The 47,600-nt window shown below is 69.2% G+C and carries 41 protein-coding genes (1 of these 41 running past the window's edge); 20 read left to right on the forward strand and 21 right to left on the reverse strand.

Translation table 11 applies throughout. The features are described 5' to 3' along the window. The 7 genes from ACZ6YV_RS29040 to thiC form a co-directional block, all read right to left on the reverse strand. Positions 1-182, reverse strand: the 5' end (the start) of a protein-coding gene (locus ACZ6YV_RS29040) for a DUF2567 domain-containing protein (RefSeq protein WP_465512616.1). 424 nt of this gene lie to the left of the window's left edge; the window shows 182 of its 606 coding nt (coding positions 1-182); its start codon is at positions 180-182; its stop codon lies off the left edge, out of view. A 148-nt stretch (positions 183-330) separates the two neighbouring features. Continuing rightward, positions 331-534, reverse strand: coding sequence for a biotin synthase auxiliary protein BsaP (gene bsaP / locus ACZ6YV_RS29045; RefSeq protein ID WP_465512617.1), 204 nt, complete (start codon positions 532-534; stop codon positions 331-333). Further along, positions 521-1,537, reverse strand: a complete 1,017-nt coding sequence (gene bioB / locus ACZ6YV_RS29050) for a biotin synthase BioB (protein ID WP_465512618.1) — start codon at positions 1,535-1,537, stop codon at positions 521-523. Before bioB ends, bsaP begins: the two co-directional genes overlap by 14 nt. Before the next feature lie 84 nt (positions 1,538-1,621). After that, positions 1,622-2,344, reverse strand: coding sequence for a dethiobiotin synthase (bioD, locus tag ACZ6YV_RS29055; RefSeq protein WP_465512619.1), 723 nt, complete (start codon positions 2,342-2,344; stop codon positions 1,622-1,624). Between the two features lie 163 nt (positions 2,345-2,507). Next, positions 2,508-4,706: a SulP family inorganic anion transporter gene (locus ACZ6YV_RS29060; protein ID WP_465512620.1), complete on the reverse strand. Its 2,199-nt coding sequence runs from the start codon at positions 4,704-4,706 to the stop codon at positions 2,508-2,510. Positions 4,707-5,294: 588 nt separating this feature from the next. After that, a complete protein-coding gene (gene thiD / locus ACZ6YV_RS29065; RefSeq protein WP_465512621.1) occupies positions 5,295-6,110 on the reverse strand; it encodes a bifunctional hydroxymethylpyrimidine kinase/phosphomethylpyrimidine kinase in 816 nt (271 codons plus the stop codon). Next, on the reverse strand, positions 6,107-7,750 hold the full coding sequence (thiC, locus tag ACZ6YV_RS29070; protein ID WP_378244281.1) for a phosphomethylpyrimidine synthase ThiC: 1,644 nt from the start codon (positions 7,748-7,750) through the stop codon (positions 6,107-6,109). Before thiC ends, thiD begins: the two co-directional genes overlap by 4 nt. A 287-nt stretch (positions 7,751-8,037) precedes the next feature. On the opposite strand from thiC, the gene ACZ6YV_RS29075 reads away from it, so the two are divergent. Next, positions 8,038-10,221, forward strand: a complete 2,184-nt coding sequence (locus ACZ6YV_RS29075) for a glycoside hydrolase family 15 protein (RefSeq protein ID WP_465512622.1) — start codon at positions 8,038-8,040, stop codon at positions 10,219-10,221. Between the two features lie 73 nt (positions 10,222-10,294). Here the strand turns inward: ACZ6YV_RS29075 and ACZ6YV_RS29080 are convergent, their stop codons facing one another. Further along, the gene (locus ACZ6YV_RS29080; RefSeq protein ID WP_465512623.1) at positions 10,295-10,867 is read right to left on the reverse strand and encodes a peptide deformylase; all 573 of its coding nucleotides are present in this window, start codon (positions 10,865-10,867) and stop codon (positions 10,295-10,297) included. A 157-nt stretch (positions 10,868-11,024) separates the two neighbouring features. Between ACZ6YV_RS29080 and ACZ6YV_RS29085 the strand changes: the two genes are divergently transcribed. Both ACZ6YV_RS29085 and ACZ6YV_RS29090 read left to right on the forward strand, forming a co-directional pair. Further along, entirely contained in the window at positions 11,025-11,336 is a 312-nt protein-coding gene (locus ACZ6YV_RS29085) for a DUF3263 domain-containing protein (protein ID WP_005160574.1), read from the forward strand. After that, positions 11,333-11,971 (forward strand): LytR C-terminal domain-containing protein, encoded by a 639-nt coding sequence (locus tag ACZ6YV_RS29090; RefSeq protein WP_465512624.1) that lies wholly within the window; start codon positions 11,333-11,335, stop codon positions 11,969-11,971. The genes ACZ6YV_RS29085 and ACZ6YV_RS29090 overlap by 4 nt, the downstream gene beginning before the upstream one ends. 55 nt (positions 11,972-12,026) lie before the next feature. Here ACZ6YV_RS29090 and ACZ6YV_RS29095 read toward each other — a convergent pair whose 3' ends face one another. Both ACZ6YV_RS29095 and ACZ6YV_RS29100 read right to left on the reverse strand, forming a co-directional pair. Then, complete coding sequence (locus ACZ6YV_RS29095; RefSeq protein ID WP_465512625.1) at positions 12,027-14,306, reverse strand: AAA family ATPase; 2,280 nt, start codon at positions 14,304-14,306, stop codon at positions 12,027-12,029. A gap of 13 nt (positions 14,307-14,319) precedes the next feature. After that, a complete protein-coding gene (locus tag ACZ6YV_RS29100) occupies positions 14,320-14,934 on the reverse strand; it encodes a nitroreductase family protein (protein WP_465512626.1) in 615 nt (204 codons plus the stop codon). 81 nt (positions 14,935-15,015) lie between these two features. On the opposite strand from ACZ6YV_RS29100, the gene ACZ6YV_RS29105 reads away from it, so the two are divergent. Continuing rightward, entirely contained in the window at positions 15,016-15,657 is a 642-nt protein-coding gene (locus ACZ6YV_RS29105) for a TetR/AcrR family transcriptional regulator (RefSeq protein WP_465512627.1), read from the forward strand. 368 nt (positions 15,658-16,025) lie between these two features. Here ACZ6YV_RS29105 and pssA read toward each other — a convergent pair whose 3' ends face one another. From pssA to ACZ6YV_RS29120, 3 genes are all read right to left on the reverse strand, one after another. Further along, on the reverse strand, positions 16,026-16,997 hold the full coding sequence (pssA, locus tag ACZ6YV_RS29110) for a CDP-diacylglycerol--serine O-phosphatidyltransferase (RefSeq protein ID WP_465512628.1): 972 nt from the start codon (positions 16,995-16,997) through the stop codon (positions 16,026-16,028). Between the two features lie 3 nt (positions 16,998-17,000). Further along, positions 17,001-17,729, reverse strand: coding sequence for a phosphatidylserine decarboxylase (locus tag ACZ6YV_RS29115; protein WP_184896367.1), 729 nt, complete (start codon positions 17,727-17,729; stop codon positions 17,001-17,003). A 476-nt stretch (positions 17,730-18,205) separates the two neighbouring features. After that, on the reverse strand, positions 18,206-18,496 hold the full coding sequence (locus ACZ6YV_RS29120; RefSeq protein ID WP_465512629.1) for a GlsB/YeaQ/YmgE family stress response membrane protein: 291 nt from the start codon (positions 18,494-18,496) through the stop codon (positions 18,206-18,208). 80 nt (positions 18,497-18,576) lie between these two features. On the opposite strand from ACZ6YV_RS29120, the gene ACZ6YV_RS29125 reads away from it, so the two are divergent. Both ACZ6YV_RS29125 and ACZ6YV_RS29130 read left to right on the forward strand, forming a co-directional pair. After that, the gene (locus ACZ6YV_RS29125; protein ID WP_378244299.1) at positions 18,577-19,140 is read left to right on the forward strand and encodes an ArsR/SmtB family transcription factor; all 564 of its coding nucleotides are present in this window, start codon (positions 18,577-18,579) and stop codon (positions 19,138-19,140) included. Next, on the forward strand, positions 19,137-20,381 hold the full coding sequence (locus tag ACZ6YV_RS29130) for an MFS transporter (protein WP_465512630.1): 1,245 nt from the start codon (positions 19,137-19,139) through the stop codon (positions 20,379-20,381). Before ACZ6YV_RS29125 ends, ACZ6YV_RS29130 begins: the two co-directional genes overlap by 4 nt. A gap of 32 nt (positions 20,382-20,413) precedes the next feature. On the opposite strand, the gene moeA is transcribed toward ACZ6YV_RS29130, so the two are convergent. Continuing rightward, complete coding sequence (gene moeA, locus ACZ6YV_RS29135; RefSeq protein ID WP_465512631.1) at positions 20,414-21,607, reverse strand: molybdopterin molybdotransferase MoeA; 1,194 nt, start codon at positions 21,605-21,607, stop codon at positions 20,414-20,416. 75 nt (positions 21,608-21,682) lie between these two features. On the opposite strand from moeA, the gene ACZ6YV_RS29140 reads away from it, so the two are divergent. The 5 genes from ACZ6YV_RS29140 to groL all read left to right on the forward strand — a co-directional run bounded on the left by ACZ6YV_RS29140 (position 21,683) and on the right by groL (position 26,800). Next, a complete protein-coding gene (locus ACZ6YV_RS29140) occupies positions 21,683-22,360 on the forward strand; it encodes a TIGR00266 family protein (protein WP_465512632.1) in 678 nt (225 codons plus the stop codon). A gap of 4 nt (positions 22,361-22,364) precedes the next feature. Further along, entirely contained in the window at positions 22,365-22,988 is a 624-nt protein-coding gene (locus tag ACZ6YV_RS29145) for an AIM24 family protein (RefSeq protein ID WP_465512633.1), read from the forward strand. 114 nt (positions 22,989-23,102) lie between these two features. Beyond that, entirely contained in the window at positions 23,103-23,309 is a 207-nt protein-coding gene (locus tag ACZ6YV_RS29150; RefSeq protein WP_005164266.1) for a cold-shock protein, read from the forward strand. Positions 23,310-23,365: 56 nt separating this feature from the next. After that, entirely contained in the window at positions 23,366-24,817 is a 1,452-nt protein-coding gene (locus ACZ6YV_RS29155; RefSeq protein ID WP_465512634.1) for a serine/threonine-protein kinase, read from the forward strand. A 354-nt stretch (positions 24,818-25,171) separates the two neighbouring features. Beyond that, positions 25,172-26,800, forward strand: coding sequence for a chaperonin GroEL (gene groL, locus ACZ6YV_RS29160; protein ID WP_125782140.1), 1,629 nt, complete (start codon positions 25,172-25,174; stop codon positions 26,798-26,800). Between the two features lie 400 nt (positions 26,801-27,200). Here groL and ACZ6YV_RS29165 read toward each other — a convergent pair whose 3' ends face one another. Further along, positions 27,201-28,892, reverse strand: coding sequence for a hypothetical protein (locus ACZ6YV_RS29165; protein WP_465512635.1), 1,692 nt, complete (start codon positions 28,890-28,892; stop codon positions 27,201-27,203). Between the two features lie 237 nt (positions 28,893-29,129). Next, entirely contained in the window at positions 29,130-29,354 is a 225-nt protein-coding gene (locus ACZ6YV_RS29170) for a PspC domain-containing protein (protein WP_378244313.1), read from the reverse strand. 116 nt (positions 29,355-29,470) lie between these two features. Here ACZ6YV_RS29170 and ACZ6YV_RS29175 point away from each other — a divergent pair, with 116 nt between their 5' ends. The 4 genes from ACZ6YV_RS29175 to ACZ6YV_RS29190 all read left to right on the forward strand — a co-directional run bounded on the left by ACZ6YV_RS29175 (position 29,471) and on the right by ACZ6YV_RS29190 (position 32,901). After that, a complete protein-coding gene (locus ACZ6YV_RS29175) occupies positions 29,471-30,253 on the forward strand; it encodes a nucleotidyltransferase domain-containing protein (RefSeq protein ID WP_465512636.1) in 783 nt (260 codons plus the stop codon). Next, positions 30,253-31,047, forward strand: coding sequence for a transporter substrate-binding domain-containing protein (locus tag ACZ6YV_RS29180; RefSeq protein WP_465512637.1), 795 nt, complete (start codon positions 30,253-30,255; stop codon positions 31,045-31,047). Before ACZ6YV_RS29175 ends, ACZ6YV_RS29180 begins: the two co-directional genes overlap by 1 nt. A 77-nt stretch (positions 31,048-31,124) precedes the next feature. Further along, complete coding sequence (locus ACZ6YV_RS29185) at positions 31,125-31,835, forward strand: hypothetical protein (RefSeq protein ID WP_465512638.1); 711 nt, start codon at positions 31,125-31,127, stop codon at positions 31,833-31,835. Between the two features lie 157 nt (positions 31,836-31,992). Further along, the gene (locus tag ACZ6YV_RS29190) at positions 31,993-32,901 is read left to right on the forward strand and encodes a M23 family metallopeptidase (protein WP_465512639.1); all 909 of its coding nucleotides are present in this window, start codon (positions 31,993-31,995) and stop codon (positions 32,899-32,901) included. A 59-nt stretch (positions 32,902-32,960) separates the two neighbouring features. On the opposite strand, the gene ACZ6YV_RS29195 is transcribed toward ACZ6YV_RS29190, so the two are convergent. After that, a complete protein-coding gene (locus ACZ6YV_RS29195) occupies positions 32,961-33,905 on the reverse strand; it encodes an o-succinylbenzoate synthase (protein WP_465512640.1) in 945 nt (314 codons plus the stop codon). A gap of 57 nt (positions 33,906-33,962) precedes the next feature. Here ACZ6YV_RS29195 and ACZ6YV_RS29200 point away from each other — a divergent pair, with 57 nt between their 5' ends. Continuing rightward, positions 33,963-36,776, forward strand: coding sequence for an AfsR/SARP family transcriptional regulator (locus ACZ6YV_RS29200; protein ID WP_465512641.1), 2,814 nt, complete (start codon positions 33,963-33,965; stop codon positions 36,774-36,776). 121 nt (positions 36,777-36,897) lie between these two features. Here the strand turns inward: ACZ6YV_RS29200 and ACZ6YV_RS29205 are convergent, their stop codons facing one another. The 3 genes from ACZ6YV_RS29205 to ACZ6YV_RS29215 all read right to left on the reverse strand — a co-directional run bounded on the left by ACZ6YV_RS29205 (position 36,898) and on the right by ACZ6YV_RS29215 (position 40,417). Further along, complete coding sequence (locus ACZ6YV_RS29205) at positions 36,898-37,713, reverse strand: DUF72 domain-containing protein (RefSeq protein WP_465512642.1); 816 nt, start codon at positions 37,711-37,713, stop codon at positions 36,898-36,900. Between the two features lie 49 nt (positions 37,714-37,762). Then, on the reverse strand, positions 37,763-38,518 hold the full coding sequence (locus ACZ6YV_RS29210) for a DUF4253 domain-containing protein (RefSeq protein ID WP_465512643.1): 756 nt from the start codon (positions 38,516-38,518) through the stop codon (positions 37,763-37,765). Between the two features lie 252 nt (positions 38,519-38,770). Continuing rightward, positions 38,771-40,417: a DNA repair helicase XPB gene (locus ACZ6YV_RS29215; protein WP_465512644.1), complete on the reverse strand. Its 1,647-nt coding sequence runs from the start codon at positions 40,415-40,417 to the stop codon at positions 38,771-38,773. Positions 40,418-40,503: 86 nt separating this feature from the next. Here ACZ6YV_RS29215 and ACZ6YV_RS29220 point away from each other — a divergent pair, with 86 nt between their 5' ends. Continuing rightward, positions 40,504-41,139 (forward strand): LppU/SCO3897 family protein, encoded by a 636-nt coding sequence (locus ACZ6YV_RS29220; protein WP_465512645.1) that lies wholly within the window; start codon positions 40,504-40,506, stop codon positions 41,137-41,139. On the opposite strand, the gene ACZ6YV_RS29225 is transcribed toward ACZ6YV_RS29220, so the two are convergent. After that, positions 41,136-42,095 carry an ABC transporter substrate-binding protein gene (locus ACZ6YV_RS29225; RefSeq protein WP_465512646.1) on the reverse strand — a complete coding sequence of 320 codons (960 nt, stop codon included), beginning with the start codon at positions 42,093-42,095 and terminating at the stop codon, positions 41,136-41,138. The two genes, ACZ6YV_RS29220 and ACZ6YV_RS29225, sit on opposite strands and share 4 nt — an antisense overlap. 191 nt (positions 42,096-42,286) lie before the next feature. On the opposite strand from ACZ6YV_RS29225, the gene ACZ6YV_RS29230 reads away from it, so the two are divergent. The 3 genes from ACZ6YV_RS29230 (at position 42,287) to mdlC (ending at position 47,353) form a co-directional block, all read left to right on the forward strand. Continuing rightward, positions 42,287-44,995 carry a sensor histidine kinase gene (locus ACZ6YV_RS29230; RefSeq protein WP_465512647.1) on the forward strand — a complete coding sequence of 903 codons (2,709 nt, stop codon included), beginning with the start codon at positions 42,287-42,289 and terminating at the stop codon, positions 44,993-44,995. Positions 44,996-45,011: 16 nt separating this feature from the next. Beyond that, positions 45,012-45,686 carry a copper homeostasis protein CutC gene (locus tag ACZ6YV_RS29235; RefSeq protein WP_465512648.1) on the forward strand — a complete coding sequence of 225 codons (675 nt, stop codon included), beginning with the start codon at positions 45,012-45,014 and terminating at the stop codon, positions 45,684-45,686. An 83-nt stretch (positions 45,687-45,769) separates the two neighbouring features. Further along, entirely contained in the window at positions 45,770-47,353 is a 1,584-nt protein-coding gene (gene mdlC, locus ACZ6YV_RS29240) for a benzoylformate decarboxylase (RefSeq protein WP_465512649.1), read from the forward strand. Positions 47,354-47,600: the final 247 nt, after the last annotated feature.

The raw sequence follows: 47,600 nt of genomic DNA on the forward strand, positions 1-47,600 counted from the left end.
CACAGCCAAGCCAGCGGGAAACCGAGCAGGCCGGCCGTGGACAGGACGCTGACCGCCGGCAGCAGGTCGGCCTTGACGACGACCTTGGGATACGGGCGCCTCGGCTTCGGCAGCACGGGCACCGACCAGGGGTCGGGCACGCTGGAAGACAGGTGTGCCGGCTTGCCCGACGTCTCGCCCAACCCGGACTCCTCACTCACGCTGCTTGTGCAGAGCGTAACGAATGACGGCCCCAGCGCACGCAACCCGGCACGCGTCTCCCGCGTTTCGTCCTCTGAATGCGGTAGTTGCCCGCGCAAGGACCGCATTCAGAGGACGAAAAGCGGCAAATCAGCCGACGAGTTCGCCGTGACGGCTGCATCGGGCCGTCCAGCCCACCGGGGTGATCTGGACGACCATCCGCCGCGCGCAGAACGTGCAGTAGCGCGGCGGTTCGAGTGCCGTTCTCGGGTTGTGGCAGGCAGGATGTTCCGCGCCACCGTCGGCCGTCTGTCCACAGTGGACGCAGAACGCCGGTCGGTCAGAGGACGTCACTGATCGCCTTCACCGGCATCTTCAGCTCGTCGAGCATCTCCAGGTCCGCGGTGGCCGGGCGGCCGAGGTTGGTCAGGTAGTTGCCGACGATGATCGCGTTGATGCCGCCGAGCATGCCCTGTTTGGTGCCCAGGTCGCCGAAGGTCAGCTCACGGCCGCCGGAGAAGCGGAGCAGCGGACGGGGCATCGCCAGCCGGAACGCGGCCACGGTGCGCAGCGCGTCCTTGCCCTCGACGATCTCGTAGCCCTCGTACGGCGTCCCCGGCTGCGGGATGAGGAAGTTCATCGTGCACTCGTCCGGGTTCAGCTCGGCGAGCTGCGCGGCGAACTCGGCGCGCTGTTCGACGCTCTCCCCCATGCCGATGATGCCGCCACAGCAGACCTCCATGCCCGCCTCGCGGATCATGCGCAGGGTCTCCCAGCGCTCTTCCCACGTGTGCGTGGTGACGACGTTCGTGAAGTGCGAACGCGCGGTCTCCAGGTTGTGGTTGTAGCGGTGCACGCCCATCTCGACGAGCTCGTCGACCTGTTCCTGGGTGAGCATGCCGAGCGAGCAGGCGATCTGGATGTCGTTGCCGTCCTCGCGGATGGCCTTGATCCCCTCGCGGACCTGCGAGAGCAGCCGCTTGTCGGGGCCGCGGACGGCGGCGACGATGCAGAACTCGGTCGCGCCGGTCTCGGCGGTCTGCCGGGCGGCCTTGACCAGGCCGGGGATGTCCAGCCACGCCGATCGCACCGGCGTCGGGAACCGGCCGGACTGCGAGCAGAAGTGGCAGTCCTCGGGGCAGCCGCCGGTCTTGAGGCTGATGATGCCTTCGACCTCGACCTCGGGGCCGCACCAGCGCATCCGGACCTCGTGGGCCAGCGCGAGCAGGTCGGTCAGGTGGTCGTCGCCGAGCCGCAGGACTTCGAGGATCTGCTCTTCGCCGAGCCCGACACCACGCTCGAGGACCTGGTCACGCGCCACGGCGAGGATGTCGACTGTCTCCGGGGCTGTGGTCACGGGGCGGCTCCTGTTCGGGGTGGGGCGGTGAAGCGAAGGCACATCATCGTGCACGACCGGGCGCCTCGGCCACAGCGACGCAGATCACTTCTGGGCCGACGCGCGGCCGACGAAGCATTCCGGGTCGAACTCCCCGCCGAACCACGGCGAGAGACCCGCCCTGGCCTTGGCGGCGAACTCCTCGGGCTCGGCGTCCCCGAGGCCGGCGGGCAGCACGCCCAGCAGTGGCGCACCGGCCGCGACCGGCAGGTCCTGCAGGTTCGACACCGACGCCAGGTCCGGGTCTTCCGGCCACGAGCCGATGATGACCCCGGCGACGGTGAGCCCGCGTTTGGTCGCGACCTCGGCTGTCAGGGCTGTCGCGTTGAGCGTGCCCAGCCCGGCCTCGGCCACGACGATGACCAGCGCGCCGAGCGACCAGGCGACGTCGGCGAGCGAAGCGCCGTCGGCGTCGAACCGGACCAGCAGACCGCCCGCGCCCTCGATGAGCGTGAGGTCGTGCTCGCCGTTGAGGTCGCTCGCGGCCGCGGCGATCTCGCTCGGAGGCAGCGTCGGCAGGCCCGAAAGCCTGGACGCCGCCTCCGGTGACAGGGGATCCGGGTATCTCCGCAGTTCACGAGTGGTGACGGGACCGGCGAGCCGGAGGACGTCGGCGAGATCACCCGGCTCGTCCGGGCCGACCCCGGTCTGCGCCGGTTTCAGCACGGCGACGCGTTGGCCCTGCCCGGCGGCCAGCGCGGCGATGGCGGCGGTGGTGATCGTCTTGCCGACACCTGTACCGGTACCGGTTATGACCAGCATGCTCACGTGGGTTGAATCTAGTCTGCGGGGCGCAGCCCCTCCGTTGAGGGTGGTGGCGGGGCGGGGTCCGGGCTAGTGGGTCGGACTGGAAGAGGGCTGAAGGGGACCATCCCCGCATGCGATCGGGTGAAGGACGCTTTGGCCCCATCGCATGCGGGTAAGGCGTCCTTCAGCCCCCGGACGCGGTCACGGCACCGACCGGAGTGAACGCCGGGCTCTCGTCGTCCGACAGGTAGACCTGCGCCGCTCCGACGTCGAAGTACATCCCGGTCAGGTGCAGCTCGCCGCGCGCCTCCGCCTCGGCGATCAGCGGGTAGTGGCGCAGGTGCTCCAGCTGCTGCAGCACGTTCTGCAGTGCCAGCCGGTTGACCTCGGCGTCCGGGCGTTCGCCGTCGAGGTCAACCGAGACCGCGCGCTTGGCGCTCGGCTCGGCGTGCTTCAGCCAGGAGGCCAGCATCGGCGCGCCGTCGGGGGCGCCGGTGGCCAGCGCCTGCATCGCGCCGCAGCCGGAGTGCCCGCAGACCACGATCTCGCGCACCTTGAGCACGCCGACGGCGAATTCGACGGTGGCGCCCATCGACGGGTCGGCCCGGCGGGCGGGCACCAGGTTCCCGATGTTGCGGACGGTGAACAGGTCGCCGGGACCGCTGGTGGTGATCATGTTCGGCACGATCCGCGCGTCACCGCAGGTGATGAACAGCGTGTGCGGCGACTGCCCGCCCGCCAGCTTGCTGAGCGCGGGCTGCATGAGCGCGGCCGTGCGCCGCTGGAACTCGGTCGCCCCGCGCAGCGTCGGCCCACCGCGCTGACCGGGCACTTCGACGTCCTTGACCTGCCAGTCGGACCACGGCGCGAGGAACCTCGGCACCGACCGCATCGCGTCCGTCCTGGTCAGGGTCGGGTCGCCGGACTTGCCGTTGGCGAACCACGGGTGCCCGACCTCGTCGACGGTCACCTCACCGCCGGTGCGTTCGTGCCCCTGCTGCCAGTTCGAAAGGCTCTCGAAGGCGGCGTGGTCGAGGTAGTCGACGACCAGCTCCAAGGTCACCTTCGCGCCGTCAGGCACTGTCGCGAGCACGCGGCTGAGCCTCGGCACCGAAAGGAACGTCAGGACACCTTCGACCACGACGCGCCATTCGTCGCCGTCGCGTTCGGCGTGGATCCCGGACCACACCGTGCGCCGCAGCATCAGCAGTACCGAAAGCGCGATACCGAGCAGGACACCCGTGAGCAGGTCGAAGACGACGACACCGGCGAGCGTCACCAGGTACAACCCCAGGTCGCCGTGTTTGAGGACCTGCTTCATGTGCCCGGGGTTCACGAGTTTCGCGCCGACGTGGACGAGCAGACCGGCCAGCGCGGCGAGCGGGATGTTCTGGATCAGCCCGGCGAACGCGGCGACGAACACCAGGATCCAGATCCCGTGCAGGATCGCCGAACCGCGGGTGCGGGCGCCGGCGGCGACGTTGGTCGAGCTGCGGACGATCACGCCGGTGACCGGAAGGCCGCCCAGCGCGCCGGAGGCCATGTTCGCGGTGCCCTGCCCGATCAGCTCGCGGTCGAGGTTCGACCGCGGTCCGGTGTGCATCTTGTCGACAGCGACGGCCGACAGCAGGCTTTCCACACTGGCGATCAGGGCGATGGTGATGACCGCGACGGCGAACGCGCCCCAGCCGGCGTCCGGGAACTCAGGTGCGAAGCGGATGTTGAGCAGGTCACCCGGCAGGTTGACGCGGGGCAAAGTCATCCCGGCGGCGACGGACAGCACGGTCACCAGGCCGATCGCGGCGAGCGGGCCGGGCACCTTGCGGACGGCCTTGGGCAGCCGCGGCCACAGCAGCAGGATGCCGATGGTGAGCACACCGATCAGCGCGGCGGTGTCGTGGTGGCCGACGATCTGCGCGGGCAGTTCGGCGATGTTCTTGAGCGCGGAACTCTGCGCCGTTCCACCCAGCACGACGTGGAGCTGGCCGAGGACGATCGTGACCCCGATACCGGCGAGCATGCCGTGCACGATGGCGGGCGAGATCGCGAGCGCCGCGCGGGCGATGCGGCTCAGCCCGAGCAGGATCTGGAGCCCGCCCGCCGCGACGGTGATCGCACAGGTGGTCGCCCAGCCGAAGGTCGCGATCGTCTCGGCCATGATCACCGTCAGTCCGGCGGCCGGGCCGCTGACCTGAAGCGGGGAGCCGCCGAGGGCCCCGGCGACCACACCTCCCACCACGGCCGCGATCAGCCCCGCGACGATCGGCGCCCCTGACGCGAGAGCGATCCCGAGTGAAAGCGGGACGGCGACGAGGAACACCACCAACGAGGCGGGCAGGTCGTGACGAAGCACGGCAAGAGGTTTCTTCGTGGACACCAACATGATCACCAGGAAACTGGTGATTTGTCCGCTATGCACCACCTGATCGAGTGAACATCGTCCCTCAGGCGGGTGGCGTGGCCCACTTTCGGGCTGTTTCGTTGCCTGGAGATGGCGTTGATGTTGCGAAAAGCTTTGCGGGGTCCCAAATCCTGGGAAGTACTGATCGGCCGCCCGGTCAAGTGGATCTACGCTTCAACGCCGCTTTGGCTGTTAGGTCAGGGCCTTCGGGATCGCCACGTTCGCCCCACACGCACCAGCAGTCACAGCGGCCGTGCGTGAAGGACCCCTTCACGCGGCTCAGCCGAGGAAACTCGACCTCCACACCTCCCAAGTACGTGAAGGCCCCCTTCACAGCGCCAGGCGCAATGAAGGGGGCCTTCACGTACATCAGGCACTCAAAGCGGCGGTAACGCCTCGGTCCAGTCCTCGTGAGTGGCAAGTGGGGTTAGAACGACACTTGCCACTCACGACCCCCCCCCCCCCCCCCCCCCCCCCCCCCCCCCCCCCCCCCCCCCAACCCCCCCCCCCCCCCCCCCCCCCCCCCCCCCCGACCCACGCCCCAGACAGAACGCATTTATGATAAATGCGTCACTTCAGGCGCCAGAAGGGCGAAACCGGCCCCACCCCGGCCCCCAGCGGGTACGACTCCGCCACGCACCGCTCGATGAACCGCTTCCCCTCGGCGACCGCCGTCGGCACGTCGGCCCCCTTCGCCAGCGAAGACGTGATCGCCGAAGCCATCGTGTCCCCGCCGCCGTGCGTGTTCCGCGTGTCGAACCGCGGCCCGCTCAGCTCCACCCAAGAAGTGCCGTCGGACAACAGATCGACGCAGTCTTGAGCGGCGTCGAGATGCCCGCCCTTCACCAGCACCCACGCCGAACCGAACTCCAGCAGCGCTTCCGCCGCCTCCCGCTGGGTCGCGGGCCCGGTCACCTCGACGCCGGTCAGCAGTCGTACCTCGTCGAGGTTCGGCGTGATCAGCGTGGCGCGCGGGAACAACTCGGTGCGGATCGCCTCCAGCGCCTCCTCGCGCAGCAACGCGTGCCCGGTCATCGAAGCGGCCACGGGATCCACGACGAACGGAGTGCCCGACGAGCGTCCTATGTGGACTTCATCGAGCGTCTTCGCGACGGCGTTGATGATCTCGGCCGTCGCGAGCATCCCGGTCTTCGCCGCGTCGACGCCCATGTCCCCGGCGACGGCCTTGATCTGGCCGGTGACGACGTCGACCGGGACCTCGCTGAAACCCTGCACGCCCAGCGAGTTCTGCACGGTGACCGCGGTGAGCGCGACCAGCCCGTGCACCCCGTTGGCGAAGAAGGTCCGCAGGTCGGCCTGGATGCCCGCACCACCACCGGAATCCGATCCGGCGATGGTGAGGGCCGTCCTGGGTTTGTCCGTCACTGATTGACCACCGGCAGGTAGACCTTGTTGCCCTGCTCGGCGAACTCCTCCGACTTCTCCGACATGCCCGCTTCGATCGCCTCCACAGTGGACAGTCCGTGTTCCTCGGCGTACTTGCGGACGTCCTGGGTGATGCGCATCGAGCAGAACTTCGGCCCGCACATCGAGCAGAAGTGCGCCGTCTTCGCCGGTTCCGCGGGCAGGGTCTCGTCGTGGTACGCGCGGGCGGTGTCCGGGTCCAGCGACAGGTTGAACTGGTCGTTCCAGCGGAATTCGAAGCGGGCCTTGGAAAGCTCGTCGTCCCAGTCCTGCGCGTACTGGTGCCCCTTGGCGAGGTCGGCGGAGTGCGCGGCGATCTTGTAGGTGATGACGCCGGTCTTGACGTCGTCGCGGTTCGGCAGGCCGAGGTGCTCCTTCGGCGTGACGTAGCAGAGCATCGCCGTGCCGTACCAGCCGATCTGTGCCGCGCCGATGGCCGAGGTGATGTGGTCGTACGCCGGCGCGATGTCGGTCGCGAGCGGGCCGAGGGTGTAGAACGGCGCCTCGCCGGTCAGCTTCTCCTCGAGTTCGACGTTTTCCTTGATCTTGTGCATCGGCACGTGGCCGGGGCCCTCGATCATCACCTGGACGTCGTGCTCGCGGGCGATGTGCGTGAGCTCGCCGAGGGTCTCCAGTTCGGCGAACTGCGCGCGGTCGTTCGCGTCGGCGATCGAGCCGGGGCGCAGGCCGTCGCCGAGGGAGAACGTGACGTCGTACTCGCGCAGGATCTCGCAGAGTTCGGCGAAATTGGTGTACAGGAACGATTCCTTGTGGTGCGCGAGGCACCACGCCGCCATGATCGAGCCGCCTCGCGAGACGATGCCGGTGACCCGGCGCGCGGTCAGCGGGATGTAGCGCAGCAGCACCCCGGCGTGCACGGTGACATAGTCGACACCCTGCTCGCACTGTTCGATGATGGTGTCGCGGTAGACCTCCCACGACAGCTTTTCCGGTTCCCCGTTGACCTTTTCCAGCGCCTGGTAGATCGGCACGGTGCCGACCGGGACCGGCGAGTTGCGCACGATCCACTCGCGCGTCTCGTGGATCCGCTTGCCGGTGGAGAGGTCCATGATCGTGTCGGCGCCCCAGCGGGTGGCCCACACCATCTTGTCGACCTCTTCCTCCACAGAGGACCAGACGGCCGAGTTGCCCATGTTCGCGTTGATCTTCACCAGGAACTTCTTGCCGATGATCATCGGCTCGGTCTCCGGGTGCTTGCGGTTGGCCGGGATCACCGCGCGACCGCGCGCGACCTCGTCCCGCACGAATTCCGGCGAGCAGCGCTCGCGTGCCGCGACGTACTCCATCTCGCGGGTGATGACGCCCTGTTTGGCCCAGCCGAGCTGGGTGTTGTGCTCACGACCGTCGGCCCAGCCGGCGCGCAGCCGGTGCAGTCCACTGTGGACATCGATCTGCGCGTCGTCGTCGGTGTACGGGCCGGAAGTGTCGTAAACGTCGAAATGCTCGCCGTTCGAAAGATCGATCCGCCGGACGGGGACCCGGAGACCGGATTCCGTCTGGTGGTAGACCTTCCGCGAACCGGTGATCGGTCCGGTGGTGACGGTCGGCGTGATGGCAGACTCGTTCTCAAGAGTCGTCAACGACGTTCACTCCCTACGCCGGCATTACCCGGTCAGGTTCATGCGGTCGGCGGCGCCGGGTCCCCTAGAAAGACTCCAGCCGCCCTCTCAGCCCGCCATGGTGCGAGCTCCCGCGGTTGTTTGGTTGTGCCCTGACCATGCCACGCCGGGGCCGTCTCAATCAACCCGCCCTCGGGTGGTGACTTGTCGACAGCGTTGGTGGTTCACCGGTTCGGGTCCTGTGCTCGCGGGGGATTCACGACAGAATCCCGGAGGTTCTGCACCGTTACAGAAGTCTGGGGTGGGATATGCGCAAACTCATGCTTCCGGCGTTGGCGGGCGTGCTGATCGCGGGGTTGGTCCCGGCGGCCGCCGTGGCACAGGGTGGTGAAGTGCAGGGCGGTGAGGCGCCCGGTGCGCCCGGCGCCCATCCGAGCTGGCTCCCGGCGAACAAGACCGGCTTCGGCACCGCCCGCGAACGGGCGAGCAACGTCTGGTTCACCCTCCAAGGCGGCCGGATGTCCGAGGTCTACTACCCGGATCTGTCGACGCCGAGCGTCCGCGCGCTCGACCTGGTCGTCACCGACGGGAAGAGCTTCGCGGCCGTCGACTCCTCGGCCAAGGCACAGCAGGTGCGCCGCACCGACGGCCTCACCTACGAACAGACCATCACCGACGACCAGCACCGCTGGAAACTCCGCAAGACCTACGTCACCGACCCAGCGCGCACGAGCGTGCTGATCGACGTCGACTTCGTTTCGCTGACCGGCCGTCCGTACCAGGTGTACGCGGTCGCGGATCCCGACCTCACCAACGAGGGCTCTGACGACTCCGCCCGCACGAGCGGCACGAGCGCGGTGTCGTCCGACGCGAAGACCGCGGCCGCGCTGACCGCGGAACCGGCGTTCTCACGTACTTCCGTGGGCTACGCGGGTTCCTCCGACGGCATCACCCAGCTGACGAAATCGTTCACCCTCAAGGACTACGCGACCGCGGCCAAGGGCAACGTGCGGCTCACCGGGCAGACGTCCGCCGACGGTGTCCGCTCGCGGGACTTCACGCTTTCGCTCGGCATGGGCGCGAAGGACGCCGACGCGCTCACGAACGCGAAAGCCTCGCTGCGACGCGGATTCGCCGACGCCGCCCGTGCGTACGACCGCGGCTGGAAGCAGTACCTCCGCCAGGTGAAGGACGTGCCGTCTTCGCTCAAGACCAAGCAGGAGCGGGACCTCTACCAGGCGTCCGTGCTCATGCTCGCGGCGAGCGAGGACAAGATCCACCAGGGAGCGCTCATCGCGTCGCCGAGCATGCCGTGGCGGTTCGGGAACAACGACCCGGAATGGTCGCCGTCGGGCACGTATCACCTGGTCTGGCCGCGTGACCTCTACCAGATCGCGACAGGCCTGCTCGCCGCCGGCGATCGCGACGCCGCCAACCGGTCGGTCGACTACATGTTCGGCACCCAGCAGCTGCCGGACGGGCACCTGCCGCAGAACAGCCACGTCGACGGCACGCCGTACTGGACGTCCATCCAGCTCGACGAGACCGCGCTGCCGATCGTGCTCGCGCAGCAACTCGGCCGCACCGACGCCAAGACCTGGCAGGGCGTGCGCAAGGCGGCGGAATTCCTGGTGTCCTACAAGGCGGACAACGGGCACGCGTCGCCGTACAGCCAGCAGGAGCGCTGGGAGGAACAGGATGGCTACTCGCCTTCGACGATCGCCGCGGTGATCGCCGGGCTGGTCTGCGCGGCGGATCTCGCCAAGGCGAACGGCGCCGCCGCCGACGCGAAGCGCTACCTCGACACCGCCGACGCGTTCAAGGCGAAACTCACCCGGTGGACGGTGACCACGAACGGTCCGCTGTCGAAGGATCCGTACTTCGTCCGGCTGACCAAGGACGGCGACGCGGACAAAGGCACGAAGTACAACCTCGGCAATTCCAGCGTGACCACGGACCAGCGTGCCGTGACCGACGCCGGTTTCCTCGAACTGGTGCGGCTGGGCATCTACCGGGCCGACGATCCGGTGATCCGCAACAGCATCGCGGTCACCGACGCCGACATCGCGTTCACCACCCCGACGGGGCAGTTCTGGCACCGGTACACGAAAGACGGGTACGGCGAGAAGGCCGACGGCTCACCGTGGGACTACACGTTCCCGGCCGAAAGCCGGACCACTTTCGGGCGACTGTGGCCGCTGCTCGCGGGTGAACGCGGCGAATACGACCTCGCCGCCGGTGACCGGGGTACGGCCGCGAAGCGGCTTCGCGACCTAGGCCGCGTCAGCAGCTCCGGGGACACCATGCCGGAGCAGGTCTGGGACGAGAATGCGCCTTCGGGGCAGACGGGCTTCCCGGCGGGCACTCCGACGGCCTCCGCGACGCCGCTGGCGTGGACGCACGCCCAGTACTTGCGGCTCGCGTGGGCGGTGCAGGCAGGGAAGGTGATCGAGCAGCCTCGGGTCGTGCGCTGCCACTTCCTGGGCTGCTGACCCTCGCGTGACATGAAGGCCCGTTACTCGCAAAATTTGCGAGTAACGGGCCTTTCATAGCGTGCTGGAGGGGTCAGTCGTCGGCGGCCTCGGGCTGCGCCTCCGGCAGCCACGAGTTGCCCGGAACGCCCCACTGGTTCGCCTTGAGCATCTTCTTCGCCGCGCGTGCGTGGCGCCCGACCAGCCGGTCGAGGTAGATGAAGCCGTCCAGGTGGTCGGTCTCGTGCTGCAGGCAGCGCGCGAGGTAACCGGTGCCTTCGACCTCGATCGGATTACCGTCGACGTCGAAGCCGGTGACCTTCGCCCACGAAGCGCGCCCTGTCGGGTACGACTCGCCGGGAGCCGAAAGACAGCCTTCCCAGTCGTCGTCCGGGTCCGGCATCGTCTCCGGGATCTCCGAGGTCTCGAGCTTCGGGTTCACCACGACGCCCTTGTGGCGAGTGCCCTCGTCGTCGGGGCAGTCGTAGACGAACACGCGCTGGTCGAGGCCGATCTGGTTGGCCGCGAGGCCGACCCCTTCGGCGGCGTACATGGTCTCGAACATGTCGTCGACGAGGGTGCGCAGCTTGTCGTCGAACTCGGTGATCTCCCGAGTCGGGTTGTGCAGCACGGGCTCGCCGGCGATCACGATGGGATGGACGGTCACGCGCGCAGTTTAGTCGGACCCTTCTGGTAGACCCTTACCCATGACGCGCCGACGCCGATACCGAGGCCGGGCGCAGGATCCGTGGTCTAATGGCGCCGCGGAATGACAAGCCTGTGGTTTCACGCCGCCGAGCACTGACCTGATTGCGAGGAGTCGGATGGACGCCGCGGAGTCGATGGCCGAGCCCGACCAGCCGTCCCCGTCGGAGACCGTGAACGGCCTCAGCGAGCGCGAGCTCGACATGCTCGCGTTCGAACGTCAGTGGTGGAAGTACGCCGGCGCGAAAGAACAGGCCATCCGTGAACGCTTCTCGATGTCGTCGACACGCTACTACCAGTTGCTGAACCGGCTGCTCGAGAAGACCGAAGCCATGCAGGCCGACCCGATGCTGGTGAAGCGCCTGCGCAAGACGCGAGCGGCCCGGCAGCGCAATCGCGCGGCCCGGCGACTGGGGATCGATCTCTCATGAGTCTGTTTTCGGGTCTGTCCCGGCCGATGAAGGCCGCCGGACTGGCCTTGGTCGGTGTCGCCGTGATCGCCGCCGTGATCGGCGGGATCACCCTGACCAGTGGCGGCGGTGACTCGGACACGGCGACGCCGCCCGGCACGACGCCCACGACCTCGGACGGCGCGACCCCGCCGTCGTCAGAGCCGCCGGGCACGCCTCCGGCCAGCTCACCGCCCGCCTCGTCGGCGCCGCCGTCGAGCGCGCCCGCGAGCTCCGCACCGCCCGGGAGCCAGCCGGGTCAGCCCGGCCAGCCCGGTCCGGGGCAGCCCGGTGGAGACCAGCAGGCATCGCACAAGTGGGTGATGGTGCGCGTCTTCAACAACAGCACGATCCAGGGCCTCGCCGAGCAGGCCGCGAAGGATTTCCGCGCCTCCGGCTGGAATGTCTCCGAGGTCAAGGGCTATCCGGGCAGGCTCCCCGAGACGGTGGCGTACTACCGGCCAGGCACCGACGAGGAAGCGGCCGCGAAGGCGCTCGCACTGGAGTTCGGGTTCCGCGCCGAGCCGAGGTTCAAGGAGATCGAGAACATCGGCCCCGGTGTGATCGTCATCCTCACCAAGGACTACAAGGCCAACGACAAAGACGGCGGCTCCTAGCCAGTACGTGAAAGGGGGCCTGCTTCCTCGCGAGGAAGCAGGCCCTTTCACGTATTCAGGCCTGGTTCTGCGCGTACGCCTCCAGTGCCGCGAGCTGGGCCGGGTCGAGCGACGGCCGCACAGTCTCCGCAGCCTTCGTCAGGTGCGTGGCGGTGACCTCCTTGGCCTCCAGCGACTCACGCATCGCGGTCAGCGCGGCCTCCCGGATCAGCGCCGCGCAGTCCGCCGCCGAGTAACCGTCCAAAGTGGCCGCATACGCCGCGAGGTCCACATCGGACGCGAGCGGCGTGTTCTTGGCGCTGGCGGCCAGGATCGCCTCACGCGCGTGCGCGTCCGGCGGCGGGACGTAGACGCGGCGCTCCAGCCGTCCCGGCCGCAGCAGGGCCGGGTCGACCAGTTCCGGCCGGTTCGTCGCACCGAGCACGACGACCTCGCGCATCGGCTCGACACCGTCCAGTTCGGTCAGCAGGGCCGCGACGACCCTGTCCGACACGCCGGAGTCCGAGGACTGGCCGCGGCGCGGGGCGAGCGCGTCGATCTCGTCGAGGAAGATCAGCGACGGCGCGGCCTCGGCGGCGCGGCGGAACAGTTCCCGCACCGCGCGCTCGGACTCGCCGACCCATTTGTCCATCAGCTCGGCGCCCTTGACCGCGAAGACGTTCAGCGCGCCGGTGCCGGCGAGCGCGCGGACCAGGAAGGTCTTGCCGCCGCCGGGCGGCCCGTACAGCAGCACGCCGCGCGGCGGATCGACGCCGAGGCGGGCGAACGAGTCCGGGTAGCGCAGCGGCCACAGCACCGCCTCGGTGAGCGACTGCTTGACGTCGGTCATGTTGCCGACGTCGTCGAGGGTGAGCCCACCGGTGGCCAGATTGTCCGAAGTGGACATCGAGATGGGGCGGACGGTGGTCAGCGCGTCGAGCAGGTCCTGCTGGGAGATCCGCGGCTCGTCGGCCTCACGCTGCCGCAACGCGGCGCGGAGGGCAGCGTCACGGCGGAGCGCGATGAGGTCGGCGGCCACGAAGCCGGGGGTGCGCTCGGCGATCGGGCCGACGTCGACGCCGGACTCCAGCGGGGCTTCGCGCAGGAGCACACGCAGCAGCTCCGTGCGGGTCTTCGCGTCCGGGAGCGGCAGGCCGAGCTCGCGGTCGAGCAGGTCGGCGGCGCGCAGCCGGGGATCGGCCGACTCGGCCCGCCCGGTGGTGGCGATGATGGCGAAACCCTTGTTGCGCAAGGCCTTGCGCAGGTCATCGAGGACGACCGTCGCGAGCGGCGGCGGCTGGGACGCGGGCAGCAGCGCGTCGATGTCGGTGATCAGCAGGACGGCGGGGCCTTCGTCGCGGGTGGCGTTCTCGATGGCCTCCCGCAGCCGCGCGGCGGCCACGTTCGGGTCGAGGACGGCGATGTTCGGTGCCGCGAGCGACACCACGCGCACCTTCTCGGCCTGCGCAACGGCGCGGACCAGCGTTGCCTTCCCGACGCCCTCCGGCCCGGACAGCAGGACCCCGAGATGCGCCGACGTCCCGAGTTTGGCCAGCAGCTCCGGGCGGTGGAAGGCCAGGTCGAACCATTCGGCGAGCTTGCGCGCGGCCGATTCGGAGCCGGCGAGATCCGACAGCGGAGGCACGGATTCCTCGGCGACCTCGTCGATCTGCTCGTCTTCGACGATCTCGGCGTCGATGAAATCCTCGTGCGGGGTGGCGGGCGTGCTGCGGACCAGTGTCGTCCCGGCACGGGCCGGAGCGGCGGCGGGCTCGGCCTCGCCGGTGCGGGCGCCGTCACGCCAGCTGACCACAGTGGACGGTCCGACGGCGACCGGTCCCGACGGCTCGGTGGCGGTGACCGTGAGCAACTCGTTCGTCCACGTCATGCCGATGGCGCGGGAAAGCTGGCCGCGGACAGCGGGGACGTCGGAGCCCGGCGCGGGCGCGAGATCCTGGGGGAGCAGGGAAACCGCGTCTCCGACGGTCAGCACCTTGCCGATCAGGGCGAGCCGAAGGGTGTGCGGGGAGAGCGACACGCTCGCCATCCGCGAACCCGACACGGTGACCGTCTTCGCCGCCGACACCTCTGCCGGTGCGACGACCACCTCCGAGCCCTCGGTCACGCCGAGGTTCGACATCGTGACGTCGTCGAGGAGGATCACGCCGGGGATCCCCGCCGCGTCGGACGGGGCGGCCAGCGCCGAGCTGACCCGCGCGCCGGTGACGCGAACCGCGTCCCAGGCCATCAAGCCGAGCGCGTCGAGGACTTCGGGGTGCAGCCGGACGACGCCGCGGCGGGAGTCCAAGGCGGACGGGGTGTGCCGGACGGTCAGCGTGATCTGGGGTGCGCTCACCCCGCCACCCTATCTACGCGGACCGGTCCCAGCGGTCGAAGGACAGGATCTCCCGGGCGGGTCGCCGGGCGGCGGGGGAGAAGTCGCGCTGGGTCGTGTACGCGACGGCGAGCAGGCTGATCTGCGCGACGTCGCCGGGGATCCCGAGCAGTTCGGCGACCTCGGCCTCGCGTGCGGGCAGGTGGTACGCGCACATCGAGCTGCCGAGCCCCTTCGACCGCAGCGCGAGCTGGAAGCTCCAGATCCCCGGGTACACCGAGCCGTAGTAGCCGTTCTGGACGACGGGGTCCGACGGCGGGCGGCCGATCATGCAGGGGATCGCGAGGGCCGGGACGCGCGCGAGGTTGTCGACGAGGTGGCGGGCCGACCGCATGACGGCTTCGGTAGTCAGGTGGCCGTACTTCGCCATGGTCGGGATCGCCTCGGCGCGGACGATCTCCGCGATCTCCGTGCGCAACTCCGGGTCGCGGACGATCACCCAGCGCTGGGCGTCGAGCAGCATGCCCGCGGCCGGCGCCTGCTGCGCGACGCGGACGCAGTCTTCGAGCAGCCCTTCTTCGACCGGCCGGTCGAGGTCGAGCTTGCGGCGGACAGAGCGGGTGGTGGTGAGCAGGGTTTCGGTGTCCATGACATCCCTCCAGGTGACTTACGACGTAAGCATACGATGTAAGTACTTACGGCGTAAGGGGGTGCCGGTAAAGTGGGACACATGGCGCTGAGCAGGGAGAAGGTGCTCGACGCCGCTTTGCGGCTGGCGGGCGAGCACGGACTGGCCGGACTTTCGATGCGGAAGCTGGCCGCAGACGTCGGCGTGGAGGCGATGTCGCTCTACAACCACGTCGCGAACAAGGGCGACCTGCTCGACGGGCTGACCGCGCGGGTCTTCGAGAGCGTGCCGCTGCCCGAGCCCGGGCCTTGGGACGAGCGGCTCCGGGCGCTCACCCATGGCCTGTACACGGCCTTTTCGCGGCATCCGGTGGTGGTGCGGGCGCTGGCGACCGACGCGGCGAACCCACGTTCGGCGGGTGCGCTGAAGTTCATCGACGCGATGTTCGCGGCGCTGCTGGACGCCGGACTGGACGAGCGCGGTGCCGCGCGGGGTTACCGATCGCTGATCGGGCTGGTGTTCGGCGCCGTGCTGACCGAGACGGTGGGGCTTTCCGGCGTTCCGGACCCTTCGGATCTGGAGCGGGCCGAACCGGTGGTGGCGTGGTTCCAGCGGTCGGTGACGGCGGACGGGCTGCCTTCGCTGCACCGGGCGCTGCCGTCACTGCTGGACGGCGACTGCTTGGCGGACTTCGAATTCCAGCTGGACTTGGTGATCGGCGGCCTGCGCGCTTCGGTGCGCTGAGCCCTCCCGGCTCGGGGCGTCTTGCTCCGGATGTCATGAAAGGGTCGTTCAGGACATTTTTCGTCCTGAACGACCCTTTCATGACACTTCACGCCAGGCGCCCGGTCCGTGCCCCGGCGGATGTCGCGAAAGCCACTTTCGGGACACCTGACGTCCCGAAAGTGGCTTTCGCGACGCTCGAAGCCGACACCTGGGCGAGCGGTTACCCCCAGGTTGTCCACAGGGGCACCCGCTTGTGGACAACTCTCGTCCGTCGCCCCCATTTCGCCAGTCCCCGTCAGGGGGTGCCGATACGCTGGGCGCGGGGCCGTCCCCCAGGGATGGGTGGGGGGCTGGGAGTGGGGGTTCAACCGTGATTCAGGCGCAGATCAGCGCTTTCGGAGGCCGATCCGCCGCCACGAGCGGCGCCGCGGGCCCCGGCTGCCGTCCCGGTCCTTGTCGTTGGTGAGGGTGCGCGGCGCGCGCGCGACGTGCTGTTCGCCCCGTTGTAGCCGGACACGCTGGGCGGCACCGGCCACCACGCGTCGCAGCGGCGGGCGCAGGCCCAGCCGTCGGCGGCTCGAAGAGCGCCGGATCGCGCGCCGTTCGCGAGGCGGCGCCATCCATGCCTCCGGGTGACCGGCCAGCCAGCGTTGCCGGTACATCGAGTACGGGATGTGCGCCAGGTACAGCACCAGCGCGATCGCCAGCGCCATCAGCGGGAACTGGATGATCGCGGCGGCCAGCAGGCCCACCCCGACCAGCAGTGGCGCGATAGCCTTCGCCGGCGCCTTCACAGTCTTCAGCGAAAGCGTCGGGATCCTGCTGATCAGCAGCGCGGCGACGGCGATCGTCCACACCCACACCGTGTACTGATGCGACCACCAGCCCTTCCCGAACTGCAGCTCCAGGATCAGCGGCAGCATCGCCAGCAGGCCACCGGCGGGCGCGGGCACCCCGACGAAGAACTCGCCCGCGTACGGCGGTTGTTCGGTGTCCTCGATCAGCGTGTTGAACCGCGCCAGCCGCAGGATCATGCACACCGCGAAGATCAGCGACGCCACCCAGCCGATCCGCTCGCCCTCGGCATGCCAGACGTAAAGCACCAGCGCGGGAGCGACACCGAACGAGATGCCGTCGGACAGCGAGTCGAGCTCCTGCCCCATTTTCGACGTCGCGTCCAGCAGCCGCGCGATCCGGCCGTCCAGACTGTCGAGCACCGCGGCGATCCCGATCGACGCGATCGCCATCGGATAGTTGCCGATCAGCGCGAACTGCACCGACGACAGACCGGCGCACAGAGCGAGCACCGTGATGGCGTTCGGCAGCAGCCGCACGCCGGGAGTGGTCACGCGGACCATGGATCAGCCTTCCGAGTGCGGCGCCGAGGGCAGCTCGGCGATCGGGGTCTCGCCGCCGATCGTGCGCTGGCCCTTCGAGACGAGGACCTTGCTGCCCGGAGGCAGGTACAGGTCGACTCGCGAGCCGAAGCGGATGATGCCGTACGTCGAACCGACGCCGACCTTGTCACCCTCGCGGATCTCGCAGAGGATGCGCCGCGCCACCAGCCCGGCGATCTGCACCACGACGAGCTCGTGGCCGTCTTCGGTGCGCATGAGCACGGAGTTGCGCTCGTTGTCCTCGCTCGCCTTGTCCAGGTCCGCCGACAGGAACTTCCCGGGCCGGTACGCGACCCGCTCGATCACACCCGACGCCGGGATCCGCTGGACGTGCACGTCGAACACCGACAGGAACACGCTCACCCGCATCCGCGGTTCGGCGGACAGCCCCAGCTCGGGCGGCGGCACGGCCTCCTCGATCAACGAGACCAGACCGTCCGCCGACGCGACCGCGAGGCCGGACTGGGCGGGCGGCACACGCTTCGGCTCACGGAAGAACGCGGCCGTGGCGGCCGTCGCGAGCGCGCCGACGACACCGAGGCGCTTGGAGAACCTCCGCAGCACCAGCGTCGCGGCGAGACCGCCGAACACGAACGGCCTGCCGGCCGGGTGCATCGGCGGAACGGTCTCGCGGGCCAGCTTCACGGCGTGCGCGAGTGGGTTTCCAGTGGATTCCGGCCGGTTGCCGCTCATTGGTCGGGTTCACCGCAGTTCGTGTCGGGGGGTTGGGGCAGGAAGAGCCACCACGCTACCGCCCTGTCCGGGGCCGGGCCGTGGCCTCCCCCGGAAGGGTTTCCCCGGCCCGGGTGGGAGGGACCACATCCCGGTAACGGAAGGTCGAAATAAGCGATAACTCTAGGTAATTGACGCCGACAGACGACTTTGAGGACCCGCTAATGCCCGCCAGCCCGGACTCCGCAGGCGAGCGACTCGCCGAGCTGTTCCGAGCCTGGAAGAGGGACATTTCGGCGGCGCCCATGCCGTTGCTCGTCGACCCCGTCCGCGCCGCCTCGCTCATCGCCGAGGCGCGAGCGTCCGGATGCATATGCCCCCCGACGGCACATGCACCCGGACGCGGCCACTGGAACTGAGCGAACGTCCCACTCTAGTTCGCCGGACGCCCGTGATCACCGGTCGCGAGAAAACCGTTACCAACGGTCACTCCGCGATCACCGGCGATACGGCGGCTGAGAGTCGCGCCGCCCCGAGCCGCGCACCAGTCGCAGCAGGGCGAGCAGCACGATCGAACCGAGAATGGCGACACCGAAGCTGGGGAAGTCGAACTCGAAGCTCCGCTCGGTCCCCGTCGCGAGTCGGTAGATGAAACCGCCCAGCGCCGCGCCGAGCACGCCGATCAGGATGCTGAACAAGCAGCCGCCCCGCCGGTCCGGCCCGCCCACCACGATGTTGGCCAGCCAGCCGGCGATGGCGCCGAACACGATCCACGAGAAGAAACCCATGCCCCGAGATTACCGACGCGGATGGAGTAGCGCACAAGAGGACTTGTGCAAGAACTCTTGTGCAACTACTGTTGTGCGTTATGGCCGACCGCGATGTCCACGAAGTCCACGATTCGAAGGTGCTCGCCGCGATGTCGCATCCGCTGCGGCGCCGCCTGCTCGACGTCCTCCGCCTCGACGGCCCCTGCACGGCGTCCGTCCTCGCCGAGCGGACCGGGCAGGCGGTCGGGAACGTCAGCCACCACCTGAAGGTGCTGGCCGCCGGCGACCTGGTCGAGGAAGCCCCGGAGCTCGCCCGCGATCGGCGCGAGCGCTGGTGGCGCCGCGTGGGGTACGCGGTTTCCTGGTCGCCGTCGGACTTCCCCGACGACCCGGTCGCGGCCGCCGCCGAATCCCTCGCCCTCGAACGCCAGGTTTCCATGGCGCGCCAATGGTTCGCCGAACGCGAGACCTATCCCGAAGAGTGGCATCGAGCCGCCTTCGCCACCGACAGCTGGGCGAAGATGTCGGTCGCCGAACTGGCCGAACTCGAGCAGAAGGTCCACGAGCTGATCAAGTCCTACAGCGGCCGTGAGCTCCCCGACGACGGCCAGGAACGCCGCCCCGTCTTCATCTCCACCCGAGCCGTCCCGGCCCGGCCGTGACCGCCCGCGAACGCGGCGGATTGCTGCGCTCCCGGGATTTCCGGCTGCTGTGGACCGGCGAGACGACCAGCGTGCTCGGCAGTTCGATCGCCGTCGTCGCGCTGCCGCTCGTCGCGGTCGTCACCCTGCAGGCGAGCACGTTCGCGATCGGGCTGCTGACCGCGGCCGCCTGGCTGCCGTGGCTGCTGATCGGCCTGCCCGCCGGCGCCTGGGTCGACAGATGGCCGAAACGGCCGGTCATGCTGGCGTGCAACACCTTCTCCATGCTGGTGTTCCTGAGCGTCCCGATCGCCGCGTGGGCCGGCCTGCTCACGATGACCCAGCTGCTCGTCGTCGCTTTGGCGGGTGGCGCCGCCAAGGTGTTCTTCAACGTCGCATACCGCGCGTACCTGCCCTCGCTGGTCGACAAGGAACAGCTTCAGGAAGCCAACGAAAAGCTTCAGGGCAGCGAATCCGTCGCGCAGATCGGCGGACCCGGGCTCGCAGGTCTACTCGCGCAGGGTTTCGGCGCGGTCACCGGAGTGCTCGCCGACGCCGTCAGTTTCGGGATTTCCGTGCTGTGCCTGCGATCCATCCGGTACCGCGAGCCCGAACGCCCGGCGAAGAAACGCTCGCGGCTGCGGGACGAGATCCGCGACGGCCTCGCGTTCGTCGTCCACGACCCGTACATGCGTGTCCTCGCGGTCTTCGGCGCTGTCTCGAACGTCGCGCTCATGGGCTACCAGTCGATCGAGGTCGTGTTCCTCGTCCGCGAACTCGGCGTGGAGGCGGGAACCGCCGGGCTGGTGCTCGCGCTCGTCGGCGCGGGCGGCGTCTTCGGTGCCGCGCTTTCGGGCAAACTCGCCGCGAGGATCGGCACCGCGCGCGCTTTCGTGTTCAGCGAGGGGGCCGGAGCGCTCGTGATGTTGCTGGGCCCGCTGGCGAACGGCGGCTGGGGGCTCGCCCTCTTCGTCGTCGCCGGGTTTTCGCTCAGCGCCGGTGTCGTCGGCTCGAACGTCCTCAACGCCACCTTCAAACAGCGCTACGTCCCGGCGGAGATGTTCGGCCGGGTCACCGCGAGCATGTCCATGCTGAGCCTCGGCGCGATCGCGCTCGGCGGCCTGCTCGGCGGGCTCCTCGGCGAGATCGTCGGCGTGCGGCAGACCCTGGGGATGATGGCCGGACTGGAGGTCGTCGCCGTCTTCGCCCTGCTGTTCACGCCGATCGGACGGCTCCGCGACTTCCCCACGGATCGCGTTTAGCCCGCTAAACGCGATCCGTGGGGCGGGGCGCGTCAGAGGAGCAGGACGGTCACTTCGTCGCCTTGCTCGGCCGAGTCCACGTCCTCCGGCAGCACGATCAGGCAGTTCGCCTGCGTGAACGACGCCAGCAGATGCGAGCCCGGCCCGCCCCGCGGTCCGACGATCCCGGTGACCTCACCCTCGGAAGGCGTGTAGAAGCCCCGCCGGAACTGACGCCGCCCGGCGGGGGACTTCATCGCCTCGGTCAGCCGGGCCCGCACCTGCTGCCTGTCGACACCTGTATGTCCCATCGCCGCCAGCAACGCCGGCCGCAGGAACGCTTCGAACGAAACGAGGACGCTCACCGGGTTGCCCGGCAACGTCACCACCGGCACCCCGTTCCACCGCCCGCAGCCCTGCGGCCCGCCCGGCTGCATCGCGACCTTCCGGAACTCCACGCCCTGCCCGGTCAGCGCGTCCTTCACCACTTCGTACGCGCCCGCGCTGACCCCGCCCGAGGTCACCAGCAGATCCACGTCCGCCAGCCGCGGCTCGATCACCGCGCGGAACTCGTCCACGTCGTCGACGACACTGCGCACGACCTCGGCCTCGCCGCCGAGCGCGCGGATCGCGGACGCCAGCATGATGCTGTTCGACTCGTAGATCTGCCCGTGCCGCAACGGTTCCGGCGCGTCGACGAGTTCGGTCCCGGTGGACACGACGAGCACCTTCACCGGCCTGAACACGGGGACCTCGGCGAGCCCGACGGCCGCCGCGAGCCCCAGTTGCGCCGGGCCCAGCACCGTCCCCGCCGAAAGCGCCACTGTGCCCTCGACGACGTCTTCGCCCAGGCGCCGGATGTGCGCGCCCAGGACGGCCGTCCTGAGGATCCGGACGTCCGTCACGCCGCCGTCCGTGTGCTCCACCATCACCACCGCGTCGGCGCCGGGCGGCAACGGGGCGCCGGTCATGATCCGGTGCGCCGTCCCCGGCTCCAGCTTCCCGATCTCGATGCGGCCCGCGGGGATGTCGTCGGCGACCGGCAGCGTCACAGGTGTTTCCGCGACGTCCTCGGCGCGGACGGCGTAACCGTCCATCGCGGAATTGTCGAACGGCGGCAGCGAAACCCCCGCGTGCACATCTTCGGCCAGGACGAGCCCGGCGGCGGAGGCGAGCGGAAGGCGGATGACGGGGGCGTTTCCGAGCAGGCCGGTGACGGTCTCACGGTGGGCGTCGACGGAGATCACGCCGACCATCCTCCCGCCTCGGGGCCCGCATGCAACACTCTGCGCGTCACAACGAACCACCGGGGAGAAGAAGACATGCAGGTTCAGATCCGTCACCAGCCATCGTTCGCGGTGGCAAGGCTCACGCTCGCGCCGGGCGAACCGGCGCAGGTCGAGTCCGGCGCGATGATGGCGACGAGCTACGGCGTGCAGGTCCAGTCCCAGGCACAGGGCGGCATCATGAAGGGCCTCGGCCGCGCCTTCCTTTCGGGCGAGTCCTTCTTCATCTCCACCTACACCGCCCCGCAGAACGGCGGCTGGGTCGACGTCGCCGCGAACCTGCCGGGCGACATGCAGGTCATCAACCTCGACGGCCGCACCGGCTGGTGCGTCACCCGCGGCTCGTGGCTCGCGTCGTCCCACAGCGTGCAGACCGAGACCAAATGGGGCGGGCTCAAGAACCTCGTCGGCGGCGAGGGCGGCTTCCTCACGCACGCGACGGGACAGGGCCCGCTGGTCGTGGCCTGCTACGGCGCGCTGGAGACGGTCACCCTCCAGCAGGGCGAGGTGATCACCATCGACACCGGGCACGTCGTCGCGTTCGCCGACACCGTGCAGTACCAGATCCGCAAGGTCGCCACCGGCGTCATCCAGTCGATGAAGAGCGGTGAAGGCCTCGTCTTCGACTTCGCCGGACCGGGCCAGCTGCTCACCCAGACCCGCAACCCGTCGGCGCTGTCCGCCTGGGTGATCGCCCAGGTCCCCGCCCGCTGAGCGCATGCGGATCCAGACGAGGCACACCCCGAACTTCGGGGTCGCACGCGTGCTGTTGTCCCCCGGCGAGGCCGTCCAGGCCGCCGGGGACACCATGCTGGCCAGCAGTTTCGGCATCACCGAAACGGTGCCCGCGCGCGGCGGCTCCCGGGCGGGCAAGGCGGCCCCGTCGGTGTTCAACGCGCCCGAGGGCGGCGGCTGGATCGACTTCGCGCCGCTGACCGCCGGCGACGTCTACCCGCTGGAGTTCACCGGCGGCGCGGGCTGGTGCGTGAGCCGGGACGCGATCCTCGCCCGGCCGGCGACCATCCGGCAGGACCCAGGCTGGGCGCCGCTGCAGAAGCTCTTCGGCGCCGATTCCGGTTTCCTGGAGCACTACAGCGGAAGCGGTCCGCTCGTGCTGGCCGCGCAAGGCCCTGTCGACGCCTTCGAACTCACCGCGGGCGAACTCGTCACCGTGCGGCCGGACTTCCTGCTGGCCTACCCGGACACCGTGCAGTGCCGTCTCCGCGCCGTCGACCAGTCCGGACCGCAGTCGGTCCGCACCGGCGAAGGGCTCGCGCTGGACTTCGCAGGACCAGGACGCGTCCTCGTGCAAGCGCGCAACAGGCGGCTTTCTCGCGGCTGACCTTGGGACGAATTGAGCATTGCCGCCGCCGGTAATTCGGGTAGCGTGAACTGCACTCGAAACCGCCGTCCGGGGCAGGCAGGGTCGGCGGGCCCCGTGCTGAGGGAGTGCGCCGTGGCAGTCGGCACCGTCAAGTGGTTCAACTCGGAAAAGGGCTACGGATTCATCGAATCCACCGAAGGGCCCGACGTCTTCGTCCACTACTCGGCCATTCAGGCCGATGGATTCCGGACGCTCGACGAGGGTGATCGCGTGGAATTCGAAGTCCAGTCCGGGCGTGACGGGCGGAGTCAAGCAGCGGACGTACGCAAGGTCTCCTAGGAAGACTTCGGCCGACCCCCGGCGGCCCCGGGAACTGGCGCGTTAGGCTGCGCTGCGTGACAGGCGATGAGTCGGGGGACCTGACCGGTCGCCGGCTGGGCAACTACCGCATCGACGGTGTGCTCGGCAAGGGCGGCATGAGCGTGACCTACAAGGCCACGGACGTGCGGCTCGGACGCAAGGTGGCACTGAAGGTCATCGGTGATCACCTCGGGGCCGACGCCGAGTTCCGCGAACGCTTCGTCGACGAGGCGCGGAACACGTCCGCGATCGACCATGCCAACGTCGTGCCCTTGTACGACTTCGGCGAGCTCGAAGGCATGCTCTACATCGCCATGCGGATGGTCGACGGCGGGGACCTCGCCGGGCTGATCTCCGGCGGCCCGATCGCGCCCGTCCGCACCCTGACCATGCTCGACCAGGTCGCCGACGCCCTCGACACCCTGCACAACCGAGGTCTCGTGCACCTCGACGTCAAACCGGCCAACGTCCTGGTCACCAGCAAGGAGACCTCGCGCGAGCACGTCTACGTCGCCGACTTCGGCCTGACCCGCCGCGGTGCCACCGGGCACCGGACCCGCGGCGGCGACTTCCTCGGCTCGCCGACGTACGCCGCCCCCGAGCACCTGCGCGGCGAGCCGCTCGACGGCCGCACCGACCAGTACGCGCTCACCTGTGTCCTCTACGCCTGCCTGACCGGCAGCCCGCCCTTCAAGGGCGACGTGCAGACCGTCATCAAGGGTCATCTGAACGGGGAACCCCCGGCCATCTCGCGGATCGTCGGCGTGCCCGCCGGCATCGACGAGGTCGTCCGGAAGGGAATGGCGAAGAATCCCGCAGATCGCTACCCGAACTGTGTTGAGATGATCGCGGCCGCCAGGCACGCTCTCGGCCCGCTCGCGACCTCGAACGAGCCTCCGGGCCCGCCAGGGCAGGCGGCGGCCGCGACCGTCCAGCAGGCGGTACCGCAGCAGGCGCCACGGCAGCACACGCCGCCACAGGGAGAGGGGGGCCCCGTGCACCCGTACGGAGGACAGCAGCCCGGCTACGGCCAGCAGGGGCCGGGACCGCAGGGTCCCCCGCCGCAGGGTCCGCCCCCGGGCTACGGCCCGCCGCCGCAGCAGGGTGGCTACCAACAGGGCGGCTACCAGCAAGGACCGCCGCCGGGCTACGGGCCGCCGCCGCAGCAGGGCGGTTTCCAGCAGCAGGGTGGCTTCCAGCAGGGTCCGCCCCCGGGTTACGGCCCGCCGCCGCAACAGCAGGGCGGTTTCCAACAGCAGCCCAAGAAGGGCGGCGGTGCCAAGTGGATCTGGATCATCGTCGGCGTCCTCGTGGTCGCGGGCGCGATCGTCGCCGCGATCCTCGTCTTCGGTGACTCGAGCAGCGGCAACGGCACGCAGACCACCGCGCCGAACATCCCGGTCGGCCCCGGCAACTCGCAGTCGCAAGCCCCGGGATCGTCGGGCAAGGCTCCGCCGACGTCGATCTCGATCAAGCCGAGCAACTGACACTCGGCAACCGACACTGAGGGGCTGAAGGACGCTTTCGCCGCATGCGACGTGGGGAAAGCGTCCTTCGCCGCGTTTTACGAGGGCGTGGTTCCCTTCAGCCACGCCACCGCGCTGACCTGCGGTTCTTGCACTCGACCCTGGAGAGTGCTAAACACGGTATTGGCACTCGACGCCGTCGAGTGCCAGGCAGGCGGTCACCGACCGCTCGCCTGAAGGTCGGGACGGTGAGGCCGCACCCTTGATCGGGTGGGTCGTCCGTCGCGGGCACCGAGCCTGGCCGAGGAAGAGTCCTGCCGCCGCGCTGTAGCAGTAAGCGTGCGGCGGCGCCCAATACCGGAGGACCACACCGAAATGGCCAAACTGATCGCGTTCGACGAGGACGCCCGCCGCGGTCTTGAGCGTGGCTTGAACATCCTCGCCGAAGCCGTCAAGGTGACCCTCGGCCCGCGGGGCCGGAACGTCGTGCTCGAAAAGAAGTGGGGCGCGCCGACGATCACCAACGACGGTGTCTCCATCGCCAAGGAGATCGAGCTCGAAGACCCGTGGGAGAAGATCGGGGCCGAGCTCGTCAAGGAAGTTGCCAAGAAGACCGACGACGTCGCGGGTGACGGCACCACCACCGCCACCGTGCTCGCCCAGGCTCTCGTCCGCGAGGGTCTGCGCAACGTCGCCGCCGGGGCCGACCCCATCAGCCTGAAGCGCGGCATCGAGGCGGCCGTCGAGGCCATCACCGAGCAGCTGCACAAGATGGCCGTCCAGATCGAGACCAAGGAGCAGATCGCTGCTACCGCCTCGATCTCGGCCGCTGACCGCACCATCGGCGAGCTCATCGCCGAGGCGCTGGACAAGGTCGGCAAGGAAGGCGTCGTCACCGTCGAGGAGAGCAACACCTTCGGGCTCGAGCTTGAGCTCACCGAGGGCATGCGCTTCGACAAGGGCTACATCTCCGGTTACTTCGTGACCGACCCGGAGCGTCAGGAAGCCGAGCTCGAGGACCCGTACGTCCTCCTCTTCGGTTCCAAGATCTCCACCGTCAAGGACGTGCTGCCGCTGCTGGAGAAGGTCATCCAGTCCGGTAAGCCGCTGCTGATCATCGCCGAGGACGTCGAGGGCGAGGCCCTGGCCACCCTGATCGTCAACAAGATGCGTGGCACCTTCAAGTCCGTCGCCGTCAAGGCCCCGGGCTTCGGTGACCGCCGCAAGGCGATCCTGCAGGACATCGCGATCCTGACCGGTGGTCAGGTCATCTCCGAGGACGTCGGCCTCAAGCTGGAGAACGCGGACCTTTCCCTGCTGGGCAAGGCGCGCAAGGCCGTCATCACCAAGGACGAGACCACCATCGTCGAGGGTGCCGGCGACGCCGACCAGATCCAGGGTCGCGTCAACCAGATCCGTGCCGAGATCGACAACTCGGACTCGGACTACGACCGCGAGAAGCTCCAGGAGCGTCTGGCGAAGCTGGCCGGCGGCGTGGCCGTCATCAAGGCCGGTGCCGCCACCGAGGTCGAGCTGAAGGAGCGCAAGCACCGCATCGAAGATGCAGTGCGCAACGCCAAGGCCGCCGTCGAAGAGGGCATCGTCGCCGGTGGTGGCGTCGCTCTCATCCAGGCCGCTGAGGCTGCCTTCGCCGGTCTGAAGCTCGAGGGCGACGAGGCCACTGGTGCCAACATCGTCAAGGTCGCCGTCGAGGCGCCGCTCAAGCAGATCGCGATCAACGCCGGCCTCGAAGGCGGCGTCGTGGCGGAGAAGGTCAAGTCCCTCCCGCAGGGTCACGGCCTCAACGCCGCCACCGGTGTCTACGAGGACCTGCTCGCCGCCGGCGTGCCGGACCCCACGAAGGTCACCCGCTCCGCGCTGCAGAACGCCGCTTCCATCGCGGCGCTGTTCCTGACCACCGAAGCCGTCGTGGCGGACAAGCCGGAGAAGGCCTCGGCCGCTCCCGCCGACCCGTCCGGTGGCATGGGCGGCATGGACTTCTGAGTTCGAGCCCGTAACACCGGAAAGCCCGGACGCGCCTCGCGCGTCCGGGCTTTTCTTATGTCGTGAGTGTTCTGGGTCGTTCTAACGACACTTACCACTCACGAGGCCTTGAGGGTGCGGTGCCGGCGCCCCTGCCCCGCCCAAGTACGTGAAGGCCCCCTTCATTGCGCTAGGCGCAATGAAGGGGGCCTTCACGTACTTGGGCTCGCGGTGAAGGGCGAGTTTCCTCGGCTGAGCCGAGTGAAGGGGTCCTTCACGCGCGTCCGCTGCGATCGACCGCAGCCAGAACCCAGTAGGTACCCAAGACGCCCTTGGGCCCTGACGACCCATCACAGTCACGAGGCCCTGTTGGGGCGGCGCCAGGGGTCGGTCGTGAGTGGCGAGGTGGACAACGACCCGCTCACGACTCGACCACGTATTTGCTGCCCTGGTTCCGCCGGTCCTTCTCGTACGGGTTGGTGGAGGTCGGCTCCGAAGGCTTCCTCGGTTCGAGGTTCGTCCGGTCGGTTCCGCCCGCTTCCTTGGCGGCGCTTTCCCGTTCGGTCGTCTCCGGATTGGGGTCGATCCTGTTCCGGTCCTTGGTGGCGTTTTCCCAGGCCGCGAACGTCTTCTTGAGATCGTCCGAGAGCTCGCCGTCCGTTTTGGCGTATGCCTCGGCCGCTTTCCTGAGCTGCTCACCGGCGAGAAGGAACCGCGCGCAACTCGTCCTCATGAACTGTTCGACGGCGTCGCGGATCTCCAAGGTCGTGTCGTCGCCTGTGCACGTCTGCTCGTCACGGCCCGCGAGGTGCCGGTCGGCGCCGTCGGCCCCGGCGAGGATCCGCAGTTGATCCGAATATCCCTGTGCCGCTTCGAAGCAGGTTTGCGCCACCCGCAGGAGGAAGTGGACCTCGACCTTGATCCCCTTGTACTTCGCGCGGTCGGTCTGGTTCGGCAGCGTGTTCGCGGTGAGGTCGTAGAGCTCGAGGTTGTAGCTGTGCACCCCCGCGATCGCCTTCTGCAGAGCCAGCACGTCCCCGCCGAAGTCGGCTTCGAGGCCGGACAACGCGTTGTGCTCATCCTGGATCGAGGTGGTGAGCTTCTGCAGGATGTCCTGGAGGGACATGGCGTCCTGCTCGACGCTGAGTCCCTTGACGACCCCGCCGACGAAGCCGGCCAGGGTGAGGACGGCGCCGGCCGGGCCGAGGACCTTCCCGCCCGCCTCGTTGACGGTGTTCACGACCTTGCTGAGTTTCGCCCCCGCGGACAGCAGGCTGCTCACGATCCCGTGGATCGCTTGCGTCCGGTCGACCTTCTCCAGGATCGCGTCCGCGGTGAAGACCTTGAGAGTGACCTTTTCGTCCAGTTTCTTGGTGGCCCAGATGATTCGTTTGACGATGTTGAGCCGGGTCGCCTGGATCGTCGCGGCGCGAGTCGAGTACAGGGTGGACAGGCTGGCGAGGATGAGTGCCTGGTTCAGCATGGTGGGCGCGATCGAGGCGAAGAACCCGGCCCGGAACTGCGCCGCGGCGAGCCCGGTCCACTGGATGAACCATTCCTCGTTCTCGCTGGTCGTACCGTCCAGCCACTCGACGTTCCGGACGACCGCGCCCTGCCCGAGCAGCTCGGTCACCCGCCCGTTCTTGTCGTGGAAGCCGAGGTTGCCGGCGACGTTCAGGAAAGTGTCGTGGGCGGTTTCGAGCTTCGCGAGGTCGGGCCCTTCCAGCTGCGGGACGAACTTGGCGACCTCCTGCCGCCGGTTCCACGCCAGCTGCTCGATCTGCGCCAGGTTGCGGTCGACATGGCACTCGACGGTCATCCCGGTCTGCGGGTTGTGACCGTCGCAGTGGACGTCCCGGAAGCTGCCGTGCATGCCGTCCTCGACCCACGTGAGGTACCCGCAGAAGTCCTCGGAGCCCGACAGGTGGCCGTACGCTTCGGCGGGCCACTGCCAGGCCCAGGGCTCCGCCGAGCACGGGACGGCGGGCGAGAGATGCGTCATGGCGTCGACGGCGTCTTCCGACCAGCGCTTGGTGAGCGCCTTGTGGAAGTCGTCCAGCGCGCCGTCCAGCATTCTCTTGTACTCGCTGAGACTGAGATACTTTTCGGCCATGGAGGCCCCCGCTTCCGCTCCCTGTGACAAAGGCAAGCGAAGTGTAACGGCGATGCCGGGTCTCCGCGCTCAAACCCGGAAAAAGCGAAGGGCCCGGACATCCCCATGTCCGGGCCCTTCGTCCATCCCCCTTGCCCCCTACCCCCTTGCCCCCTGCCACCGGATCGCGTTTAGCGGGCTAAACGCGATCCGGGGCGGGCGGACGCCGCGTCCCCTGCGCGCGACGTCCGCCCCCGATCAGGATTCGCCCGGCTGTTCCGGAGTCAGGAGCCACGCGGCGGCGTAGAGCGGGATCGCGAATCCGGCGGTGAAGAAGATGCCCGCCACGAGGGCGATGCGCAGGATCGCGGCGTCGACGCCGAGGTAGGCGGCCCAGCCGCCGGCGACGCCCGCGAGCATCTTGTCGGTCCGGCTGCGGTAGAGCTTCTTGGTGGCCTGAGGGGTGTACACGCTGTTCGTCATGGATCGATGTTCGCCCGGGGCAGACCCCCGGCACATCGGGGAACGGCCCTGGGACGACCCTGGAATCCGACCCTGAGACCCCGAAAATCGGATGCCCGCCGGGTGGGCGCGCCGGTATGACTTCTCAGGTGAAACACGACAGCCCCGAATTCGCCGCCATCGCCGAGCAGGGCACGATCCTGCGCTGCCAGGTCGGGTCCGGGCTGCACGGTACCGCCGTGCTCGGCCAGGACGACCGGGACGAGCTCGGCATCTGTGTCGAGCCGCCCAGCCACGTGATCGGCCTGAAGCGGTTCGAGCAGTACATCTTCCGCACGCAGCCCGAAGGCGTCCGGTCCGGTCCCGGCGACCTCGACCTGACCGTCTACTCGCTGCGCAAGTGGCTGCGCCTCGCGCTCAACGGGAATCCGACGGTGCTGCTGCCGTTGTTCGTGCCGGAAGCCGAGATCGTGGCGATCGACGAGCTCGGCGCCGAGCTGCGCGAGAACGCGCACCGGATCGTCTCGCGCCGCGCGGGCCTGCGGTTCCTCGGCTACTCCCGTGCCCAGCGCGAGCGGATGCTGGGGCTGCGGGGCAAGGCGGGCAGGCCGGAGCTGATCGAGAAGTACGGCTTCGACACGAAGTTCGCCATGCACATGGTGCGCCTCGGAGTGCAGGGCGTGGAGCTGCTGGAGACCGGGCGGATCACGCTGCCGGTTCCCGAACCGTGGCTGTGCTGGCTCCGGGATCTGAGGCAGGGCAAGAAAACCCGCGAGGAGGCACTGGAGGCGGCCGAATCCCTTGAGCGCCGGCTCGACGAGCTGGTGCGCGGGGCGTCGCCGCTGCCGGACGAGCCGGACACCGGCTGGGTCGACGCTTGGCTCGTGCGGGCCTACCTGAGGGCGTGGAAGATGCCTTGATGACGATCAAGGCGAAAGCGCTCATCTTCGGGGTCGCGGTGCTGACCGTGCTGGGAATCGGCACGGCCGGCGCCGCGCCCGAAGGTCAAGGCGCGCAAAGCAGGCTCGACGTCGTCCAGGCGCGCGGCGAGATCCGCGTGTGCTCGACGGGGGACTACCGCCCGTTCACCTATCGCGACGCCGCAGGCGTGTGGAGCGGGATCGACATCGACCTCGCGGGCGATCTCGCCCGGCGGCTCGGCGTCCGACTCCAGTTGGTCCAGACCACCTGGAAGGCGCTCGCCGACGACGTCGGGCGGAAATGCGACTTGGCGATGGGCGGGGTGTCGGTGACCCTGGACAGGGCGAAGAAGGGCTTCTACACCGTTCCCTATCTCCGCGACGGCAAGACACCGATCACCTTGTGCGAGAACGAAAAACGATTCCAGACACTGGAACAGATCGATCAGCCGGGCGTCCGGGCGATCGTGAACCCGGGCGGTACCAACGAACAGTTCGCCGACGCCAACCTCAAGCGGGCGACCATCGTGCGGCATCCGGACAACAACACGATCTTCGCCGAGATCATGGCGGGCCGCGCCGACCTGATGATCACCGACGCGACCGAAACCCGTTGGCAGGCAAAGCAGAACCCGCGGTTGTGCGCGGTGCATCCCGACGAGCCGTTCACTTTCTCGGAGAAGGCGTACCTCCTGCCGCGCGACGTCGTGTTCAAGGAATGGGCCGATCAGTGGCTGCATCTCGCGCTGAACGACGGTACCTACGCGCGCATCGCGAAGCCGTGGCTCGGCTGAAATCGGTTTGAACCACTTTCGTTATCCGGCCGTATCTCTGGATGTGGGTGAGGAGGAACCAGACCGGAGGAACACGGATGATGAACAGCGCCGGGAAACACCGCAAACGGGCGACGATCGGCATCGCGTCCGTCCTCGGGGTGGCCGCGATCGCCGCGGCGATGTTCGCGGTCAGCACTCCGGACGGACAGGCCGCGGAAAGCTGCCAGGGACTGGACACCGCCCTTCGGAACAACCTCGACTTCATCGCGGACCAGCAAGCGAAGCCGGACGCTCTTTCCGAAGCGCGGATCGGGAACCGGCAGGCCGTCGTCGACCTCATCCAGCAGCGCCGCCAGGCCGCGAGTTGCACCGAGGACGTGCGGGCCGACGGCGGGAAACAGGAGCAGGACAAAGCCGCCGACGAAGCGGAGAAGGCCGCCGAAAAGGACGCCGGGATGAACGACGCCATGGCGGGCGAGGACGAAGCGGCCATGCAGGGTGACGCGGCCATGCAGAAAGACGCGGCGGCCGGGCAGGACGACGCGGCCGCGGGGGGCGGCGAGGTCGTCTGTCAAGGCTCCACGGTGACGCTGTCCGGCGAGGGCGGCGCGCCCGCCGCGTCCAGCGGCGAGTTCCCCGAGGGCACCAAGCTGAAGGTGACGAACCTGGACAACGACAAGTCCACGACCGTCGAGGTCACCGGTACTTCCGGCAGCTGCGCGCTGCTGAACAACGCGGCCTTCGAACAGGTCCGCGAACCGGGCAAGTTCCTGATCCGCCGGGCCACCATCGAGCGGGTCGGCTGAGACACCCGCACCGGATCGGGGAAGCGCGGACAGATCCGGTGCGGCGGCGGCACGAGTCCTCCTGGTCCCCTCGGCCGGGAGGGCTCGTGGTCGTTTGTATCTCGCTTGTACGCCCTTTCGGGACGCTTCTCGCGAAACGCCGAGAAAGGACATTCTGATGAGACTCAGACGAGTGGTCACCGCGGCCGCCACCGCGTTGCTGGGCATGGCCGGGCTGGCGATCACCGCGACGTCGGCCGAAGCCGCCGTCGGGCCGCGTCCCAACTTCCAGCTTCCGTTCCCCTGCAACCAGGTGTGGAACGGCGACAACGACAACAGCAGCGCGCACCGGGCGTACGAAATCGACTTCAACCGCGGCGGTTCCGCGGGAGCGGACCTGGGCGACACGGTCGTCGCGGCGGCGGCGGGCAAGGTGGTCACCTCGGCGCACCAGGGTTCGGCGAACGGCTTCGGCAACCTGGTGAAGGTCGACCACGGTGGGGGATGGTCGACCTACTACGCGCATCTGAAGGTGCGTTCGGTCGCGGTCGGCGCGCAGGTCGCGCAAGGGCAGAAGATCGGCGAGGTCGGCAACACCTCCAAGCCGGGCAACAACATCAGCCCGCACCTGCACTACGAGGTCCGCACCAACGACGCCCTGTGGCCCGACAACATCAAGCCCGCGTACTTCAACGGCGCGAAGTTCGGCTACCCCAACGCCAACGTGACCTCCAAGAACACCTGCAGCGGCAGCGGGAACCCGAACCCGTACGACGCCGTCGAGGTGTGCGGCGACGGCTACAAGGTGATCGACTCGCAGGCGCTCGGCAGCGCCGCGACCACGTACCTGCTGTACAACGGCACGAGCAAGAACAACTGCGTCACCACCATCAAGTCCACGTCGGTCGGTGCGGCCAGCGCGGTTTCGGCCTTCCTCGAAGTGGAAGGCGCGGCCAGGAAGACCGATTCCGGCAGCTTCGAGTACTACGCGGGCCCGGTGAGCGCGGCCGCGGGCGCGAAGTGCGTCAAGTGGGGCGGTTCGGCGGGGTCCTCCAGCTATGAATCCCCGCTGGAACACTGCGGCTGATCTTCTCTCGAACGCTATGAACGGCCCGTTACTCGCAAAATTTGCGAGTAACGGGCCATTCATAGCGTCCCCAGGTGGGCGCGGACGCGGGTGAAGCGGGACTCCCAAGCCGCGCGGATGTCCGGATCGGCGGCGTGAGCAGCGAACAGGTCGGGCCCGGGAGCCTGAAGCGGCACCGGCAGGCGTCCGTCCACAGGAGACAGTGAAGTCCCGCAGACGTCACCCGTCAGCAAGGACATCGTGCCCAGTCCGCAGGCGAAGTCCAAAGTGGGCAGTGCGCCCGCGAGCGCCAGTCCGGCGGCGAGCCCGACGCTCGTCTCGACGGCGGAGGACACCACGCACGGCAGGCCGCAGGCTTCGGCCACCTCCAACGCCCGCCGGACCCCGCCCAGCGGCGCGACCTTCAGCACGGCGATGTCGGCCGCTCCCGCGACGGCCACCTTGAGCGGGTCCTCGGCCCGGCGGATCGATTCGTCCGCGGCGATCCGCACCCCGACCCGGCGCCGGACGCCGGCCAGCTCTTCGATCGACGGGCACGGCTGCTCGACGTATTCGAGCCCGCCCGCCGCGCGGTCCAGTTCGCCGATGGCCTTGATCGCGGTGTCCACGTCCCAGGCCGTGTTCGCGTCGACGCGAATCGCGCCTCCCGGACCCAGCGCCGACCGCACCGCCTCCACCCGGGCGCAGTCGTCGGCGAGGCTCACCCGCGGGTCGGCGACCTTCACCTTCGCCGTGCGGCAGCCCGACGCGGACACGAGTTCGTACGCCTTCTCCGGGGACACCACCGGGACGGTCGCGTTCACCTCGACGCTCTCCCGCACCGGCGACGGCCACCCGCGTTCGCTCGCCTCCAGCGCGGACGCGAGCCACGGCGCGCTTTCGGTGTCGGAGTAGTCGGAGAACGGGCAGAATTCGCCCCAGCCCGCTTCGCCGTGGATCAGCAGTCCTTCACGGACGGTGATGCCGCGGAACCGTGTGCGCAGGGGGATCGAGTAGACGTCCATCGGCACCGATCATGCCACCGGTGGAATCGCGTGCCGTTTCGCACGATTCCGGACAGAATGAGCGACGTGGCACTCGACTTTCGCGTGCTGGGACCCACCGAGGTCACGGCCGACGGGCTGCCGGTGCCCTTGGGCGGCAGCAGACCGCTCATCGTGCTGGCAGGCCTGGTGCTGCGCGCGAACACGGTGGTGCCGGTCGAGGAGCTGGGCCGCTGGCTGTGGCCGGACGATCAGCGCCGGTCCAAGGGCGCCCTGCAGACCTACATCCTGCGGGTCCGCCGCGCGCTCGGCGACGAGGTCACCATCCGCACCGAACGCGGCGGCTACCTGCTCGAACTCGACGAGAGCCTGCTCGACCTCGCCCGTTTCCGCGCCTCCGCCGCGGCGGGAGCGGAGGCCGCGGCGGACGGTGACCTGCGTCAGGCCGCCGATCGGTTCGCCGCCGCGCTGTCCGAATGGCGCGGTCCGGCGCTGCAGAACGTCCACTCCGAAGCGCTGCTTCGGGACGAAGCCGACCAGCTGGGCGAAGAGCGGCTTCGTGTCCGCGAGCAGTGGGCGGACGCGCTCATCGCCCTCGGCGATCACGCCACCGTCGTCCCCACTCTGACCAGGCTGTGCCGCGAGAACCCGCTGCGGGAGCGGCTGCACGAGCAGCTGATGATCGCGCTCTACCGCTCGGGCAGGCAGGCCGAGGCGCTGAACGTCTACCGCCGGATCGGCGCGGTGCTGGCCGAAGAGCTCGGCCTCGACCCCGGCGCGTCGTTGCAGCGGGCGCACCAGGCGATCCTGACCGGCGAAGAGTCCGTCGAGACCACCTTGGATTCCGAGCTGACGCGGTACCGCCTCGGCGCCGAACCGCTGATCCCGCGTCAGCTTCCGGCGGATCTCCGGGTGTTCTCCGGCCGCCAGCGCGATCTCAAGGCGCTGCACGGACTCGTCCCGGAAGCGCTGGAAACCGAGTGGTCGACGTCCATCGCGTCGATCGAGGGCATGGGCGGCATCGGCAAGACGACGCTCGCCGTCCATTTCGCGCACGAGGTCGGAGAACGCTTCCCCGGCGGTCAGGTGTATCTCAACCTGCGCGGATACGGTCCAGGAGAGCCGGTCGAAGCCGCCACCGCGCTCGAAACCATGCTCGTGTCCGTCGGTGTCCCCGCCGACCGGATCCCCGCCGACGTCGACGGCCGCGCGGCGACTTGGCGCACCTACAGCGCCGGCCGCCGGATGCTGATCCTGCTCGACAACGCCGCGAGCACCGAGCAGATCCAGCCGCTGCTGCCCGGCCCCGGCTGCCTGGTGCTGGTGACCAGCCGCTGGCAGTTGCAGGCGCTCGTGGCGACCCACGGCGCGAGGCGTGTCGCGCTGGAGGAGCTGCCGGACGAGGACGCGATAGCCCTCGTCGCTTCGACGATCGGGCTGGACCGGGTCACCGAGGATCCCGAGGCCACGGAACGGTTCATCCGGTACTGCGGCGGGCTGCCGCTGGCCATCCGGATCCTCGCGGTGCGGGCGGCGCAGTTCCCGGATCTCGCGCTGAGGGAATTCGTCCGGCTGCTCGAAGCCGAACAGGACAGGCTGGACTCGTTCGACCTCGCCGACGGCGACGAGACGAACATCCGGGCCGTCTTCTCGTACTCGTACCGCGCGCTCGACGAACGGGCGGCGCGGCTGCTGCGGCTGCTCGGCCTGCCCACCGGCGGCGACTTCAGCGTGCCCGCGGCCGCGGCGGTGGCCGGGGTCCCCATCGCGGAAGCACACATCGACCTGGCGAAACTGGCTTCCGCGCATCTGATCGCGCGGTCCAGACCAGGTCGATACCAGTTCCACGACCTGATCCGCGCCTACGCGGCTGAACTCTCGGCGGAAATCGACGGGCCCGAGGCGCGGACGGCAGTGCTGGACAGGCTGCTCCACGCGTCGCTGGCCTCCGCGCTGAACGCGTCGAGGCTCTTGCGTTCGGACAGGCACTACCGGCTCGTCGAGCCGGAGCGGTTCGACGGCGCGGGGCTGAAGTTCGGGCACTACGAACAGGCGCTGGACTGGTTCGACGAGGAGGCGGGAAACCTCATCGCCGCGGTGAACGTCGCCTACCGGGAGCGGCGATTCCGGGAGTGCTGGCAGCTGGCATGGCTGCTCCAGTCGTACTTCATCGTGCGGGCCCGGTTGGAGGACTGGCGTTCGGTGTTCGGCGTCGCGCTCCGGGCGGCTCGCGATCTGGGGGACCGCTCCGGCGAGGCCGCCATGCTCAGCGGACTCGGAGTGGCCTGCGGGGTCGCCCGCCAGTACGAAGACAGCATCGCCTACCTCAAGCAGGTCGTCGAACTGCAACGGCAGGTCGGGGACCGGCAGGGGGAGGCGCGGGCGCTCTACAACCTCACGCTGGCCAGTCAGGACGCCGACACCGGATGGGAATACGGGACGCGCGCGCTGGCACTCATCCGGGAGTCCAACGTCGGCGCCGGCATGGAGGCCAGCGCGCTGCAAGCCCTCGGCGACATCTGCACCCAGGCCGGCCGCTTCGAGCAGGCGCTCGACTTCGCCGACCAGGCACTGGCGCTGGAGGCGCACGCGCTCCCCGACGAAGCCCGCTTCACCTTGCACACCAAGGGGACCGCGCTGGTCGGGCTCGGCCGCCACGACGAGGGCATCGCCTGTATGAAGCGGGCCGTCGAGATGTTCTTCGCCCACGGCGAGCTCTACGAGGCGGCCGACGTGCTGGCCCAGCTCGGCGGAATCCATCTGCGGTTCGGGGATCCCTCGTCGGCGCGGGACTGCTGGCTGCGTTCGGTCCGGGTGCTGACCGAACTCGCGCATCCGGACGCCGAGGACGTCCGCACGAAGCTCGCGTCGCTCATCGCCGGCCAAAGTTGAGCGAGGCACGGGCGCCCGGCGTGCCGACCCCCAGTAACAGCAGCACGCGAGTACGCCCGTGCCTCACGCGCCACCTAACAGGACACCGCTCACTGTGCGCTGACTGTGCAGCTCGCGCGGTTCAGACCAGGAGTTTCGCGAGGGCCATCGCGTTCTTCGGGGCCTCGCCCTCGACGTCATTGTCGAAGTAGACGTACGTGTCGCGACGCCAGCCTTCGATCTTGCGAGCCCACTGCTCGAGAGCCTTCTCGCTGTACCCGCTGACGTACAACTCCTCCGCGCCGTGCAGGCGGACGTACGCGAAATCCTCGCTCGTCATCTCGTCGACGAAAGGGAACTTCCCGGCGGTGTCGGCGACCACGAGCGCGATGCCGTGCTTCCGGAACAGTTCGAGGCTTTCGGGTTCGGCGAAGCTCGGATGCCGTACTTCGACGGCGTGCCGGAGCTTCCGGCGAGGCTTCGCGTCGGTGTGCGGTTCGGCCTTCAGCTTGTCGTCGTGCTCACCCGCGAGCTTGGCGGCGGCGTGACTGGTGCGCGGCAGCAGCTTGAAGAACGCCTCGACGCGCTCGGCGTCGAACGCCAGCCGAGGCGGCAGCTGCCAGAGGATCGGCCCCAGTTTCCGGCCGAGCGCCAGCACCCCGGACGCGAAGAAGTTCGCCAGCGGCGTCTCGACGTCGCGCAGTCGCTTCTGATGCGTGATGAAGCGGCCGCCCTTGACGGCGAAGACGAAGTCGTCCGGTGTCTGCTCGGCCCACGCCCGGTACCGCTCGGGCCGTTGCAGGGAGTAGAACGAGCCGTTGAGCTCGGCCGAGTTCATGCGACCCGCCAGGTATTCCAGCTCGCGCCGCTGCACCAGCCCGTGGGGATAGAAGTCCCCACGCCAGGACGGGTAGCGCCAGCCCGAAGTGCCGATCCTCAGCTCCGCGACGTCGATCACCGCCTTCCGATGCCCTGATTCCCCCTCTCCTCCCGGCGCAAACGCCCGCTCACGCCCACGAGAACCGCCACCGGCGGGTCTGGACCAGGTTGGCGGCGAACTCGCGCAGATTGCCCGGCTGACCGGCGAACGCGGGCAGGCAGAACGAACGGTGCTCGGCGGCGACCGTGAGCGCGCGACCCTGGGTGCGCGGCGGCGCGGCCACCGACAGCTCCATCGAGTCGAAACCCAGCACCGTGAGCGTCGCGCCGAAGCGGTCTTCCCAGCTGCGCAGGATCGCGGACAGCTCGTGGACCTGATCGGTCGCCTTGATCATGCCTGTCCAGCCGAGGATCGCCGGGATGTCGGCGGGCCGCTCCGTCTGCACCAGTGCGAGCCGGTGCTGCCCGCGCGCGGCCAGGATCGACCCGGTGTTGCCCGCCTCGGCCAGCGGATCCGCCCGGCGCGACGGACGGCGCGCGAGGCCGGGGAACTTCGCGCCGAACGGACGCAGGCAGGCGCCGTCGCAGCACGACGTGTCCCACCAGCGGGCCAGCACCTCGGCCGGGTCCACCGAGGAGATCCGGTGGTCGGCGGGGGCGAGCCTGCCGCGGTCGTCGAGCCAGTCCTCGCCGTTGGCCGCGAACCGCTGATCGTGCGGGATCAGCACCGGCCACAGCCCGGAGCGGTCGAACTCGGCGACACAGCCGGTGTAGCGCTCCGGCTTGGCCAAAGGCAGATCCGAAACCCAGATCCGGCCGTGCCACCGGCCGGGCGGCAGGGTCTGGACGGGCGGCGTACCCGGTCGGAACGGTGCGATCGTCATCGGCTTCCCCTCGAACTGGTGTTCGGTCAACTCTACCCGAACACTAGTTCGAAGCACCGACAGTTTTCGATACCCCGTTTGCGGGATTTCGGGACCGGCGCCCCAGGCGTCCCTGAAGTCACAGGCGCCACATCGGTACCGTCCACAGTGGACGCCGAAGTACGTGAAGGCCCCCTTCACTGCGCTAGACGCAATGAAGGGGGCCTTCACGTACTTTCAGCAGACCGCAGTCAGAGGACTAAACGCGAGGGGTCACATGGGGCGCAGCAGGTCGTCCGCGTCCACGATCCGGTACGCGTACCCCTGTTCGGCCAGGAACCGCTGCCGGTGCGCCGCGTACTCGGTGTCGACGGTGTCCCGCGAGACGACCGAGTAGAAGTGCGCCTGCCGCCCGTCGCCCTTGGGCCGCAACAGCCGTCCGAGCCGCTGGGCCTCTTCCTGCCGCGAACCGAACGTCCCGGAGATCTGGATCGCGACCGAGGCCTCCGGCAGGTCGATCGAGAAGTTGGCGACCTTCGAAACGACCAGCGTCCTGATCTCACCGCGCCGGAAAGCGTCGAAAAGCTCCTCGCGCTCCTTGTTCCGCGTCGCGCCCTGGATCACCGGCGCGTCCAGTTCGTCGCCGATCATCTCCAGCTGGTCGAGATAGGCCCCGATGACCAGCGTCGGCTCGCCGGGATGCCGGTCCACCAGCGTTTTGATCACCTTGGTCTTGGTGTCCGCGGTCGCCGCCAGCTTGTACCGCTCCTCGGCCTCGGCCGTCGCGTACGCGAGCCTCTCGGCGTCCGTCAGCGTCACCCGGACCTCGGTGCACTCCGCGGGCGCGATCCAGCCCTGCGCCTCGATGTCGCGCCACGGGACGTCGTACCGCTTCGGGCCGATCAGGGAGAACACGTCGCCTTCGCGGCCGTCCTCGCGCACCAGGGTCGCCGTCAGCCCCAGCCGCCGCCGCGACTGCAGGTCCGCGGTCATCCGGAACACCGGCGCGGGCAGCAGGTGGACCTCGTCGTAGACCACCAAGCCCCAGTCCCGCGAGTCGAACAGGTCCAGGTGCCGGTATTCGCCCTTGGTCTTGCGGGTGACCACCTGGTACGTCGCGATGGTGACCGGCCGGATCTCCTTCTTCTCCCCGGAGTACTCGCCGATCTCCTCCTCGGTGAGCGACGTCCGCGCGATGAGCTCCCGCTTCCACTGCCGTCCGGCGACGGTGTTCGTCACCAGGATCAGCGTCGTCGCCTTCGCGTGCGCCATGGCCGCCGCGCCGACCAGCGTCTTGCCGGCGCCGCAGGGCAGCACGACGACGCCGGACCCGCCGGCCCAGAACGCTTCGGCGGCCCTGCGCTGGTAGTCGCGCAGCTCCCAGCCGTCCTCGGCCAGCTCGATCGGGTGCGCCTCACCGTCGACGTAGCCCGCGAGGTCCTCCGCCGGCCACCCGACCTTCAGCAGCGCCTGCTTGAGCCGTCCGCGCTCGGACGGGTGCACGATGACGGTGTCGTCGTCGATGCGCGCGCCCAGCATCGGGCTGATCTTCTTGTGCCGGAGGATCTCCTCCAGCACCGCGCGGTCGATGGTCGACATGACCAGGCCGTGCGCCGGGTGATTGGCGATCTGGAGCCGCCCGAACCGGCCCATCGTGTCCACGATGTCGATGAGCAGCGGCTGGGGCACGGGAAACCGCGAGTACGTCGTCAGCGCGTCGACGACCTGTTCGGCGTCGTGGCCGGCCGCACGGGCGTTCCACAACGCCAGCGGCGTGATCCGGTAGGTGTGGATGTGCTCGGGCGCGCGTTCCAGCTCGGCGAACGGCGCGATGGCGATCCGCGCGTCGTCGGCCTGGCTGTTGTCGACCTCGAGGAGCACGGTCTTGTCGGACTGGACGATCAGCGGGCCATCGGTCACATCCTCCTTTATACGTTCCGGCCACACCGGCTCCCGTCGCGGCACCGCTGGTGGAAGGATGTGCCTTAGGTGAGGAGGAGGGGACTTTGACGACTACACCGACCGGCGGGATGCCCGAGTACGACCCGTTCAACGCGCCCGCGCCGCTGCCCGCGATGCCGGAGGTGGGGCCGCCGACGCCGTTCCCGAAGCCGCCGCCGATCAGCGTGCTGGCCAAGGTGTCCATCGTCTTCGGCGTCGTCGTCGCGCTGGGCGTGGGGAGCCTGGTCGCCTGGGGGATCTCGCAGTCGGGCAAGTTCACCACGGTCGAGGCGGGCAAATGCCTGTACCTGACCGACGAGGCGGGCGGCGCCCAGAGCTACACGACCACCAGCTGCACGTCGAGCCGCGCGACCTTCCGCATCGACGAGGTGCGCTCCGGCTCGTCCGGATGCCGTGATTCGGACTACGTCCAGTTCGAGCTGTACGGGAGTTCGTCGAGCAAGAAGGCCGAGAAGACGCTCTGTCTCGCGCTGAACGTCGAGACCGGGGACTGCCTGCGTGACGTCGTGCACGAGACGCGGATCGCGAAGGTCCGCTGCACCGACATCAGCGCGGAGGCGCGGGCCGTCGTGACGAAGGGGTCGTCGGAGACCGCCTGCTCGTCGGACGACACCGAGCTGCACTACACCGGGCCGCCCGAGCGCACAGTGTGCCTGCGGCCGACCGGCGAGAATATTTAAGAGCGGGGCACCATCGACTGGACGTCGAGCCGCGCGCCGAGCATGCCGGAGTTGTGCATCAGGTCGGCGACCCGCTGCAGCCGGATGCCGTTGAGGGAGACCGGGTACGACCCGAGCGAGATCAGCGACGCGGTGGTCCGGTCGATGTCGGAGAACGTCGGCAGCGCGTCGCGGACGACGGCCGGGTCGGCGGCCCGCACCTGCGCCTCGCCGAGCACTTCCCGGAAGGCCGCGAGCGTGCGGGCGTTGCCTTGGCCGAAGGAGCCTGTCGAGACGTAGGACGACATCGGGAAGTCCAGCGTCGCGCCGCGCGCGCCGTCGGCGAGGATGCTCGCCCCGAGTTCCTTCTCGGCCCTCGTGATGTACGGCTCGACCATCCACGCCGCGTCGACCTCGCCCGCCTGCAGCGCCTGCGGCATCCGGTCGAACGGGTTCTGCTTGAACTGAATCTTGTTCACGTCCACGCCCGCGGTCCCGAGCACCGAACGGGCCGCGAGCACGCCGACGTCGTCGAGCATGTTCACCGCGATCTTCGGTGCCTTCTTGAGCGTCGGCTCGGAGTAGTCGGAGCCGGGGAGTGTGACGAGCGCCATGGTGTTGCGGCCGGCGGTGTAGGCCTCGCCCTGCAACTGGAGCGCGGTCCCGGCCGCGGCGGCGCGGAAGATCGACACGTCGCTGGCGAAGGCCAGGTCGATCTCGCCCGCGGAAAGCTTGCCGATCGCCTGGTCGGCGGGAACATCGACGAGGGTCACGGCGAGGCCTGCGGCGGTGAACTTCCCTTCGGCGACGGCGACCCTCAAGGGTGCCGTGTCGATGGGGCTTCCGACACCGATGCGTAGTTCCGACCGTTCGAGTGGCGCGTCGCTGCTTGCGTCACCGCCGGAAAACACTCCGCAACCGGCTGTCGCCAGCAGAGCCGCTACCAGCGGAATCGCCAAGACGCGCATCTTCGTCACCGCTCACCTACCGAGAGAATGTGCTCCTCCTGCTGGATCGTATGGTCCGGGCCCCATACGATCGCGTGCGGGAGACGCCGGATTGCGCGGCTTTCGATCGTTCTCGAACCTTGTTACTCTACAGTAGGTTCGGGCTCTCGTCCCCGATGTCAGCCATGGGAAAGGGTCCCGTGGTGGGAAAAGGAAACCAGGTGGCCCGTCGCGACAAGCGTCCCCGTGGGGGCGACGCGGCGGAACGACACCCTCGCGTCGGTGGCCGTTGGCGGCTGCGGAACTGGCACCTGCGTACCAAACTCTTCGTGGTACTCCTGATTCCCGCGCTCGCGGTGGTCGCCCTCGTCGGGCTCCGGGTCAACTCGGATCTGCGGGATGCGCGGCAGCTGGCCGAATTCGCCACCCGCGGCCGGGTCGACAGCACCGTCGCCGAGGCCGTGCACCAGCTCCAGCGTGAACGGGACCTCACCGTCCGGTTCGTCGCGGGCGATCGCAAGGGCGACGTCTCCGAACTGACCGAGCAACGCAAACGCGTCGACGAGGCCATCGGCACTTTCGACCGCACGCTCGGCGAGAGCAAGAGCAGGCTCGGCGACAAGTCCGCGACCAGCCTGCAGCTGACCAGTGACCGCCTGCGCGTGCTGACCGGGCTCCGCTTTTCCGCGGAACACTCGGCTTTCCCCGCCGACGCGGTGCTGCGCTCCTACAGCGAACTGATCTCGGGCCTGCTCGACATCAGCGATTCCACCGCCGCCGACGTGTCCGATCCGGATCTGGGGAAGCTCCGCCTCGCGGGCAACGCGCTCGCGCGGATCAAGGACCAGATGTCGGTCAAGCGAGCGATCATGGCGGCCGCGCTCGCCCAGGGCGGCCTCAACCGGGACAGGACCCGCGCGCTGCTCGGCGCGGAGGCCGAACTCGCCGCCGCCCGCAACGACTACCGCACCTTCGCGACCCCCGAACAGCAGCGGATGTACGACGACACGGTCATCGGCCTGATCGTCGACATCGGCAACGACATGGTCGAATCGGCGCTCATCCGCGCCGAGAACAACCAGGGCCTCGGCGGGCTGGACCCGAACCAGTGGGACACCTCCGCCACCTACACGGTCAATCTGGCCCATCAGGTGCAGCAAGGGCTGCTCGTGCAGCTGCAGGAACGCACGGACGCCCTTGCGGCACAAGCGAGAACGTCCGCGATCTGGGACGGCGGCATCGTGCTCGCCGTACTGGTGATCGCCGGGGTGCTCTCGGTGATCATCGCGCGTTCGCTGTTGCGGCCGCTGCGGATCCTGCGCCGCAGCGCGCTCCAGGTCGCCGAACACCAGCTCCCGGCGGCCGTCCAAGGCCTGCTCAGTGATCCTGAGCCGCAGCCGGAGAACCTGCGACGGCGGCTGGCCGTCGCGCCGGTGCCGGTGTTCAGCCGCGAGGAACTCGGCCAGGTGGCGCGGGCTTTCGACGCGGTGCACGGCGAGGCCGTCCGACTCGCCGGGGAACAGGCCATGCTGCGGGAGAACATCAACGCGATGTTCGTGAACCTGTCTCAGCGCAGCCAGGATCTCGTCGAGCGCCAGCTTTCCGTGCTGGACCGCATGGAGGCCGACGAACAGGATCCCGACACGCTCGCCGGCCTGTTCGAACTCGACCACCTCGCGACGCGGATGCGGCGCAACAGCGAGAACCTGCTGGTGCTCTCCGGGACCGACGTCGTCCGCGAGGACGGCGGATCCGTCGTCGCCGACGAGATCATCGGCGCCGCGCTCTCGGAGGTCGAGCACTACCAGCGCATCGAACTCGGCGCGGCGCCCCGGATCGCGGTGCGCGGCGAGGCCGTCAACGACCTCGTGCACGTGGTCTCCGAGCTGCTGGAGAACGCGACCCGCTACTCGGACCGGAGCACGATGGTGCGGGTCGAGGGGCACGAGACCGAACGCGGCGAATGGCAGATCGAGATCACCGACCACGGCGCCGGGATGCCGCAGGCGGAGATCGACCGGACCAACACGCGGCTGGCGAACCCGCCGGACGTCGACGTCGAGGTCTCGCGGCGGATGGGCCTGTTCGTGGTCGCGACGCTGGCCGTCCGGCACCGCATCGACGTCCGCCTGCGGTCCGCAGACGGCGGCGGGATCACCGCGGTGGTCGTCGTGCCCGCCGGGCTCATCGTCGAAGCGCCGCGCCCCGCCCCGATGCCGGAACCCCCGCCCGTCGCCGCCACCCCCGAGCCGGAACCCGAACCGCCGCTGGAAGTCCCGCCGCTGCCCGAACCGGAGGAGAGCGACGCGGAGTCGCGGTTCGCGCCCGTGCTGGATCCCGGGCCGCTGCGGCGCGCGCCCGTCGTCGAACGCGAGAACCAGCCGGAGTGGCCTTCGTCGGACGACGACGCCGCCAACCATCTCGAACTGGACTCGCCGACCGAGCGGATGCCGAAGTACCAGAGCGTGCTTTCGCAGTGGTTCGACCACGGTGGCCCGCGCGAGGGGCCCTCGCCCGCCGAACCCGGCCCGCCCTCCTTGCCCTCGTTCGAGCCGGTGAAAGCGGCCGAGGCGAGCGCCGCGAGCCAGGAACCCGCGCAGGAACCGGACGAGCCGACCGAGCCGGCGCTCAAGCCGGTGGAACCGAAGGCTCTGGTGCCGAAAGAAGAGGCCCCGGAGCCCGAGCCGGAGCACGCTTGGCCGACGTCCGCCGAGCTGGAACAGGAGGACGGGGCGGAGGAGACGTGGCCGGTGCTGCCCGCCGTCGTCCCCGAGGCCCGGTCGCAGGACGACAGGCCGGAGAAGCCGCGAGGGGAGAGGCCGATACTCTCACTTTCCCCCGAAGCGGTTCGCGAACGGATGACCAGCCTGCAAGGCGGATTCCGGCGCGGTCGCCACGCCAGGGGTGAAGAGAACAACCCCTCGGATTGAGCGAATTGGAAGGTCCATGAGCCCGAAAACCGGCCTGCTGGAAGTGATCGCGCTGACCGCGGCGGACGCGGAGCGCGCACAGGAGGGCGGGGCCGATCGCCTCGAACTGGTCAGCGACATGGCCAGCGACGGTCTGACGCCGTCGGTCGGGACGCTGCGCGACGTGCTCGCCGCCACCGATCTTCCGGTGCGGGTCATGTTGCGAGACAACATGTCGTTCGCCGCCGGTGACCTCGACGGGCTGCGCGCGGACGCCGTACGGCTGATCGAAGCGGGCGCGCGGGAGTTCGTCCTCGGCTTCCTGGACCTGGAAAGCGAAATCGACGTCGACGCCTGCGAGACCCTGGTGAAGGAGCTCGACGGTCTGCCGTGGACGTTCCACCGGGCCATCGACCGCGCGCGGGACCCGTTGCGCGCCTACGACCAGCTGGCCGCGCTCGGGTGCGACACGGTGCTCGCGGCCGGGCATCCGCACGGCGTGGCGCACGGTCTCTCGGTCCTGCAGCGGCTCGCCCGGCGTGAGGACGGGCCTCAGCTGCTGGTCGGCGGCGGTCTGCGGGCCCAGCAGGTGCATCTGCTGCGGGCAGGCGGGGTGCGCGCGTTCCACGTCGGCAGCGCCGTCCGGCCCGGCGGCTGGGAGTCCGATGTGGACGCCTCCGCCGTGCGCGAGTGGGCGGCCCTGGTCAAGTGAACACCGGGTCAGGTCCAGACCACACACGGTGATATGAGGTTGCATCTTCAACTATCGCCGGGTGACGAGATACCGTGTGCGCCATGGCTACCCGCACCGTACGTGACGCGACCAGGGAACTGCTGCGCGAACTGGGCCTGACCACGGTTTTCGGCAACCCCGGCACGACCGAGATCGCCTTCCTCACGGAATGGCCGGACGACTTCACCTACGTGCTCGCGCTCCACGAGGCGTCCGTCGTCGCGATGGCCGACGGGTACGCCCGCGCCTCGCGACGGCCGGCGCTGGTGAACCTGCACTCCGCGGGCGGGGTCGGCCACGCGCTCGGGCACATCTTCACCGCCTATCGCAACAACGCGCCACTGATCATCCTGGCCGGCCAGCAGACCAGGTCGCTGCTGCCGGACGACCCTTTCCTCGGTGCCGTCGAGGCGACGAACTTCCCCAAGCCGTACGTGAAGTGGAGCTGCGAACCGGCCAGGGCCGAGGACGTCCCGGCGGCGCTGGCGCGGGCGTATCACATCGCGACGCAGGCGCCCATGGGTCCGGTGTTCGTCTCCGTGCCCGTGGACGACTGGGACGTCGAGACCACGAAGCCGATCATCTCCCGGCCGGCGATCCGCGGCTTCGCGCCCGATCCGTCCGCTGTGGACGAACTGGTGTCCGCCTTGGACGCCGCCGAGCGCCCGGCGATCGTGGTCGGCCCCGGCATCGACGGTGAAGGCGCCGTGCCGGACGTCGTCGCGCTGGCCGAGAAGGTGGGCGCCGGGGTCTGGGCGCCGCCGATGGGCGCGCGCAGCTCCTTCCCCGAGGACCACCCGCAGTTCTTCGGTTTCCTGCAGCCGGAACGAAAGATGCTCGCGAGCGCGCTGGCCGAGCACGACCTCGTGGTCGTCATCGGCGCGCCGGCGTTCACCTACCACGTGTACCGGGGCGAGTCGGAAACCGCGCTGCCGCCGCTGTTCCTGATCAGCGACGACGAGCAGATCCTCGCCAGGGCCGCCGAGGGCACCGGGATCCGGTCGACGCCGAAGCTCGCGATCCGCGCGCTCCTGGACCGGGCCGCGCCGCGGGAAGCGCCGAAGTCCCGTACCCGGCTGGAAAAGCCCGCCGCGGCCACGCCGATCACGCCGGGCTTCGCCTACGCCACGATCTCGGAAGTCCTGCCGGACAACGCGATCGTCGTCGAAGAGACGCCGAGCCACCGCAACGAGCTGCACGACCACCTGCCGATCAAGTCCACCGACACCGGCTTCCTCACCGTCGCCAGCGGCACCCTGGGCTACGGCCTCCCCGCCGCCGTCGGTGCCGCGCTGGCCCGCCCGGACCGCAAGGTCGTCGCCATCCTCGGCGACGGGTCGAGCATGTACTGCGTCCAGGCACTGTGGACGGCGGCGCAGCACAACCTGCCGGTGACGTTCGTGATCTTCGACAACTCGGAGTACGCCGCCGTGCGCATCCTCGGCGAGGCGGCGGGCGGCGAGAAGGTGCCGGGCGTCGACCTCGGCGGCATCGATTTCCCGGCGCTGGCGAAGAGCCTGGGCCTGGGGACGTCGGTCGTCGAGAAGGCCGAGGACCTCAAGCCGGTGCTGGAAGCCGCGCTGCCGGACGAGCACCCGCACCTGGTGCACGTCCGCATCGACGCGAACCCGCGCACGCTCTACTGACGAGCTGAAGGGCGCGTGGGTCAGGAGCTCTTGGCGTTCCAGACGCGTCGCGAAAGCCACTTTCGAGACATCTGGTGTCCCGAAAGTGGCTTTCGCGACATGTTGCGAGCAGCCAGGAGGGCTGAAGGCTCCAGCCCTGGGCCCAGGAAGTAGTGAAGGCCCCTTGGGTTCACGGGGTCGTTGCAACACCGATTGTGTTCGGAGGTTGTGATGGCTGGTCGTGTGTCGTTGGGGCGGGCTGTGCGGG

Source organism: Amycolatopsis sp. NPDC102522, from assembly GCF_055584485.1.

What these genes read in the sequence shown, in the direction of transcription:
- ACZ6YV_RS29060 (WP_465512620.1), bottom strand. Translation starts at nt 4,706, where the DNA reads ATGTTGGTGTCCACGAAGAAACCTCTTGCCGTGCTTCGTCACGACCTG.
- ACZ6YV_RS29075 (WP_465512622.1), top strand. Translation starts at nt 8,038, where the DNA reads ATGCGCAAACTCATGCTTCCGGCGTTGGCGGGCGTGCTGATCGCGGGG.
- ACZ6YV_RS29085 (WP_005160574.1), top strand. Translation starts at nt 11,025, where the DNA reads ATGGACGCCGCGGAGTCGATGGCCGAGCCCGACCAGCCGTCCCCGTCG.
- ACZ6YV_RS29090 (WP_465512624.1), top strand. Translation starts at nt 11,333, where the DNA reads ATGAGTCTGTTTTCGGGTCTGTCCCGGCCGATGAAGGCCGCCGGACTG.
- ACZ6YV_RS29100 (WP_465512626.1), bottom strand. Translation starts at nt 14,934, where the DNA reads ATGGACACCGAAACCCTGCTCACCACCACCCGCTCTGTCCGCCGCAAG.
- ACZ6YV_RS29105 (WP_465512627.1), top strand. Translation starts at nt 15,016, where the DNA reads ATGGCGCTGAGCAGGGAGAAGGTGCTCGACGCCGCTTTGCGGCTGGCG.
- pssA (WP_465512628.1), bottom strand. Translation starts at nt 16,997, where the DNA reads ATGGTCCGCGTGACCACTCCCGGCGTGCGGCTGCTGCCGAACGCCATC.
- ACZ6YV_RS29115 (WP_184896367.1), bottom strand. Translation starts at nt 17,729, where the DNA reads ATGAGCGGCAACCGGCCGGAATCCACTGGAAACCCACTCGCGCACGCC.
- ACZ6YV_RS29120 (WP_465512629.1), bottom strand. Translation starts at nt 18,496, where the DNA reads ATGGGTTTCTTCTCGTGGATCGTGTTCGGCGCCATCGCCGGCTGGCTG.
- ACZ6YV_RS29125 (WP_378244299.1), top strand. Translation starts at nt 18,577, where the DNA reads ATGGCCGACCGCGATGTCCACGAAGTCCACGATTCGAAGGTGCTCGCC.
- ACZ6YV_RS29140 (WP_465512632.1), top strand. Translation starts at nt 21,683, where the DNA reads ATGCAGGTTCAGATCCGTCACCAGCCATCGTTCGCGGTGGCAAGGCTC.
- ACZ6YV_RS29145 (WP_465512633.1), top strand. Translation starts at nt 22,365, where the DNA reads ATGCGGATCCAGACGAGGCACACCCCGAACTTCGGGGTCGCACGCGTG.
- groL (WP_125782140.1), top strand. Translation starts at nt 25,172, where the DNA reads ATGGCCAAACTGATCGCGTTCGACGAGGACGCCCGCCGCGGTCTTGAG.
- ACZ6YV_RS29165 (WP_465512635.1), bottom strand. Translation starts at nt 28,892, where the DNA reads ATGGCCGAAAAGTATCTCAGTCTCAGCGAGTACAAGAGAATGCTGGAC.
- ACZ6YV_RS29170 (WP_378244313.1), bottom strand. Translation starts at nt 29,354, where the DNA reads ATGACGAACAGCGTGTACACCCCTCAGGCCACCAAGAAGCTCTACCGC.
- ACZ6YV_RS29175 (WP_465512636.1), top strand. Translation starts at nt 29,471, where the DNA reads ATGACTTCTCAGGTGAAACACGACAGCCCCGAATTCGCCGCCATCGCC.
- ACZ6YV_RS29180 (WP_465512637.1), top strand. Translation starts at nt 30,253, where the DNA reads ATGACGATCAAGGCGAAAGCGCTCATCTTCGGGGTCGCGGTGCTGACC.
- ACZ6YV_RS29185 (WP_465512638.1), top strand. Translation starts at nt 31,125, where the DNA reads ATGATGAACAGCGCCGGGAAACACCGCAAACGGGCGACGATCGGCATC.
- ACZ6YV_RS29190 (WP_465512639.1), top strand. Translation starts at nt 31,993, where the DNA reads ATGAGACTCAGACGAGTGGTCACCGCGGCCGCCACCGCGTTGCTGGGC.
- ACZ6YV_RS29195 (WP_465512640.1), bottom strand. Translation starts at nt 33,905, where the DNA reads ATGGACGTCTACTCGATCCCCCTGCGCACACGGTTCCGCGGCATCACC.
- ACZ6YV_RS29200 (WP_465512641.1), top strand. Translation starts at nt 33,963, where the DNA reads ATGAGCGACGTGGCACTCGACTTTCGCGTGCTGGGACCCACCGAGGTC.
- ACZ6YV_RS29210 (WP_465512643.1), bottom strand. Translation starts at nt 38,518, where the DNA reads ATGACGATCGCACCGTTCCGACCGGGTACGCCGCCCGTCCAGACCCTG.
- ACZ6YV_RS29235 (WP_465512648.1), top strand. Translation starts at nt 45,012, where the DNA reads ATGAGCCCGAAAACCGGCCTGCTGGAAGTGATCGCGCTGACCGCGGCG.
- mdlC (WP_465512649.1), top strand. Translation starts at nt 45,770, where the DNA reads ATGGCTACCCGCACCGTACGTGACGCGACCAGGGAACTGCTGCGCGAA.